Origin of the sequence: Neolewinella aurantiaca (genome assembly GCF_008014675.1) — a bacterium.
In the GTDB taxonomy this organism is placed as follows: domain Bacteria; phylum Bacteroidota; class Bacteroidia; order Chitinophagales; family Saprospiraceae; genus Neolewinella; species Neolewinella aurantiaca.
This window is the reverse complement of record NZ_VOXD01000014.1, coordinates 57672-115342: the sequence shown is the minus strand read 5'-3', so window position 1 is coordinate 115342 and position 57671 is coordinate 57672. Positions and strand designations below refer to the sequence as shown.

Annotated in this window: 40 protein-coding genes (2 of these 40 cut by a window edge); 24 read left to right on the top strand and 16 right to left on the bottom strand. The window is 54.2% G+C overall.

Features of this window, described 5'->3' with window-relative positions; translation table 11 throughout:
• Positions 1-969: the 5' portion of a T9SS type B sorting domain-containing protein gene (locus tag FUA23_RS10810; protein WP_187270971.1), read on the bottom strand. Its footprint begins 4401 nt before the window's first position; only the first 969 of its 5370 coding nucleotides appear in the window; the start codon lies at positions 967-969; its stop codon lies off the left edge, out of view.
• 326 nt (positions 970-1295) lie between these two features.
• Here FUA23_RS10810 and der point away from each other — a divergent pair, with 326 nt between their 5' ends.
• Both der and FUA23_RS10800 read left to right on the top strand, forming a co-directional pair.
• Positions 1296-2600, top strand: coding sequence for a ribosome biogenesis GTPase Der (gene der / locus FUA23_RS10805; protein ID WP_147930756.1), 1305 nt, complete (start codon positions 1296-1298; stop codon positions 2598-2600).
• Position 2601: 1 nt separating this feature from the next.
• Positions 2602-3288, top strand: a complete 687-nt coding sequence (locus FUA23_RS10800) for a uracil-DNA glycosylase family protein (RefSeq protein ID WP_147930755.1) — start codon at positions 2602-2604, stop codon at positions 3286-3288.
• Here the strand turns inward: FUA23_RS10800 and FUA23_RS10795 are convergent.
• Positions 3281-3481: a hypothetical protein gene (locus tag FUA23_RS10795; RefSeq protein WP_147930754.1), complete on the bottom strand. Its 201-nt coding sequence runs from the start codon at positions 3479-3481 to the stop codon at positions 3281-3283. The genes FUA23_RS10800 and FUA23_RS10795 overlap by 8 nt on opposite strands.
• Positions 3482-3598: 117 nt before the next feature.
• Between FUA23_RS10795 and bcp the strand changes: the two genes are divergently transcribed.
• From bcp to FUA23_RS10780, 3 genes are all read left to right on the top strand, one after another.
• Positions 3599-4060 carry a thioredoxin-dependent thiol peroxidase gene (gene bcp / locus FUA23_RS10790; RefSeq protein ID WP_147930772.1) on the top strand — a complete coding sequence of 154 codons (462 nt, stop codon included), beginning with the start codon at positions 3599-3601 and terminating at the stop codon, positions 4058-4060.
• Between the two features lie 108 nt (positions 4061-4168).
• On the top strand, positions 4169-4810 hold the full coding sequence (locus FUA23_RS10785) for a LysE family translocator (protein ID WP_147930753.1): 642 nt from the start codon (positions 4169-4171) through the stop codon (positions 4808-4810).
• 390 nt (positions 4811-5200) lie between these two features.
• Positions 5201-7075, top strand: coding sequence for an ABC-F family ATP-binding cassette domain-containing protein (locus tag FUA23_RS10780; RefSeq protein WP_147930752.1), 1875 nt, complete (start codon positions 5201-5203; stop codon positions 7073-7075).
• Between the two features lie 62 nt (positions 7076-7137).
• On the opposite strand, the gene FUA23_RS10775 is transcribed toward FUA23_RS10780, so the two are convergent.
• Positions 7138-8175, bottom strand: a complete 1038-nt coding sequence (locus tag FUA23_RS10775) for a hypothetical protein (protein ID WP_147930751.1) — start codon at positions 8173-8175, stop codon at positions 7138-7140.
• Positions 8176-8431: 256 nt separating this feature from the next.
• Positions 8432-9565: a tRNA guanosine(34) transglycosylase Tgt gene (tgt, locus tag FUA23_RS10770; protein ID WP_147930750.1), complete on the bottom strand. Its 1134-nt coding sequence runs from the start codon at positions 9563-9565 to the stop codon at positions 8432-8434.
• Positions 9566-9745: 180 nt separating this feature from the next.
• On the opposite strand from tgt, the gene FUA23_RS10765 reads away from it, so the two are divergent.
• The gene (locus tag FUA23_RS10765) at positions 9746-12178 is read left to right on the top strand and encodes a T9SS type B sorting domain-containing protein (protein ID WP_187270969.1); all 2433 of its coding nucleotides are present in this window, start codon (positions 9746-9748) and stop codon (positions 12176-12178) included.
• 12 nt (positions 12179-12190) lie between these two features.
• Here the strand turns inward: FUA23_RS10765 and FUA23_RS10760 are convergent, their stop codons facing one another.
• On the bottom strand, positions 12191-12970 hold the full coding sequence (locus FUA23_RS10760) for a M23 family metallopeptidase (protein ID WP_147930748.1): 780 nt from the start codon (positions 12968-12970) through the stop codon (positions 12191-12193).
• Complete coding sequence (locus FUA23_RS10755) at positions 12967-13305, bottom strand: PadR family transcriptional regulator (RefSeq protein WP_147930747.1); 339 nt, start codon at positions 13303-13305, stop codon at positions 12967-12969. The genes FUA23_RS10760 and FUA23_RS10755 overlap by 4 nt, the downstream gene beginning before the upstream one ends.
• Positions 13306-13505: 200 nt before the next feature.
• Between FUA23_RS10755 and FUA23_RS10750 the strand changes: the two genes are divergently transcribed.
• Entirely contained in the window at positions 13506-14228 is a 723-nt protein-coding gene (locus FUA23_RS10750; protein ID WP_147930746.1) for a hypothetical protein, read from the top strand.
• A 28-nt stretch (positions 14229-14256) separates the two neighbouring features.
• On the opposite strand, the gene speD is transcribed toward FUA23_RS10750, so the two are convergent.
• The 3 genes from speD to FUA23_RS10735 all read right to left on the bottom strand — a co-directional run bounded on the left by speD (position 14257) and on the right by FUA23_RS10735 (position 18751).
• A complete protein-coding gene (gene speD / locus FUA23_RS10745) occupies positions 14257-14658 on the bottom strand; it encodes an adenosylmethionine decarboxylase (protein ID WP_147930745.1) in 402 nt (133 codons plus the stop codon).
• Positions 14658-16235, bottom strand: a complete 1578-nt coding sequence (locus tag FUA23_RS10740; protein WP_262713703.1) for a polyamine aminopropyltransferase — start codon at positions 16233-16235, stop codon at positions 14658-14660. The genes speD and FUA23_RS10740 overlap by 1 nt, the downstream gene beginning before the upstream one ends.
• Positions 16236-16321: 86 nt before the next feature.
• A complete protein-coding gene (locus tag FUA23_RS10735) occupies positions 16322-18751 on the bottom strand; it encodes a DUF5682 family protein (RefSeq protein WP_147930743.1) in 2430 nt (809 codons plus the stop codon).
• A gap of 255 nt (positions 18752-19006) precedes the next feature.
• Here FUA23_RS10735 and FUA23_RS10730 point away from each other — a divergent pair, with 255 nt between their 5' ends.
• The 3 genes from FUA23_RS10730 (at position 19007) to FUA23_RS10720 (ending at position 25412) form a co-directional block, all read left to right on the top strand.
• The gene (locus tag FUA23_RS10730; RefSeq protein ID WP_147930742.1) at positions 19007-19774 is read left to right on the top strand and encodes a hypothetical protein; all 768 of its coding nucleotides are present in this window, start codon (positions 19007-19009) and stop codon (positions 19772-19774) included.
• Positions 19775-20348: 574 nt separating this feature from the next.
• The gene (locus FUA23_RS10725; RefSeq protein WP_147930741.1) at positions 20349-24410 is read left to right on the top strand and encodes a tetratricopeptide repeat protein; all 4062 of its coding nucleotides are present in this window, start codon (positions 20349-20351) and stop codon (positions 24408-24410) included.
• A 153-nt stretch (positions 24411-24563) separates the two neighbouring features.
• Positions 24564-25412 carry a mevalonate kinase family protein gene (locus FUA23_RS10720; RefSeq protein WP_147930740.1) on the top strand — a complete coding sequence of 283 codons (849 nt, stop codon included), beginning with the start codon at positions 24564-24566 and terminating at the stop codon, positions 25410-25412.
• Positions 25413-25421: 9 nt separating this feature from the next.
• On the opposite strand, the gene FUA23_RS10715 is transcribed toward FUA23_RS10720, so the two are convergent.
• The 3 genes from FUA23_RS10715 to FUA23_RS10705 are packed head-to-tail and all read right to left on the bottom strand — an operon-like array spanning position 25422 to position 29804.
• Complete coding sequence (locus FUA23_RS10715; protein WP_147930739.1) at positions 25422-26036, bottom strand: ribonuclease HII; 615 nt, start codon at positions 26034-26036, stop codon at positions 25422-25424.
• A gap of 36 nt (positions 26037-26072) precedes the next feature.
• Positions 26073-26609 carry a pyridoxamine 5'-phosphate oxidase family protein gene (locus FUA23_RS10710; protein ID WP_147930738.1) on the bottom strand — a complete coding sequence of 179 codons (537 nt, stop codon included), beginning with the start codon at positions 26607-26609 and terminating at the stop codon, positions 26073-26075.
• Between the two features lie 51 nt (positions 26610-26660).
• Complete coding sequence (locus FUA23_RS10705) at positions 26661-29804, bottom strand: PQQ-dependent sugar dehydrogenase (protein ID WP_147930737.1); 3144 nt, start codon at positions 29802-29804, stop codon at positions 26661-26663.
• Here FUA23_RS10705 and FUA23_RS22575 point away from each other — a divergent pair.
• Both FUA23_RS22575 and FUA23_RS10700 read left to right on the top strand, forming a co-directional pair.
• Positions 29803-29946 carry a hypothetical protein gene (locus tag FUA23_RS22575; protein WP_222707020.1) on the top strand — a complete coding sequence of 48 codons (144 nt, stop codon included), beginning with the start codon at positions 29803-29805 and terminating at the stop codon, positions 29944-29946. The genes FUA23_RS10705 and FUA23_RS22575 overlap by 2 nt on opposite strands.
• Positions 29947-30413: 467 nt before the next feature.
• Entirely contained in the window at positions 30414-30974 is a 561-nt protein-coding gene (locus tag FUA23_RS10700) for an inorganic diphosphatase (RefSeq protein ID WP_147930736.1), read from the top strand.
• Between the two features lie 70 nt (positions 30975-31044).
• Here FUA23_RS10700 and FUA23_RS10695 read toward each other — a convergent pair whose 3' ends face one another.
• Positions 31045-31497 carry a hypothetical protein gene (locus tag FUA23_RS10695; protein ID WP_147930735.1) on the bottom strand — a complete coding sequence of 151 codons (453 nt, stop codon included), beginning with the start codon at positions 31495-31497 and terminating at the stop codon, positions 31045-31047.
• 176 nt (positions 31498-31673) lie between these two features.
• Between FUA23_RS10695 and FUA23_RS10690 the strand changes: the two genes are divergently transcribed.
• The gene (locus FUA23_RS10690) at positions 31674-32921 is read left to right on the top strand and encodes a M16 family metallopeptidase (protein WP_187270968.1); all 1248 of its coding nucleotides are present in this window, start codon (positions 31674-31676) and stop codon (positions 32919-32921) included.
• 210 nt (positions 32922-33131) lie between these two features.
• Here FUA23_RS10690 and FUA23_RS10685 read toward each other — a convergent pair whose 3' ends face one another.
• A complete protein-coding gene (locus FUA23_RS10685; RefSeq protein ID WP_147930733.1) occupies positions 33132-40982 on the bottom strand; it encodes a T9SS type A sorting domain-containing protein in 7851 nt (2616 codons plus the stop codon).
• A gap of 608 nt (positions 40983-41590) precedes the next feature.
• Between FUA23_RS10685 and FUA23_RS10680 the strand changes: the two genes are divergently transcribed.
• From FUA23_RS10680 to nqrF, 6 genes are all read left to right on the top strand, one after another.
• Positions 41591-43207: a Na(+)-translocating NADH-quinone reductase subunit A gene (locus tag FUA23_RS10680; RefSeq protein WP_147930732.1), complete on the top strand. Its 1617-nt coding sequence runs from the start codon at positions 41591-41593 to the stop codon at positions 43205-43207.
• A 57-nt stretch (positions 43208-43264) separates the two neighbouring features.
• Positions 43265-44659 carry an NADH:ubiquinone reductase (Na(+)-transporting) subunit B gene (nqrB, locus tag FUA23_RS10675; protein ID WP_147930731.1) on the top strand — a complete coding sequence of 465 codons (1395 nt, stop codon included), beginning with the start codon at positions 43265-43267 and terminating at the stop codon, positions 44657-44659.
• A gap of 177 nt (positions 44660-44836) precedes the next feature.
• On the top strand, positions 44837-45565 hold the full coding sequence (gene nqrC / locus FUA23_RS10670; protein WP_147930730.1) for an NADH:ubiquinone reductase (Na(+)-transporting) subunit C: 729 nt from the start codon (positions 44837-44839) through the stop codon (positions 45563-45565).
• 64 nt (positions 45566-45629) lie between these two features.
• Complete coding sequence (locus FUA23_RS10665; protein ID WP_147930729.1) at positions 45630-46358, top strand: NADH:ubiquinone reductase (Na(+)-transporting) subunit D; 729 nt, start codon at positions 45630-45632, stop codon at positions 46356-46358.
• 103 nt (positions 46359-46461) lie between these two features.
• A complete protein-coding gene (gene nqrE / locus FUA23_RS10660; RefSeq protein ID WP_147930728.1) occupies positions 46462-47070 on the top strand; it encodes an NADH:ubiquinone reductase (Na(+)-transporting) subunit E in 609 nt (202 codons plus the stop codon).
• 171 nt (positions 47071-47241) lie between these two features.
• Positions 47242-48546 carry an NADH:ubiquinone reductase (Na(+)-transporting) subunit F gene (gene nqrF / locus FUA23_RS10655; RefSeq protein ID WP_147930727.1) on the top strand — a complete coding sequence of 435 codons (1305 nt, stop codon included), beginning with the start codon at positions 47242-47244 and terminating at the stop codon, positions 48544-48546.
• Between the two features lie 176 nt (positions 48547-48722).
• Here the strand turns inward: nqrF and hisA are convergent, their stop codons facing one another.
• Positions 48723-49439, bottom strand: coding sequence for a 1-(5-phosphoribosyl)-5-[(5-phosphoribosylamino)methylideneamino]imidazole-4-carboxamide isomerase (hisA, locus tag FUA23_RS10650; protein ID WP_147930726.1), 717 nt, complete (start codon positions 49437-49439; stop codon positions 48723-48725).
• A gap of 235 nt (positions 49440-49674) precedes the next feature.
• On the opposite strand from hisA, the gene FUA23_RS10645 reads away from it, so the two are divergent.
• The 4 genes from FUA23_RS10645 to FUA23_RS10630 all read left to right on the top strand — a co-directional run bounded on the left by FUA23_RS10645 (position 49675) and on the right by FUA23_RS10630 (position 52745).
• A complete protein-coding gene (locus tag FUA23_RS10645) occupies positions 49675-50175 on the top strand; it encodes a hypothetical protein (protein ID WP_147930725.1) in 501 nt (166 codons plus the stop codon).
• Complete coding sequence (locus tag FUA23_RS10640; protein WP_187270967.1) at positions 50168-51370, top strand: glutathionylspermidine synthase family protein; 1203 nt, start codon at positions 50168-50170, stop codon at positions 51368-51370. The genes FUA23_RS10645 and FUA23_RS10640 overlap by 8 nt, the downstream gene beginning before the upstream one ends.
• Positions 51371-51448: 78 nt before the next feature.
• Positions 51449-52009 carry a pentapeptide repeat-containing protein gene (locus FUA23_RS10635; protein WP_147930723.1) on the top strand — a complete coding sequence of 187 codons (561 nt, stop codon included), beginning with the start codon at positions 51449-51451 and terminating at the stop codon, positions 52007-52009.
• 22 nt (positions 52010-52031) lie between these two features.
• On the top strand, positions 52032-52745 hold the full coding sequence (locus tag FUA23_RS10630; protein ID WP_147930722.1) for a hypothetical protein: 714 nt from the start codon (positions 52032-52034) through the stop codon (positions 52743-52745).
• Between the two features lie 527 nt (positions 52746-53272).
• On the opposite strand, the gene FUA23_RS10625 is transcribed toward FUA23_RS10630, so the two are convergent.
• Positions 53273-56929, bottom strand: coding sequence for a T9SS type A sorting domain-containing protein (locus tag FUA23_RS10625; protein ID WP_147930721.1), 3657 nt, complete (start codon positions 56927-56929; stop codon positions 53273-53275).
• Positions 56930-57311: 382 nt separating this feature from the next.
• On the opposite strand from FUA23_RS10625, the gene FUA23_RS10620 reads away from it, so the two are divergent.
• A protein-coding gene (locus FUA23_RS10620) for a hypothetical protein (protein WP_147930720.1) crosses the window boundary here: on the top strand, positions 57312-57671 show its 5' portion. It continues 18 nt past the right edge of the window; 360 of the gene's 378 nt are visible here — the first part of the coding sequence; its start codon is at positions 57312-57314; the stop codon falls past the right edge of the window.

The following is a 57671-nucleotide window of genomic DNA, read 5'->3' as shown; positions in this document are numbered from 1 at the left end:
CCGGTACTGCTGGCCGCTGTGAAGCTCTAACTCTCCGATGGTGTAGTCTCCTTCCAGAAGCGTACGGTGCAGCAGGTTGAGGCGGCTGTAGCTCACGGTGGGTTCGGAGGCGAAACCATTTTGGTCCGTCCAGTTGCGAATATTCGAAGAGCCAGCGGGGGCACTCAGTACAACCTCATTAAAGTTCAGCGTGCCGGGGCCTTCCAGAAAAACATCAACCTGGCTACCGGTGAGGTCAATTGTGGATGTGCCAGCATCGAGCGTCAGGTTGCGGGCGTCGACCCAGAGGGGTTGAGAATTGATGGTGGCGTAGGAGTTGGGGTAGGGGCGCCAGGTGTTGGCAGTAATAGTGATCGTGCTTGCGCCAAGCTCGAGGGTGCGGGGGGCGTCACTGTCGGTACGTAAATACCTGGTCGTTACGGCGCGGCCGCTGGTGCGAAGTGTGCCTTCATTAAAGAGCAAAATGGAGTCGACGGCCACGTCTCCCTGCAGTGTCCACTCTCCGGTGCCGGCAAACTCCAGGATGTAACCCGCCGTATTGCCGCGGAAGTCGACGTCGTTCGCGGTCGTTCCGGTAAAAACACAGGTACCGTCAAAACGGTAGTCCATCGCATCGATCAGCTCCAGGGAACCGAAGATGTTGAGCGTAACGCCGCGCCCACCCAAAAAAACAGGGTTGCCCGTAGCACCCGACCAACTCATGCTGCGGCAGAAGTTCACATCAGTATTCAGCACTACCATCTCCATGGGGCCGGAGAAGGAATTCGCATCGAAGTAAACATCGTCGTTGGAAGTAGGGGCCTGGGCGTGGGTGGTGCTGCCACCCGAAGTGGTGGCCCAGTGGCTGATGTCTGACCAGTTGCCGGAGCCGCCAACCCAAAAATAATCGGCGGAGGAAACAGAGCCTGATATGACAGCAATGAAGAAGAACACCGCGATGACACGGCGGACGTAAGGAAGGAAGAACATGATATTTGGGACTATGGATGTAATTAGGCGGCTTCCCCTCAAAGGTGGAGAAGAATAGAACTCATCTGCAAATATACGCAGACGGCGGGTTTGGATGTCGGGACACATACTGCGCATTGGCATCCACCACCTTTCAAAACGATTCATTGCACCTGCGTGCGCGCCTTATTGTTACCCCCGCGACTCTCTGGCCGGGGGATGAGAAGTAGTGAGGGGGTAAACAATTGCTTTATAGCATTTTGAGCGCGCTTGTTGTTACAGGATGTATCTTTGCGCCCCTCAACCAGAAGCCCCTCCTACTGGTTAGCAAAAGCAGAAGCAAGTAAATTATGGATATCGTCGCAATTGTAGGCCGGCCTAACGTCGGAAAATCAACCCTGTTTAACCGCCTGATCGGTACTAAGCAGAGCATTGTTGACGACCAGAGTGGCGTAACCCGCGATCGTCAGTACGGAGAATCGACCTGGAACGGAAAAGATTTCGCCGTGGTTGATACCGGTGGCTTTGTTCGGGGAAGCGACGATATTTTCGAAGCTGCCATTCGCCTGCAGGTGGAAATTGCCATCGACGAAGCAGCAGTCATCATCTTTATGGTTGATGTAGCTACCGGCCTGACGGACCTGGATGAAGCCGTGGCCCGTATGCTGCGCAAAACAAATAAGCCGGTGATGCTTGTCGTCAATAAAGTCGACAACCACAGCCGCCTGCTGGAAGCCAACGAGTTCTGGAGCCTGGGCTTTGAGCATACGCACTTCCTGTCTTCCGTAACGGGCTCAGGTACCGGAGATATGCTGGACGCAGTAGTTGAGTATATCGAAAACCGCGAAGAGGAGCCGAAGGAGATTCCGCAAATTGCCATCGTTGGTCAGCCGAACGCGGGTAAATCGAGCTTTATCAACGCCCTGCTTGGCGAAGAGCGTAACATCGTTACCGACATTGCCGGAACGACCCGCGACACCACCAGCAGCCACTACAATAAGTTCGACCGTGAGTTCGACCTGATCGATACTGCGGGTATTCGCAAGAAGGCTAAAGTCTACGAAAACCTGGAGTTCTACTCCGTAATGCGTGCCATCAAAGCCATCGAAAAAGCTGACGTTGTGGTACTGATGATCGACGCCGCCGATGGTATAGAAAGTCAGGATCTCGCCATTTTCAGAATCGCGCAGCGCAGAAACAAAGGCATCGTAATTGCCGTAAACAAGTGGGACCTGATCGAGAACAAGGAAACCAACACTGCCCGCGACTACGAGCAAACGGTACGTGAGAAATTTGCGCCCTTCAACGATCTTCCCGTTATCTTCATGTCGGTTCTTGAAAAGCAACGGATCATGAAGGTGGTAGACGCCACCATGCAGGTTTACGAAAGCCGCACCCGCCGCATACCTACCAGCCGCCTCAACGAGGTGATGCAAAAGGCGATGGAGCGCTACGCCCCGCCGAGCTACCGTGGCCGCGAAGTAAGCATCAAGTACGTTACCCAACTCCCGATTGCTTATCCTGCTTTCGCTTTCTACTGCAACCATCCGCAGCATATTCAGGACTCGTACAAAAACTACCTGGAAAACAAAATCCGCGAGAACTTCGATTTTACTGGAGTGCCGATTTCTATTTTCTTCCGGAAGAAGTAATATGACCTTCGCTCAACACGTCCTCAACTACCATACCGACACCCTCCGGCCCGACTGGAAGTTGCCTAAAGGTGTAGAGTTGCTCTACCCCTTCGGCGAGGAAGATACCCAGGCCTGCATGAAGGCTTTCTACGAAAAGTATTTCTCCGATAACCGGGACCGCATCTTCGTAGCCGGCATCAACCCCGGCCGCTTTGGTGCGGGCGTAACGGGTGTTCCCTTCACCGGGCCGAAGATGCTACGCGAACAGTGCAACATAGAGCACAACTTTACCGGCCGGCCCGAACTGAGCGCAGACTTCATCTACCGGTGGATCAACGAAATGGGAGGGCCCGAAGCCTTCTACCAGGATTTTTACATCACCTCCGCCTGCCCTCTGGGTTTTACCAAAAACGGTAAGAACTACAATTACTACGACGACAAAAAGCTGGAAAAGGCCATCCGCCCCCGCATCATCGAGAACTTCGATGTTCAACTCGGTTTCGGCTCACGGAGAGAATTTCTGCTCTGCCTCGGCGAAGGGAAAAACTATAAATTCCTCAAAGCCCTCAACGAGGAACGCGGGTGGTTCGGAGAGGTGATACCCCTCTCTCATCCCCGTTTTGTGATGCAGTATAAACGCAAATCTCTTGATGTGTACCTGGCGGATTACGTTGCCAAATCCGAAAGAGCACTTTCCGCTATTTAACCGAGAACTTCTTCCGGAAAATAAGGTAAATGATTGGTCCGAACAGCGGGATGAGCAAAACGGCAAACAGTAGACCATTGCCCATTCCTGCGGCCGAGCGTGCCGAAATATCTCCACGGGCTTTCTTCAGAATGGGCCAGTAGATGGCTACAGCCACGATGAGTACAGCGAGAAAGACTAATGTTTGTTGCATGAGGCAAAGGTAGGGCTGCGGTCAGAAATAAGAATGAAGAAGCCCGATTACCGGGAGATTGCCGCAAGCCGTGCCCAAACTGCTGAACTCTGCACTCCGACGGCTGTTGTTTTAGCCATGACTACATTACAACCTGGCGATCTCGCCCCCGATTTTACCGGCACTCTTCAGGACGGTACCACCGTTTCTCTTTCTGATTATGCAGGAAAGAAACTGATCATTTTCTTCTACCCAAAAGACGACACGCCCGGCTGTACGGCCGCTGCCTGTTCTTTGCGGGACAGCTTCGGAGAGCTTCAGGAGAAGGGCTATGAACTTCTTGGAGTGAGCCCGGATAAACCCGCGAAGCACCTCAAATTCATCGCGAAGCACGATCTGCCGATGCCGCTGCTGGCCGATGAGGAGCACGAAATGATGGATGCCTACGGAACCTGGGGACCTAAAAAGTTCATGGGACGCGAATACGATGGTGTTCTACGCACAACTTTCGTGATCGATGAGGATGGTAAAATCGACCGCGTTTACACCAAAGTCAAAACCAAAGTGCATGCGGAGCAAATCCTGGCCGACGAGGAATAAACAAAGCGATAGCGTGATGGAATTGAAACTTCGCGTACGAAGTCTCCCCTGTCACGCTACCAGCAGTTCCCCTTTGTTGTCCTGAACTCGTGAGCGCATAATAAATCTATCAGTCTTATTAATTCATCAACCTATTTTCTGGAAGGCATCCGTGCTGGCCTCGTCCTGTCGCTTCTGGTGGGCCCGCTGCTGGTATTGTTGTTGCAGCTGAGTCTTCGGCGGGGGACTTTAGCCGCGTTTGCCGGGGCGATGGGTTTTTGGATAAGTGATGTTTCTATTGCCGCCGCAACCCATTTTGGCTTAGGTGGGCTCGACAAAATTTCCGACAGTATCTATCTTACCAAAGTAATCGGTACCATCGGCGGGGCAATCTTGCTCATCGTCGCCATTGTCGGCTGGTTTCGTGAGCCTGTCGATTTCACGGCAGAGCGCGTAGTACCCAATCGCCGCGGGTTACTGAGCGCTTTCGCTCAGGGCTTCGGGATCAACCTGTTTAATCCGTTTACGATTTCTTTCTGGTCGTTTTTCAGCGTCACCCAGATTCATGACCGGGAGCTCTCCGATGATGCTGCACTGGCGGTGTACACCGGTTTAATCCTTACCGTGATCCTTACCGATTGCATCAAGGTGCTCAGCGCCCGGAAGTTGCGGGAGTTCCTCACGCCGGAGATGGTGCGGCGTGTGCAGCGGTTTGGCGCACTGGCGCTTGCGGTGTTCGGGGTCGTTTTGGCGATCCGGGTATGGTTGTAGGCCAAGAAGCCTGATGCTTTTTTGCTGGCGCGGCCGCAGGTGCAGAGGGAGGGGTTGAGGCAAAGGTGGGGTCTTTCTCGCTACTTACCTTTCCGCGCCCTCCGGGCGCGGCGCTCTTCTGAGGTAGGGTGTTCCTTCTGTAGAGGCGAAGTTGTGGCGAAACATCAATGCCTTTGTTCGTGACCTTCCGGTGGCCCGCATCCGGAGGATGCTCGGCGCGCTCTCGCTTGGGACGGAATCCGGCCGGGATATTCCCCTGCTGCAAGGCTAAACAGGACTTCGCGCTGGTCTGGAACACCAAGACCGTTAATTGACGTTCACTCTACAGGAAACCGTATCTTCGCCGCCCGCAAGCAGCGCACCGAATTTCAACGAACCAAATTACCAACCGTGGTCTATCTCGAACTAACCGACGTTTCTAAAATATACGGCGAAAAAGTCCTCTTCGACCGCGTAAGCCTTCAGGTGGCCAGGAACACCAAGGTCGCTCTGGTGGCCAAGAATGGTACGGGGAAATCCACCCTGCTGCGCGTCGCCGCCGGCATCGACCTGCCCGAAGGGCTGGGGTCAGAAGTCTACATTCACAAAGACGCCCGTATGGCGTACCTGCCGCAGGAACCTGACTTCGGTAAAGACGCAACGGTAATGGATGCAGTGTTCAACTCCGACAACGAAATGGTCCGCGCAGTGCGCGACTACGAAGAAGCCCTCAGCCGGACGGACCAACCCGAGAAGCTGCAAAATGCCCTCACCCGCATGGATCGCCTCCAGGCCTGGGATATTGAGGCCCGCATCAAGGAGGTGCTCTTCAAACTCAACATCGAGCGGTTCGACCAAAAGGTGAGCACCCTCTCCGGTGGCCAACGCAAGCGCGTTGCCCTCGCCAAACTCATCATCGATGAGCCCGACCTCATCATCATGGATGAGCCGACGAACCACCTCGATCTGGACATGATCGAGTGGCTCGAAGAGTGGCTGCAGTCTACCAACCTCACCCTCCTGATGGTGACGCACGACCGTTACTTTCTGGAGCGTGTCTGTAACCGTATCATTGAACTCGACGGCGGCAACATTTACCACTACACCGGCAACTACTCCGATTTTCTGGAGAAGAAATCCATCCGCGAAGAAACCTCAGCCGCTGAACTGGACAAGGACAAAAAGCGGATGAAGAAAGAACTCGAATGGGTCCGCCGGATGCCATCGGGGCGGGGTACGAAGGCCAAAAGCCGCATCAAGGACTTTCACGAGCTGAAAAATAAAGTCAGTGGCCACCGCAGCGAAGACGAACTCACCATCGAGATAAAAGGCCAGCGTCTTGGCGGAAAAATTCTGGAAGCGCACAACATCGGTAAGTCGTACGGAGACCGGACGCTGGTGAAGGGCTTCAGCTATAAATTCCAGAAAGGCGAGCGGGCCGGCATCGTAGGTCGCAACGGGGCGGGCAAGTCGACCCTGCTACACATGCTCACGAAAGAGCTAGAACCGGATACCGGTAAGGTCGTGCACGGCGTAAATACGCACTTCGGCTATTACACCCAGGATGGTATTAACCTCGACAAAGACAAGCGCGTCATCGAAGCCATTCGTGAAATTGCCGAGTTTATCCCACTCGAGAAAGGCCAGAAACTGACCGCCCGCGGCCTGCTGAACCGCTTCATGTTCCCCGATAAGCAACAGCAGGTGTACATCAGTCAGCTGAGTGGAGGAGAGCGCCGACGCCTCTACTTGCTCACCATCCTGATGAAGAACCCCAACTTCCTCATTCTCGATGAGCCGACGAACGACCTGGACATCATGACCCTCAATATTCTTGAGGATTTCCTGATCGACTTCCCCGGCTGTGTACTTATCGTTTCTCACGACCGGTTCTTTCTGGACAAAATCTGTCAGCATCTCTTCATCTTCGAAGAAGATGGCAACCTCCGCGATTGGAACGGCCTGTACACAGAGTACCGGGCCACCCGCAAGGAAGAACTGGCCGCCGAGAAAGCAGCCCTCGCCGAAAAGGCTTCCACTGCACCTGCGGCCGCGCCCAAAAAAGAGGAGCCCCAGGAACACATGTCTCAGGAGACCCGCAAAGCCATTCGCCGCATCGAGGGCCAACTGAAAAAACTGGAGGAAGCCAAGTCGAAGATCAATAAGATTTTCCTCGATCCAACCGGACTGAACCCCGATAAAATCGCCGACCTCGGCCGTGAGCTCAACGAGCTCAACGAGCAGATCGAGGAAAAAGAAATGGAATGGATGGAACTGGTGGGGTAGGATCTAAGCAGTAGGTAGTGCTGACGCTGTTGCCGCTCATCCGCCTGCGGCAGTGCCGGGCTCTACATACTCCCCAAACTCTGCCGGAAGTCTTTCTCCAACGAGAGTCGTAGTTGCGCCTGTAAAACATCTCCCATGCTTCGGCAGCGGTTGAAGAGTTTAGTTTCGTGGTGGGCGTTCAGTTCTTCCTTGAGCTGTTGGGTTTTCTCGGCGAAGGAAACTTCGTCTTCAGATATAATCTTCAATAAATCCCGGACGCGGCGGTTGCCGACCTTGATTCTGGCGCCGATCATCGCCCGCTCTTCGAGTTGGTATTGCCGGACCGCAGGCGGTCCGATATGCTGAATGCCAAGGTTGATGATCGGGTTGTTTTCCTTGAAGTATTGTGGCAGGTAAAACGACTTTTTACCCTCGTAGCACTGCTGGTCGAAGTCGATGGCGCGAAAGCGAAACTGGCTGCCTTCGATGTCGGGCGTAATGTCGATCACGTAATTGTAGGCCCGCATATCGCCAAGGAGGCGAACGAAGCAACGCTCGTTGAATTTGACGAATTCCTTCGCCATCCGGATCTGGTTGAAGGTAATATCATCGAGCTTACTCTTGAAGAAATCGTCGCCGGGGATGCCGGCGATGTGTTCCTCGATCAGGGTGTCGCCGTCTACCAGATAGCGAACGGACTCGGGGCTGAGCAGTTCTTCCAGTTCAAGCCCGTACACGCGGTTGGCATCTGTCTTCTTGACGTAAAAGTGGTCGTAGTTGTCGTTGAGCCGGTTGATGATCCGGACCCGAAAGGGTTTGGTGTTTCCAAACAGGCAGTAATCTACTCTGGCCACTTCCAGATGCTCGAGTGCTGACATGTCTCCGCCCATCCGCAGGTGGGCGTAGATTTTTTTCAGCCCTTCCATGATGGGCGCGCGCTCGTACTCGTCGTAAAAAATGGTTTGCCAAAGCGTGTCTTCGCCGGCATGATTGATCAGGTCAATGGTCTGCTGAAACCGGTCGAGGTCTTCGTACTGCAGGGGAAGATCTACCTCGCGGCGGTGCTTGCGCAGGTAACCGCGCAGTTGCGCGCGGACGGGCATGATTACTTTCTTCTTCATTGGTGCCCGTAATTTAGTAAATGCAACTTTACCGCAGTTAAGATCGGTTGAGTTAGTAACGGCAGAGGTCATCGTAGAATCACTGGTTTTACAATGCGCGGCAGGGGTGTTGTGCATTGAGTAACGCTACTCTGCCTGCAAAGTACGGTAGCGCTATCTACTACGAGCTGTCCACTACGAGACACCCCTGCAAAAGATTTACGTTATGTTGTTTTTGCACCTCAATTGCCTTCGCGGGGAATTGGGGTGCTTTGATTTACAACTTCCGCTCCAACCCCGGCAATACGCTGGCTGCCCAGTCTGCGAAATCTCCTTCGATGATGTGTTCTCGTGCTTCGGTGACCAACGAGAGGTAAAACGCGAGATTGTGCAAGGTCGCCAACTGCGGGCCGAGCAATTCACCTACCCGGAAGAGGTGAGCCAGGTAAGCTTTTGTGTGCGTTTGTGAAGTAGGAGCTGCGTCGGGCCGGTCATCGATGGGCGAGAAGTCGGTACGCCATTTTGCGTTCTTCATGTTCATAATCCCGTTGCGGGTATAAATCACGCCGTGGCGGGCGTTGCGGCTGGGCAATACGCAGTCGAACATATCAACACCCCGGCTGATGCACTCGATGATGTTGGCCGGGGTACCAACGCCCATCAGGTAGCGGGGTTTATCTTTGGGGAGCACGTCACAACAGAGCTTACTGATGCGGTACATATCCTCGATTGGTTCGCCGACGGAGAGGCCGCCGATGGCGTTACCGGGTTGGTCCTGGCTGGCGATGAACTCGCAGGACTTCGTCCGCAAGTCGTCAAAGCTACTACCCTGAACGATGGGGAAAAGGGCCTGACTGTGGCCGTATTTCGGGGAGGTTTCGTTCATGAACGTCACGCACCGTTCCAGCCAGCGGTGGGTAAGGTCCATGCTGTTTTTGGCGTATTCCCTGGTGCTGGGGTAGGGCGGGCACTCATCGAAGGCCATTACGATATCGGCCCCGATGCTGCGTTGAATGCCGAGGCTGGATTCAGGGCTGAAGAGGTGGCGTGAGCCATCGATGTGGCTGGCAAAGGTGGCGCCTTCTTCGGTGATCTTGCGCCGGTGGGCGAGGCTGAAAACCTGGTAACCGCCACTGTCGGTCAAAATCGGACCGTTCCAGTTCATGAACTTGTGCAGACCGCCGGCCGCTTCCATCGTCTCCATACCCGGGCGGAGGTAAAGGTGGTAGGTGTTGCCAAGGATGATCTGGGCTTTTACCTGTTCTTTCAGCTCGGCCTGGTGTACACCTTTCACAGTCCCGATGGTGCCAACGGGCATGAAGATGGGCGTATTGATCTTACCGTGATCGGTAGTAATGGTACCGGCGCGGGCGTCGGATTTCTGGTCGGTATGGTGTAGCTTAAATTGCATTGGCACGAAGGTAGGGAGTAGCCGGGTAAGGCTGCAAGACTATCAGGCCATTTCCCCCGCGCGAACGCAGGATGCAGTGCCGGTTGAGATGCAATGTCCAACAATCGGATAGCGACAATTCGGGATTTATCACTGCTCCGCAGGTCACAAATGACTCATCAGCAGTATCTTGATACCAGAATGTACCGTTTTCTACTCTTCTGTCTCTTTCTCTCCTCCGGAGGCTCCGCTCAGGATTTTCACCGCTACTACGATTTTGGTGGTGCGGAAAGCCTCAGCGATCTAATCGTGCTCAGCCCCGAACGCCTGGTCGCCGTCGGGAATTCCCGGGATTCAAGCGGGACAGATCACGCAATATTGCTCACGCTCAACGGCCAGGGAGAAGTAATTGGTTCAATTACCCCGGATTATAACCTGAGAACGCGGGGTATGACCCTGGCCCGCCAAACCGACAGTACCTTCTGGGTAGGCTGCTGGCGCACCCCTTTCGAAATTGTAGACGACTGGGTCGTCTACCTCGTCAACGCTAATACGAGCGAAGCCACCGGCTTCGGTTGGGGCGTAGAGACGGTCGACGAACAGATACGCACTATGGCACCTTACCCCGACGGTGGCGTGGTAGTCGCCGGAAACACCGGCATCATCAACGAGGCCATCATCTCCCGCCTCGATGCGCAGGGTAACGAGGTCTTTCGCAGGGCATTCTCTATCCCCGGTAATCAGTTTTCCATCTTTACTGATGTCGAGATAGGGCCCAACGGCAACATCTTCGCCGCAGGAGACTTCCACCTCACCGGAGGCCCGACGGGAAAAAATGGCTACTTCGTTGCGGAGTTCACGCCAGCCGGCAGCCTCATTCGTAGCCAACGCTACGACTTCCCCGAGGGAGAGGATGGTGCCGATGAGGCCGGGGTAGCACTGGAACTGTTGCCGCAGGGCTTTCTGGCCATCGTCGGGTCGCGCCGCGTAGAAGGCGGCCGGGTAGGCGTAACTATTATCATCGACCAGAACCTCGAAGTGGCGGGCGCATTCCAGCGGATAAACTCACAATACTCTACGGCCCGCGATTTGCTCGCTATCGGACAAGACCGGCTCCTTATTGTCGGCTCCGGTTTGGACAACGAGTCGGTCGACTTTGGCCTGGTAACAGATTTCGACGTGGCCGGTACCGGTACGCCCCTGAATGTCGCCTTCGGTACCCGAAATGCAAATAACTATTTCAACGGTCTGGCCGCCAGGCCAGGCGGCGGGTTCTACTTCTACGGCCGGGGTAACCTCTGCCCGGGCGAAGACGGATCGGATGCGCTCCTCATCAGTGTCGGCCCTGGATTAAACGATCCTGTGGCGAATTGTTATTCGCTCACCGATAACGTCGCAGGGCGGGAAATCTTCCCGACTTCCACCGCAGCAGGCATCGCATTTGATCGCCAGGATGAACGCTTCGATCCGCCGGTTTTTCGGCCGGTTCCCGTTACTGCTACTCAGGATCAAACATGCCCGCGCATCGCGTCCTTTCCCGCTGCAATACCCGACCCGGCCTGCTACGAAACGCCCATTTTATTACTTGATTCAGCGGTGCTGGTCTCCCCGCCGGGCAGCGTATCCCGGATATTGGTGTCGATAGGCGGCGCGAACGCAGGTGCAATGGATTTCCTCGAAGTCGATGACCTGCCCGCAGGCATTGTGGCAAACGGCAACCGTAGCCGTAACCTGACGCTCATGCTGGAAGAGCCCGGCGGAAGTAGCGAGTTGTTGCTCGCAACCCTGTCCCGCATCCGTTTCGGAATAGAGGGAGATGAAGTAGCCGGAGGAGAACGGATCATCGGTGTCAACGTCGCCGGGAAATGCGAACGCGGAGACTTTTTCAGTTTCAACTTCAGCCTCGCTCCCTATCTCCCCGCTCCTTTTGGCCTCCCGGCCGACACTACGCTCTGCCCGGAAACCGCGCTCGTTCTGGAAGGACCGGATATTGCCGGCCTCACCTACCGCTGGAGCAACGGTGACACAACAAGAACCACTCTCGCTGATGAACCCGGAGAATACACCCTGAGGGTAACCACAGGCTGCCGCGAAGACTCCGCTACCGTTCGCGTAACTGCTGCGGCAGATGCTCCGCAGTTGACCGCCGCCATCGTGCAGGAGAGCGTTTGCCTCGGCGATAGCCTCGTTTTTCAGCCGGGCTCCGAGCCCGGCGTTCGCTACGCCTGGGCCGACGGAACACCCGATACCCCGGATCGGGTATTCCGAACGGGAGGCACTTACGAATTGCTGCGGGCCAACGCCTGCTCGGATGCATCCACCACGGTGGAAGTCAGCTTTCGTGATTGCTGCCGCCTTTATCTCCCCAATGCTTTCTCACCCAACGGCGATGGCATCAACGATGTATTCCGGGCCTTCCCGGATACGGACGAATGCAACCTCGTGAGCGATTTCAGCCTTCAGGTTTTCGATCGGTGGGGAGGGGAAGTGTACGTTGGGCAGGACATCACCGAAGGGTGGGATGGCACGGTGAACGGGAAGATGGCGGGCAACGGCCACTACGTTTACGGCATAAGTTATTTCAACGGGCTTATGCAAATTACCCGTTCAGGAGGGGTTGTGTTGTTGCGCTAAGAGCTTTTCCTTCTAATCTACCAGCGCCAGCGGATTAACCGGTACGTCATCCTTCAGTACTTCGTAGTGGAGGTGCGGCCCGAGCGATTGGCCGGTAGTACCTACCGCGGCAATTTCCTGGCCAAGGATGACCCGGTCTCCCCGTTCAACAACGTGCTTGCTCAGGTGGCAATAAGCGGTTACGTAACCATCCTCGTGCAGAATGCGGACCGTAATGCCATAGTTGCCGTCTTCGCCGGCATAAATAACTTTTCCGGGAGCTGTGGCTTGTACCGGAGTCCCGACTTTGGCTTTCAGGTCGATACCCCGGTGTAGGGTCGTTCTTTTGGTAAGGGGATGCTTACGCATACCGAAACCTGATGACAGAGCCGCTTTCATGTCCACTCCCGCGATCGGGCTGGCGGTAGGCGGGTCGAACCGGCTGTAGTCGGCGGCGTAATCCGAGGAATGGTCATGGTGGTCCAGCGCCAGCGGCGCTGAGTGATCAACGGAAGTGAAGGGAGAAAGCAGGCAGATGCCAGCGACGAGCGCAATGGCAGCAGAAGCGCGGTAAAGCATGGGTTTGGTTTTTGTGGTGAAATTGATGGTCTTTTGCAGGTCCCGGAGTTGGCGGATGGGCCAGCTTTTCAGCGTTTCGCTCAGGGCCTGATCGAAAGATTCGCCGGTAGTCATCCGGGCTTCGATGGCGCAGCAGAGGTGATCGAGCAGCTCGGTGCTGAGCTGTTCGTTCAGGCCGGCCCGGGCAAGGTGCGCCTGTACCCGGGCAACCTGATGTTCGGAGAGGATGATCATGTCTTTTCGGGTTTTAAGTCGAGCAGGGTTTGCATCGTGAGCAGAAAGCTGCGGAATTCTTCCCGCCGGCTGGTGGCCGCTGCGCGGCCCGCCTCGGTGATACTGTAATAGCGGCGGGCCCGGCCGTTGACTTTCTCGGTTTCGGTGGTGAGCAGGCCGTCTTTCACCAGTTTGTGGAGCAACGGGTACAGCGCGCCTTCCGTCAGGGTGTAACGACCGTCGCTCAGGTCTTCCACCCGTTTGTTCATCTGGTAGCCGTAGAGACGACCTTCCTGATCGAGCAACCTGAGCACCACCGTTCGGAGAGTACCTTTTATTAGTTCTTTTGAATACATAGAACAATGATACATCGGAATTAGATGTATTAAAGAATTTTGCTTGGGCTTTAACATTTTTACCTTGCCGATCAGCCGTCTTTGCACCCTGCGTTCGCGCCGGAATATGAAGTGGTGGCGCCATCGCAGGATGCAGTACGAAAAACAAAAAGCAAAGCTCCGGTAGGCGGAAGGCTCGTTTTTTACCCGATATTTACGGCATGAAATACTTCCCTCTTTTTCTTCTTCTGATTCTTTGTGCTTGCAAAAACGACGATAAAGCCCCGGACGCAGCGGTAACACAAAAGCCCGAAATGAAACTGCCCGCACCCAAAAAGGTGCAGATCAGATCCGGCAAAGCCACCTTCGTTGAAGATGAAACTCCGGAAGCAAACGTCGAAGACGACCTCAACGGCGACGGAGAGCGCGACCGGCTGGATGTAATAACCACCAAAGAAGAGAACGACGGACTTGGCTTTAAACGTCAGTTGGTGGTTTACTCCGGCGAAGGCGCAGACCTCGATGCCTGGTACACAGCGGGGGAAGTCATCCTTTCCACCAGACACGGTGGCATGATGGGCGATCCGCTCGAAAGTGTGAAAATCGAGAACGGAACCATCGTCGTCCGGCATTTCGGCGGCAGCCGGGCCAAGTGGCACAATACCCACCGGTTCCGCTGGCAGGATGGCGATTTCAAACTCATCGGCGCAACGATCATCAATGATGATGCATGTACGGAGTACACCGAATTAGACTATAATCTTTCCACCGGCGAAGCTGAGTATTCGGTTACACCTCAGGACTGCACCGGCGATGAAATCAAGAAAGGCGTAAAACTTATCACCACGTTCAGGAAGAAGATGCCGCTGCCTTCAATGGATGGTTTTGTCTCCGGAACGTACGAACTGAGCGCCCCGGAACTTAACAAGGCGGTTTACTTCTAACGCACCGTGTCGCTGGGGCTACGGGGGCTTAGCCCCCGCTGGAGTGATCGTTGACCCATCCCCGGTCAAAAGCAGCCAGGTAATGCCGCCTGGCGCCAAACTCTGCGATCAGTAGTTTGATTCCCGCATCCAGGTCCAGGTCTCCGCAGCTGAAAATGTCGATGGCTGCGTAATTGTGTTCGGGCCAGGTGTGCACCGTCAGGTGACTCTCGGCGATAACAACTACGCCGCTAACACCGTGAGGATTGAAGGCGTGAAAGTGACTGCCCACAATGGTCGCGTTCATCTCGTGCGCGGCAGCGTTGAGGATGCGTTCTGAATCTGCCGGAGCAGACAGGATACCCGCAGTACACTCGTAAAGGTCGAGGTGGACGTGGCGCCCAAGAACTTTTGTTCCTGGCGGTAAGGGGAAAGATTTGGGAGCAGGCATCAATAGGTCTTTTCGCGTTGCCAATCGGACCATTCATCGAGGAAGTAGTCCAGCAAAACGGGACGGTCGAGGCGATTGGGTTGCAGATTAAGTTCGGTTGGTTCCCGCAGGTCGGGTGGGAAGTAGAACATTGCGGGGAGGGCTTCGGGTTCCAGGAATTTTCTTGAAACGTCGGTCCGGAGTGCGGGGGCGGCGCTTCCGCCGCCGGCCATAATGAAGCCCCATACCCCGAAGCTGGGAACCGTTATTTTGTACGGCCGGATGTGCTCAAAGCCGATAGCTTCGAGCGTTTTAGCGATGCACCAGAAGGTCTTACGGGTATGGTACGGACTGGTTGCCTGGGTCGCAAATACTCCGTTGTGCGCAAGCCGGGCTTTTGCCATCCCGAAAAACCAGGTGCTGTAGAGCCGGGCGACACTTTCGTTGGAAGGGTCGGGCAGGTCGGCAAGGATCAGGTCGTAGGTTGTAGTGTCGTTGCGCAGGAATACGGCCGCATCGGCAGCGATGCACTGCACCCTGGGGTCGTCTACGGCACCCGCGTTCAGCGCCTTGATGACCTCGTGTCGGCGGGCGAGGTCGAATATCCGCTCGTCGAGGTCAACGATGGTGAGTTGTTCAAGTTCGGGGAGTTTGAGTAGCTCCCGGGCGAGCAGGCCTTCGCCGCCGCCGAGAATCAACGCCCGTTTAACCGCCGGAGTGCCGGCTGCCGGAATCAGGGCTAACGCCTCATGGTAGCGGTATTCATCGCGGCTTGAAAACTGGATAACGCGGTTGAGGTACAACCGCAGGTCATCCTTGTTTTGGGTGAGCGTGATTTGCTGGTAAGGTGATTGCTCGCGGTAAATTACCCGATGCGGATAGGCGCTTGCTTCCCACTGCGCAAGGAAGGGATTAGCCCAGGCCAGTAACGCTCCGAAGGCTACCAGGCCGATGGCCGTCCAGATGTACACTGCCCGCTTACGTTTGGTGTCCAACTGGTCGCGGAAGAACCAGCAAACTCCAAAGCCGAGTAGCAGATTAACGGCTCCGAAAATCAGACTGGAGCTGTACAATCCCACAAAGGGCAACAACAGAAAAGGAAAAAGAAGTGTGGCAGCAAGCGCACCGACATAGTCGAAACCGAGAACATCGGCCAGGTTCTCTTTTAATGGTGAATAGCGTTCCATCACCCGGGCAAGCAGTGGAATTTCCAGCCCGGTCAGCATCCCGATGCCGAAAACAAGGCCAAGCATCGTGAACTGATACTGGGTGTTGGTTTGGTACTGAAACAGGAAGTACAGAAGCGGAACGGAAACTCCACCGAGCAGGCCCAGCAGCAGTTCCGTACGGATGAAAGCCTCCAGTTCCCGCTCCTCAACAAATCTGGTCAGAAACGACCCGACGCCCATCGCAAACATATAAATACCGATGGTGAGGCTGAACTGCTTCACGCTATCCCCCAGGAAATAGCTACTCGTGGTACTGATTAGTAATTCGTAGACGATGCTGCAAAGCCCGGCCAGAAATACGGCGGCGATGAGAAAGGTTTTTTCGGGGCGTGTTCTGATGTCGTTACGTTTTTTCGGGCGCGGCCGCAGGTGCGGAGAAGGGATGAAGGAGCAAAGGTTGATTTGGCAAAGTTAGGGGTGGAAATGCTTGGTTCCCAACTTCCCGGGTTCTGTGTTTACCCCATCCAGCCCAGCAGGGCTTCGATCAGGTCTTCGCCGGAGACGTTGGCTTGCGGTGCATCTGTGCTTAGTTCAACTTTCTTTGCACCTGCTGCCGAGCCTGCTGCTGAAGCATGCCGGGGTGTTTCCGGTATGACCGCAATGTCCGTTTTCCGTTCGTCGCCCTTCTTCCGCGCCAGGGTAAGAAGCCGCTGCCGATCGAACTGACTGAAGTCAGCAAAGGTCCTCCGCAGGAGTGGGAGTATGTTCTCGAAGTCTTCCCAGACCAGCCCCGCTACCCAGTCGTTTACCAGGCCCCACAGCGGAGGATAATGGAAGAGCAGCTGCCCGCTGCCGTGCAGGAACCCACTGAGCCACTGCGCAACCGCCTGTGCTCCATTAGCTGCCGATAACGCCCGGGAGAACCGCTGGGCGGCTTCCTGGTCGTCCAGCATATCGTGGTCGTAAAGCAAGCGGATCGTGTGGCCTTCCAGGAGCGGGTGTACCCCTCCGGCGGCAGCCGTTCGGCGGAGGCCGCTGGTCCATATTTCGGTGTGTTGCTCGTTGTCGAGTTGCGCCAACGCATAGTTGGCTGCGGCAAGGTGCTGGAGTAGTTCCCCGGCCTGCTCGTCGTCGATATTGGTGGTCGCTACCGGCAGGCCGGCGGCAAGTCGCGGCAACAATTCATCGATCACCATCAGCAGGGCGGTGGTATCCGTTTTGCGCGAATCCCCGTAGCGGGAGGTCTGCACCAGAGTCGGTAAGGCGGCGAGCAAAGAAGCTACGTCGGTTGTTTCTGCAGCGCGTTCACGAAGCAGAGCCATCAGATCGGGAATGGCTTCGGGCAGGTTGGCCCGCAGACAATCGAGGGTGAGCTGGGCAAGCGGCCGCACGGTTCTCATTTCTGCGGCTTTCTCGCGGGCGTACCTTCCTGCGGCTACAGCAACGGTATTGCCGTAGCTTGCACGTTCGATCAGGAAAAGGCTGTATTCCGGTTGCCACTCCAGTAGCCAGATTTCTTTGAAACTGCTCAGGCTGTCCGGACCTGCCGGCTGGAGTTTCCCCCAGGTTATTTCGAGCAGGTTGAGGCGGTGGAGCAGATGGCTTTTGCGCAGGTCGTTGTTGGCGCGCAGGTCAATGCCTCCCCGGGGGTTAGTCTTGGTAGCTTTCAGGTACTGTTCGCCGGCTGTTTCCCACAGTTTTGCCATGCGGGTACTTTTTAACTCCCGGTTGAGGTCTTGCAGGAGGGGAACTGTCGTTACGTCGGGCGGAACGAAGCCTACCGTTGTACCGATGGTCAGCTTTTCGTGAATAACCGCTAAGCGCTCTGGCCTGCCCGCAGCCAGAGTTCCGAGCAGGGCCTGCTCGAGTTCATGGATGCCCGGCTGTTCGTGGTCGCGCAGCGTGGCAAGTGTTTTGGCCAGCGAGACTCCTTCGGTGGCCATGGCGGGGCTGGCGTCGAACCCTTCGCCGCGCAGGAGTTTTGCCGCTGTTGCCATCCAGCGGTCGGTTGCATTATCCGGGAAGTCGTACACGAATTGGTACCAGTTCGGGCTGGCTACTCCGGCGCCGTAGCCTCCGGCCCGGGCCAGCCGGGGGTACGACCACGGGACCCAGGCTGCGGCGATTTTCACCTTCGGCAATCCTTTCAGGATTGCTTTATCGGCCGTCGCTTTGTACTTCAGAGGATCGGACACAGCAGGGCCGTGCCAGGCGCCAACGACGACCGCGATGCGTTCGGCTCCGGTTTTCAGCGCTTTGCGGATTTCGGTGCGCATGAAGGCTTCGCGGCGCTGGTTCTCGTCGTCGGAGGCAGAGGGGAAGGTCTCGCGCAGCTCGGCTACCATGCTGAGCAGGGCTTCGAAAACAGCCAGAGAGTCTTCGTGTCCGCGTTCCAGGGTAGCATCCCACCAGGCTTCGGAGTCCTGATAGCCCGCCAGCTCTGCCATCAGGGAAAGCGGATCACGACGAAGCTGACGGCGGAGTTGTTCTTTGGTCTTACCGGGCAGGACGGAAGGTTCTTCCACGGGAGGCTCTCCGGTCGCGAACAGTGTGGGTGGAACAGCGGCAGCCTTTTCGGCGAGATAGTTTCTGGCGGGCAGGTCGATCGGCCATACGTCAATGTCCCGCTCTACAGCCCAGTCGATTGCCTGGTATTCCGGGCTGAAACGCGCGAAGGGGTAAAAGCTGGCCCTTTCGATGTCTTTTGCATCGTACAGTACCATTGCGACCGGAGGTCGCAAGCCGTTGGTGACGACCTCGCGCAGTACTTTGTCGGCATCCGCAGGCATCTCGATCAGGATAAGGTCTGGTAGATACGCATCGAGTGCGGCGCGGAGGCGGCGGGCAGAGCCAGGGCCATGATGCCTTATGCCGAAGGTTTTTAGTTTGATGGCGGAGAGGTTATTGTTTTTAATCCCGGAAGCCCGGCTGATGGGTGGTGTCACCAAAGATGAGCAATTGTAAGCTATTTTTTCTGAACCATATAGCCGTTTCTGACTTATCCTTCAGTAAGCTGATTGGTACCGCCACGTTCAAGGGGGGGAGAGGACTGGGTGAATGAGGAGCCAACAGAAAGTGTCGGTAAAAGTTGACCGCGGTGTGTTACGTGAGGTAACACCTTTTTGCCTGAACACTAATCGTGACTCTTCCGTTTAACCATCAGCGTATCACTTAACCTCATCATCTAGCCCCACCAATAAATGGACCGAGAAAGTCTGAAGAAATCTGGTTTACTGGAGCAGTACATCCTCGGCCTTACCAGCCGGAAAGAATCCCTGTTGGTGGAACGTACCATCGAGGAAGATCCCGGCGCACGGGAAGATTACGATAAAATGCGTCGCGAACTTGATGAATATGCGGTCAATAATGGTCTGGCAACACCACTTGCCGGCAGGGAGGTGAGGACTTCTGCGGATTACGAAGACCTGGATCATGAAATGATCCTCGCGATGTCCGAACGAAACCATACTCTCAATGTCTGGCGCTATGCGCTGATGGCGGCCTGCCTGTTGCTATTAGGGCTTTCCGGATACCTTTTTCGCCTCAGCGAAACTAACCGGACCGAAATAGTTACCGAAAAAGCCCATCACGCTCAGGACAATAATGCACACCAGCAGGCACTGAAGGAAATGGAAGGATTGGCTCCGGACTGGAGTAAAATGAGGACCATCAAAACGCCTTTGGATACCGGCGCAATTCTGCTGCATTACCTGAACGACCAGCAATTGATTCTGCTTGACCTCTCTCATGCAGAGTTGCTGACTGATCATGAAGCTTATTTTGTTTTCTTTGGTAAGGACGACGATGGAGAACCGGTCACGATTGTACCGGCAGCCGGGCAGTTTGGCCTGCACCCCATCACAATGCCGGACGGAGCCGAAAATCTTTCTGTTTTCCGCAGGAAAACGGATACAATTCCGGGTGAAGAAGAACTGGTCGTAGCGATGTCTCTGCCTGTTTCCGAATAATTTCGGAATTCACACCACCCAACAGTGTTTCGGCTTTTTCAAAGGTGACTGATTTTCAGGTGGATGAAGCCTTATTCGCTTCTTCTGCAACCTTAATCGGCGCCTTAGTAACTTAAAGGTCCTCAATCATTTGGATAATTGAAAGTAGTTCTGGTTATTGCATCATATTCCATGAGCAACATTGTCACCGTTCTATTCATACTTTAATCTACTTACCAATGACTTTGTTGTACGCTTTTCTATTTGCATTTGCTATCGGTGGAGGTCTAAGCTTGTCTTCGGCCTTATTTGATGGCGTGCGTCATTTTTAATAACTGGAAGTTTTAATTCAAACATTCACGGATTGCACTAGATGTTCAAAAAATCCACGACTGAGACAGGATTCTTTTCTCAGGGTTTTGGACAAAATCTTCCCCCTCGCGACCGCTCGTGGCAACACGAGCGGTCGTGTTTATTAATACAGCACCTCTTGCGTTACCTTTGGCTTCGAGTTCTACTATAAACTCTTGTTTTATCATCCGGAGGGGCTTCCCGTGCCGTATCTTTAGCCGACATCCATTTTTATCAGTTACCATTGAAGCCGTTAATTCCCCCATTTATTCAGCAACGATTGCTGGCCGATCAACTCCACGGAGACATTGTAGGCTTCACGATGAACATCGATCTGTCGGGGTTTACTCCTCTGACGGAATCCCTGATGAAGGAAGGGCCCGTAGGAGCTGAACGACTCTCTCTCATCCTCAATGAGATTTTCGAACCAATCGTAGCGCTGGTTTATGCCAGAGGTGGTTTCATCCCTTACTTCGCAGGAGATGCCTTTACGGCGGTGTTTCCCGGTAGCCTCGACCGACTCCACGCCATTCACCTTTTGCATACAGCGGATAAGGCCCGGACGCTTTTTCAGGAAAGAGACAATCGCTTCGGCGAGTACACTATTGGGGTTAAAGCAGGAATTGCGGCAGGAACGGTTAATTATGGAATTGTCGGCGATGGTTTACGGGCTTTTTACTTTCGGGGGGCAGCCATAGACCAGGCCGCTTACTGTCAGATGCAGGCAAACGAGCAGGACATCGTGATGGACGAGACGATGCACTCTTTGCTGGAAGATCAGTCGATCGTCGCGGAAGAGGTCAATCAGGGCGCCTATCGGGTTGTGGGTGATGTCAGCAGTTTTCTGGACGATGTCGATTATCCTCCCCTCAATCTGCCTGCTGTAGACGCTGAGACGGCCACAACCTTCCTTCCTCCGGAAGTCGTAAGGTATGACCAAACGGGAGAGTTCCGGTCTGTCGTTTCTGCTTTCCTCGCTTTCAGCGAGGTGGGGAGCCACGAAGAACTGAACGAATTTTCTACCGTTGTGCTTAACCAGGTCAACGACTTTGGCGGTTACTTCAAAGAAGTGGATTTCGGAGATAAAGGCTCTTTGATGGTGATCTTCTTCGGTGCTCCCGTTTCGTACGAGAACAACGCCGTCCGGGCGTTGGAATTCTGCCTGACGGTGAAAAGTGAGCTCGATGCACTGCGCGAAGAAAAGCAGTCTGCTTTCCGTTACCGGATGGGGCTGACGGTGGGCACGGCGTTCACAGGTATTGTTGGTGGCAAGGAGCGGGCACAGTACGCTTGTGTCGGGAACTTCGTTAATCTGGCTGCAAGGATCATGGGGTCTGCCGATTGGCAGGATATTCTGGTGGATGAGGAGTTGGCCAAAGCACCTCACTTCCGGTTTCAGCTCAAAGGAGACATTCACTACAAAGGCATCCAGGGGGCGGTTCCCACGTTTTCTCTTAACGGCAGGAGACAGTCGCTTGGTAAGCCCAGTTACGGCGGTGAACTGGTAGGGCGGGAAAAAGAGGTTGCAGAACTTCTGGCTTTTGCTCAGCCGATCTTCGAAGGTAAATGCGCTGGCCTCGCCTACGTGTTGGGAGAGGCGGGGATCGGTAAAAGCCGGCTTACCCACGAAGTTCACCGGCAGCTCAACCAAAAAGATGCGGTCAACTGGCTGCTCGCCAGTTCGGATCAAATCCTGCGCAAGCCGTTCAACCCCTTCACTTACCTGTTGCGCCGGATGTTCCGCCAGAGCATCGATCTGGCGGGTGCCCAAAACGAGCGCAGGTTCCAGTTTCGCATAAGTCAGCTGAAACAAAGTCTTCGTCGCCTCGGACAGTCTGCAGTAGTAGAAAACACCTTGCGGGAGCTGGAACGGACCGAGTCTGTTCTTGCCGCACAACTCGGCATCGCTCCGGCACGATCGCTCTGGACGCAGCTCGATGCCCAGGGCCGCTACCAAAACACCATCGCTGCTATCGTCAACCTGTTAGTGGCAGAATGCCTCGCTCAGCCAACGGTACTGGAACTGGAAGATATCCATTGGGTGGATGATGACAGCATCGCCGTCATCCGCGAACTTGTCCGTAGAACCACCGACCTGCCGCTTCTGATTATTGCAACTTCGCGGGCAGAAGATGACGGAACCTATCCGCAGCTCATAACTCCAAAGGCCAGAGAAAAAATCGGCTTACCCGTTCTTAAGGTGGAAATCAGCGCATTGGATGAAACCGCGGTCCGGAAGATGGCCGAAGTCACCCTCGGGGCACCCATCGGAGACGATTGCCTGGAAACCCTGCTCAGGGCAACCAACAGCAACCCATTTTACCTGGAGCAGGTCCTCGAATATTTCAGGGAAAACGACCTCTTGGTTGCGGGCGAAGACGGAGCCCTGCACCTTAGTGACGAAAGCATCAAACTTTCTACGAGCATCACTTCTATCCTTACTTCCCGAATAGACCGGTTGTCCGATATGGTTCGGGAAACCGTTAAGGCTGCCGCTGTGATCGGTCGGGAGTTTGATATACCTGTACTCTCCGAAGTCATTCGGGAAGACAACGGGCTGAGCTCCTCCGAAGAGGTGATGTCTCTGCTGCGCGAGCAAATCGAAGTAGCCGAGAAAGGACAAATCTGGAGCGCCATGAACGAGTTGCGCTACATCTTCCGCCACAGTCTGTTGCGCGAAGCGGTGTACAGTATGCAGCTGACCACGCGCTTGCAACAGTTGCACCGCCAGATCGCGGATGCAATCAAGAAACTTTACTTCGACAACATCGAAGAACGCTACGTGGATCTCGCGTTTCATTACGAGCAGGCGGGCGAGAAAGAAGAAACAGTAGAATACCTGGGCAAGGCAGCGAATTACGCCAGAGCCAACTTTCAGAACCAGCAGGCCCTCGACCTCTACGAACGACTCATAGAGAAGTTCGCGAATCAGGAAGACCAGGAACTAACCGTTAATACCCACCTCAACCGGGCCAAGGTGCTCGAAATCGTGGGCCGGTGGGATGAGGCTCAGAGCGCTTACGAAGAAGGCCAACGCATCGCTAAGGCCAGCCGCGACATCGTCCTGCTCGGCCGGACGAACAACCATCTCGGCCGGCTCCACACGCTAAAGGGAGACTACGAAAAGGCGATGAACTATCTCCGCATCGCCGCTGGGCTGTTTGAGTCTGTAGACGATATCTTCGGAATCGCCCGGACGCACAGCAATATGGGCAATCTTTACTTCAGAACCGCGCATTATCAGGATGCCCTGACGTACTACGCAAAATCGTTGAGCAATGGTTTCAGCGGCGCCGGTACTTCCAGTGCTGCCGAAACGATCAGTCATCTGGGCCTGACCCACATGAACCTGGGCGATTATGCCGAAGCAATCAGGGTCGTGGAAGAACAAATCCCGCGTCACGAAGAGAATCAGGACACTATGGGGCTGGCCAGCCTGCATACCAACCTGGGCATCATTTACTTCGAAAGCGGAGATTACGACCGAGCCAAAGAACACCATTATGCCGGCCTGGAACTGGCCAAGGAATTGGGCAATAAGCGTCTTCAGGCCATCGGTATGGGGAGCTTGGGCAGTGTGTTCGAAAGGAAAGGTGACTACGAAAAAGCGATTGAACACTTCACCAAAGACCTCCAGATTTGCCAGGAACTCGGCGACCGGCAGGGCATCGCGGTTGTGGAAGGACTGATCGGAGACATCAACAGCGTGATGGGGAATTTTACCAAAGCGATTCAGCATCTCGACCGTAGCCTCAGCATAAGCCGCGAACTCGGGTACCGCAAAGGCGTTGCAAAAGCAGTTAACACCCTGGGCGATATCTACTATCTGCAGGGGCAGCTGGACATCTCCCTGATGTACTACGACCAGGCCATTGAAATCGCCCGCAGTACCAACAATCGCTTGGTACTTGGCTCCAGCCTCGAAGAAAAAGGACGTGTGTTACTGGCTGATAACCAACTGGAAGCACTGCAGGAAGTGATGGAGGAAGTGAGCCGCATCGCCGAAGAACTGGGCAACCCGGACCTGATTAACGGCGTTCGGTTGTTGCACGCACGGGCTCTGGCTGCCTACGATCCTCAGAATACCGAAGAAGCCCTGCTGGCCGTGGAAACTATCCTGCAGGACGACGAACTTACCCCTGAACAAAGGGCCGAAGCCTTCCTCACGCGCTTCCGGATCAGTGAAGGAATAGATGACGAAGCGCGGCGGATGGCGCTCGAATTGTACGAAGAACTCTACGCCGAAACGCCGAAATTTATCTTCAACTACAACCTGTCCATTTTGCGGGGAGACCGGGCTTTTTAAGCCGGCGCGACCGCAGGTGCAGGGCGAAGGTTTTTTGAAACAGAATGAACCACGAAGCGTCTAACCCGGCCCGAAAGCGTCACTTTGCACCCGCGTCCCCGCCCATCTGAAAAACGGTGGAAACTTTTGACCACCTGGTAGAGTTTAAATGCCATGTCCCGCGAATATCCCGCTAAAATCCTCCTCTACGGCGAGCATACCGTGCTGCGCGGTGGCCGTGGACTGGCCGTTCCTTACCCCGGTCGCTCCCTGAAATGGAGCCGCAGTAAACCCGACGAACAACTCCTCGGGTTTTGTGATTACCTCAAAGTCGCCATCCCCGGCCATCTGCTGCAAACAAGCCTGCTCGAAGATCACCTGCTCGCCGATTGGCGCCTGACGGGGAACATTCCCACCGGTTACGGATTGGGCAGCAGCGGCGCAGTCTGCGCCGCGATCTGGAGCCGCTTCGCCACCGAGGAAGGTAAAGCGCTGAGCACCGAAGAACTCCGGAATAACCTGGCCCGTATGGAGCAGCACTTCCATGGCCAAAGTTCCGGGACCGACCCCCTGATCTGTTACCTGAGTCAGCCGGTTCTGCTGGGTGGCGGGCAGCCACCCAGGATCACCCAACTACCCCCTGACTGGAATCAGGGCTTTTTTCTTCTTGACACGGGGATCGAGCGGAAAGCAGCTGATTTCATCCGTTCTTTTACCCTTCGCTACGACTCCGATCAGGGGCTCGCTGAAACGATAGACCAGGAATGGACCGCCAATGCAGATGCTGCCATCGATGCGCTTCTTGCCGGTAACCGGGAAAAATTGCGGGCGCACACCGCCCGCCTTGCTGATTTTCAGCTGAAGGAATTTTCAGGTTTCATCCCGCAGCACCTGCACGAAAAGTGGACCGGAAACGGCTACGTAATGAAACTGTGCGGTGCCGGAGGCGGAGGTATGATGCTGGGGCTGGCAACAGACCGCGAACAGACGGAGGAGCAATTGGGTGAAGTGCAGTGGATCTGACGAATCGGCTCAATGAAGATCCTCGAACAGACTGAACTGTTTGCCTTCTTTAAGCAAACGAAAGCTTTTCCGATGGTGCTCCGTAGCACCGAATTTCTCGATAGCAGCCCGGTGTTTGACGGTGGGGTAGCCTGCATTTGAATCCCAGCCGTACTGAGGGTAAGCTTCGTGGATTTTGCGCATGTACTCGTCCCGGTGTGTCTTCGCCAGTATACCCGCCGCCGCGATGCTCTGGTACTTTCCGTCGCCTTTGATTACACACTCGTAGGGCATGTCTCCGTAGGGTACAAAGAACTTACCGTCAATGAGCAGAAAGTCGGGCGTATGGTTCAGTGCGTCGAGCGCCCGGTGCATTGCCCGGTAGCTGCTCTGAAAGATGTTGTATTTGTCGACCTCCTCAACACTATAGCTGGCGACCTTCCAGGCAAGAGCATTCTTCTCGATCCGCAGCCGGAGCGCATCGCGGTCAGACTCCTTGAGCTTTTTGCTGTCGTTCAGGTCCGGATCACTGAAGCCTGCGGGCAAAATCACCGCTGCGGCAAAAACCGGACCGGCCAGGCATCCCCGGCCCGCTTCGTCGCAACCTGCCTCGAGCCGGCCTTTTTCTTTGTACGGAAGTAGCATGTCGGCAAAGGTAATTGTTCCGGAGGCTTCAGCGGGCTAAATACCGGTAGGTAAACCGTCGATGCTGAGGGTGTTCTTCTCTGTCCAGTATGCCTCGAGTTCTTCTTTGCTCTTTGTTTCTGCCCAGTTGTTCAAGAGTTTCCTGTCTTCGTTGAATTCCAGCAGGGGAACCGCCATGCCGCAACTGGTTTGCACCATGTCGATGGTCAGATCGAAAATTTGCCGGGCACCGGGCAGAGGAGTGAAATGGGAGAAAAGTTCGTCCCAGTCGGAGTCGCCATGGTGTACAGCTCTCGCCTTTCCGTAAGCCCGCAGGATGAGTGGGGGCCCGGTGAGGGCGCACCACATCAGTGTCATCCGTTCGTTTTCCAGTACGTGAGCGGCTGTTTCGTTGCCGCTGCCGGTTACGTTAAGCCATAGAATCCGGTTCGGGGAGAGTACCCTTAGTGAATCCATCCCTTTGGGGGAGCAGTTTACCCGCCCCTCCGCCGGGGCGGTAGCGACAAAAAAAAGGTGCTGCCGGCCGATGAATTCGGTAAGGCGGTCGTTTAATTGCGGGAGTTGTTTACCCATAGCAAGCGTTGTTTTAGATGTAGATACCCCGACACTTGATTTTGTAGGGTATTATTCTACTTTCAGCCAGTCCAGAAAGCCCACGTCCCCCGGCCGGTGGTGGCCCATGTCGTCTTCGACGACACCGCCTTCTCCTTTCCAGACGAGGTAGAGGTCGCCAGGAGGTAGATCGTTGGCTTCGGCGGGTAGTGGTAAACTTACGTCTGTATAGACGTTCCAGCCTTCAGTGGGGGAGAGTTCCCGGCTGCTCAGCAGTTTACCATCCGGGGCGCCATAACGAAGATCGAGTACTCCCGGTACGTTGGCGTGCAGGTGGGCCTTCAGGACTTTCAGGTCAAGCAGGTGTACGTTGGCGAGGCGTAAGCTCCCGCCGGGGCGGAAATTGACGACCTTAAAAGCATTATTCTCTCCTCCCTGGGGTACCGCTGCGCGGTACAGTCCGTCGTTATGTGCTTCGGCCTCCAGGGTAGTGGGGCGCAGTACGATCACGCTCTGGCCCACGAGGGGAGGTGCGTTTCTGCCTCCCTTATCCCGGTAACTGGCGGCGAGTACATAGCTGCCCGCTCCGGAACCGGGAGATGTTTCTCCCCGCAGCGGGAGCCTCCCCGCGTCGTTCAGGCTCAGGATGTAGCCCACCATTATTTCTGCGTCATCCTGGCTCAGCGCAGGGTGGGCACTCATCAGTCGTTCTCCCCAAACGCCGTTGCCGCCCCTGATTACCTTTTTTGCCAGCGAAGTGATTGTTGCGGGCTTATCATCGTAACGTTCGGCGACGGAGAGGTAAGCCGGTCCTATGTTTTCGCTACGCTCTTTGTGGCACGTGTAGCAATCGCTTCCGGCAAGTAAGGCTTCTCCCGCAGCGAACCGAAGGTCGCCCGCCGGCATTTGCCGTTCGCCCCTGCGGACACCATCCACCAGCATGCCGTCTTCTACCCAGGCTGCATTTACCACGACCTGGCTGCGGTCCAGTGCGCCGGAGGCCTCGTCTTCAGGGTCGTTCACAACGGCAGAATAGGTGAGTTTCTTTCTGCCGGGAAGGAGAAAGGACCGGTTACCATTCAGGCTGATGTTTAGCTCGGGCCGTGAGTTTCCTGCCGTGAGCACTACCGAAGCCTCCGCAGTACTTCCTGCCTCATCTTCCACTTCCAAACGAACAGCGTGCGGGCCGGCCTGGGTGATTGTGGGGCTGAAAACCAGGGTTTCAGTTGCCAGCTTCCCGTCGAGGAACCAACGGTAAGCAAGGCTGTCGCCCGGGTCCGGGTCTGAGCTTTCCGCTGCAGTGAGCGTCGGCGAAAACGGAATTCCACCCGCCGGTTCGTCCAGTTCGAGAATGGCCACCGGCGGACGATTCCGGGCCGAATAGCTTATCCTTACCAGCCGCGCATCCGGATTGTTGAGGAAGTAGTCGTTGCCGTATTCAATTACGTAGACTGACCCGTCGGGACCAATCTTAAAGTCGATCGGTTTACTGAATTTTACCTCCGGGAGGAAGTCTTCGATCTGAACGATGTTCTGCCGGGCCGAGTCCAGCGTGACGACTTTTACCCAGCTGCGGGCCCATTCGTAGATGAACCATTTGCCGTCGTAGTAATCCGGCAGAGCACTATTCGTGATGGGGACGAGTTGGCGCTTATCGTAAAAAGGCCCGGACATGGCCGAACGGCTGCCGGTGCCCAGCATTGGAAATTCTTTACTTGGTCCGTACGGATACCAGATCAGCGCCGGGCGGGCGGGCGGGAGCTGGCGCGCACCGGTGTTGTTGGGAGAGGCATTGATGGGGGCTTCCGCATTGAAAAGCTCCCCGACTTCATCTGTTGCAAAATCCCGGTCCGGGTAAGCAAAATTGTTCCCTACGAAATAAGGCCAGCCGTAGTTGCCGGCGGTCATTGCCTGGTTCCATTCGTCGTAGCTCTGGGGACCGTAGCGACCATCTTCGCCTACATCCGGGCCCACATCGCCCCAGTAGAGGTACTTAGTCCATGGGTCGATGGCAATCCTGAAAGGATTGCGGGCACCCATCACGTATATTTCGGGTTTACCTTCCGTGCCATCGGCAAATAGATTCCCTTCGGGAATCTCGTAGCTCCCATCGGGGGTGATTTTGATGCGAAGGATTTTACCCCGCAGGTCGTTCGTGTTTCCGCTCGACTTCTGACTGTCGTATGGCCCGCGGCCGGGGCGCTCATCCAGTGGGCTGTATCCGTCAGACTCTTTGCTCGATGTGTTGTCTCCGGTGCTCAGGTAAAGCAATCCGTCGGCACCGAATTCGACCGATCCACCGCTGTGGCAGCAGCTTTTCCGCTGCACGGGTACCCGCAATACCACTTTTTCACTATTGGTGTCCAGTACACCTTTCTTGAATTCGAAGCGACTGAGTAATTGATCCAGGCTGTCGCAGGGGCTCGGGCTGTAGTAAAGGTAAATCCAGTGGTTTTCTTTGCCATACCCGGGGTCTAGGGCCAGGCCATGAAGACCGTCTTCGTAGTTGCCTTCAATGCATACGGGGAAGTCATGCACTAGTTTGGTTCCGCCTTTCGTCCACATTTTCATTTTGCCACGGCGTTCCAGAAAGAGAACGTTGCCGTCGGGCAGTACCTCCATTTCCATTGGTTCGTAAATGTTATCGTCGAGTACTTCTAGTTGGAACCGGTCAGCTTTTGGGGCCGCAGGTAAGGAGACGGGTACGGGCGCGGCCGCAGGTGCAGCGGAGGTTGAAGAGGCAAAGAAATCTCCGGGTGCTGGTGATGTTCCGTTGATGGCAAGCACCTGCCCTGCACCAAATGCCTGTGCTCCGGTTTGCCCCGAGCGGGCATCGTTGTACCAGGCCCATTCGTAGGGGACTGCTTCACGATCGTCAACGATCAGTAATCGTCCTCCAGCGGAAACGAACCGCTCTACGGCTCTGCGTCGGTGGGTGGTAAGGCTGTCGCTTTCTACACGCAAAAGCACAAGGTTGCGATGATTGAAGAGGCTGTCTTCGTCAAGCATCCGATAAGGAGCGGTAAGTGGGGTTTGGCTGAACCCGTTCTTCAGCTTGTCCACCAGCGAACGATCGGGGTTGCCCACCATAAGAACGGGGCCGTTTGCCGGAAGGCTGATGTATTCACTGGCGGGGTTTTGGTTGTTTCCGCAGGCCGAGAGCAAAAAAGAAATAACTACGGCGGATACCAGAACGAAAAATAATTTGTTGTGCATGACGATCGAAGATGGGGTAAAACAGGAAAAACAATCCTCAACTCAACCCCTCAGCAACGAGCACCTTCCCGCAAAATCGGCTAAAGTGATGATGCGCAAAAAACAGTTAAGCCTTACGCTACCATTAAAAAGCGATCAGTAACTATAGCAGAACGGGCGTAGGGTCAAGTTCAGATTTGGTCTAAAGGTAAAATCTTTGACCAGAGTACAGCGCAGGATTTATTATGCTTTTTTACTTTTTTACACTAAGTACTGTCAAGAAGGGTAATAATGGTGCAAGAAGAGTGCGCACGCTGCAAAGTGTGGTGGCTGTTGCTTATGGAGATTCATAAATACTTTTAGCAGGCCTTTACACGAAATATTGTTGGGAAATCGCGTCTGATAAGGGAGTGGACAACATTTTTGTTCGTGAAAAATGGCAGAAAAAGCGAAGTGAACTTTCTTGTTGAACGACAAAAATCTTCGGTTTACTGGTTTAGCGGTGACAATCCACCTACCTTTGCGTCCCAAACCAGAATTCTTAATCGATCAGCATTCAACGAATAACCGTCCTGTCATTCTGTAGGGCTGAGTTGACGTTGAATGCTGTTTGCTTTTTATCCCTGTTATATGTCTTTACAATACGACCCCACTAATCCCTGGCACCGTATCCCGGTCGGAGAAAATGCGCCTACCATTGTTAATGGTATTATCGAAATCCCGCGCGGAGAACGGGCTAAGTACGAGTTGGATAAAACCACGGGGCTGCTCAAAATGGATCGGGTCATATACTCTTCCATGCACTATCCGGCAAACTACGGCTTCATCCCCCAGACTTACTGTGACGACGATGACCCCCTGGATATCATGGTGCTCACTCAGGCTACGATCGTCCCGATGTGCCTCGTGTCCTGCAAAGTAATTGGTGTAATGCGGATGCTTGATGGTGGTGAACTTGACGACAAAATCATCGCTGTCGCCGAAAACGACATGAGCGTAAACCACTACAACGATATCTCCGAACTACCTCCACACTTCAAACTTGAGTTGCAAACCTTCTTCGAGGACTACAAGAAACTCGAAAAGAAAGCTGTAGTGATCGAAGAGTTCCTGGGTGCTGAAACTGCAAAAGAAATCGTGGTCAAAGCTGCAAAAGATTACCAGACTTTGATGGGAATCGCTCAGTTTTAAACAAGGCGTTCGGCGTTAAGTTGTCCTGGAGCGATCGTATTGAACGCTACCCGGCACTTAACGCTGAACGTTATCGCGAAGCGATCCACTTTCGCATAAGCATACGGCAGCTCCGCTCGCTTCCGCCAGCGTCTACTGCATACTGCATCTGGCTGATGGCTTGTTCCATGATCGCTCCCGGCCAGCCTCCCGGGCTACACCTGCACACTGAAACGCTGTTGACACTCGCATCGTAGTAACTTACCAAAACGCATACCGGGCTCAGACTACGGCCCCGGCAGCGAAGCGCTATCTGTCGGCCCGGAGTCGGCGAAAAGGTCTGGGCGGGATAGTGCAAATAATGAGCGGGTAGTTGTTTATGACTCAGGCTCCCGCCTCCATCTCCGTGAATTCGCAGCACCCAACCGGTATGGTTCTCAATTTCTATATAGTCGAGGTCAGACAGCGGAATGGCTGACGCCGGGCCACTACAGTGCATGAGTGTGTAAACGAATAGGATCGCGGTCAGGCGGTGGATGGGCATCTTATAGAAGTTCGAACTTTCTATTGATGCGAACCTGAACCGTTTTGGTGCCTCTGCACTGCGGAAATCGATACACGCTTCGTCTCCTGCCTGCAACTATGGTTGCTGATGGGTGTTGGTAGATGTACCCCGTTGCATACACTGAGTACAGACGGGCAGATGCAAAAAAATCCTACTTGATACCGTACGAAACTTACAAACTCAAAAATGGGCTGACGGTCGTGCTTCATCACGACCCTAAGCGCACCGTGGCTGCCGTTAATGTTCTTTATAAGGTCGGTAGCCGCAACGACCCGCCCGGCCGTACCGGTTTCGCTCATCTTTTCGAGCACCTCATGTTTGGCGGCTCGCAAAACATCCCGGACTTTGACGAAGCCCTGCAATTGGCCGGAGGGGAAAACAACGCGGTTACCGGCGCTGATCAAACCCTTTACTACGATATCCTGCCGGCAGATAATGTCGAAACGGCTCTCTGGCTGGAATCCGACCGCATGGCCAGGCTCAAGCTGGACCAGAAATCCCTCGATACGCAGAAAAAAGTAGTAGTCGAAGAATTCAAGGAAACCTGCCTTGAAGAACCCTACGGCGATCTTTACCATCACCTCAACGAACTGGTCTATAAGGTACATCCTTACCGGTGGCCGGTTATCGGGGAACGCTTCGAGCACATTGAGGATGCAAGCCTGGAGGATGTACGTGACTTCTACTACACTTACTACCGGCCCGACAACGCAATCCTGGCCGTTGCCGGAGGCTACGACAACAGCCTCATCCGGGACCAGATCGAAAAATGGTTTGGAGATATTCCCCCCTCAGGACCTAACCATCACCGACCAGAATTGCCGGAAGAACCGGAACAAACCGAAACCCGCCGGAAGAAGGTGGTAGCCGATGTGCCAAGCCCCGTCATATATCTGAGCTACCGGACTCCAGGTCGCTTGCACCCCGATTTCCCCGCCATCGATATCCTTTGTTTCCTGCTGGGAAGCGGCCGGTCTTCATTGCTCTACCGCCGTCTCGTTCGCGACGGTGATCTTTTTGCGGAAGTTTCGGCGAGCCATAACGACGGCCTCGACTCCGGTTCCATTATGATCGATGCGCGCCCGGACGAAGATGCCGACTACGACGAAGCACGGAATGCTCTTTTCGAGACCGTTAATGAGTTGGTACGCAAAGGAGTCGCCGAACCTCAACTGGCCAAAGTGATGAACCGACTGGAGCAACACAACCACTTTAAGAGCATCAACGTAAGCAGCAGGGCTTCCGAACTCGCCTTCTACGCCGCTCTCGGTAAACCTGAACTGATTAACCTCGAACTGGAACAGTACCTCGCAGTTACCGTTGCCGACGTAAACCGGGTGGCACGTACTTATCTCCGCCCGGAACTACTCTCGGAGGTGGACTACTTCTGCGAGGAAGAATAAATGTCGTTCCTCCGGGCAGAGCCCGGGGTTTATAGCTGACCAATAAAAAAGCATTCAACATCCGGGCTAACCTCAATGGCAGCCCGGATGCTGAATGCTTTTACGTTTGTCGTCAGAATATTGCTTTGTTTCCCCCAGGAGTTCAGCTTAAATGCTGGCAGAGGGAGACCAGCTCAGCCTCTGCCAACAAAAAGACTGGGGGAACACTTATCAGCGTCGGATAATAAGTTTCCCTGTGGCTGCTTCGCCACCAGCCACCAGTTGGAAGTGATAAGCTCCGGCAGCCAGCGCGCGCGTGTCGAGGCGGAAACGTTGCGTTCCGCCGGTAAGGGTTTGCGTCCGGTAAATGACCTCACGGCCAAGTGCATCGAATAGCTTCAGTTCGGTTTCGTCGGTCTGAGGAAGTTCGAAGCGGATATCGACGTATTCAGCGGCCGGGTTCGGGGCCGCGCTCAGGAAGCGGAACGCCGAAACGGCTTCGGTATTCGTCAGGTTGTTTACGGTAGGGACGAAGCGCTGGAAGGTAGCGTCGTGTCCTTCGGAAGAGAATGCGGCTTCCTTGTTAACGGAAATGTCTCCGGCAGCGGAGCGCCGGGTTGCGGTAGCCCGAACGGTTAACTTAACCATCTCTGCACCTGCGTTTAGCGCCCGCATTTCTCCCGTTTCACTGAACCAGCTCATTCTGAAGAGGCCACGACTGCTGAGGTGGTCACCAATTTCAGCTTCGGAAAGCTCGCCGGGCAATACGCTGAGGATCTCAAGCCCTTCCGCTACTTTGAATTCGCTCTGGAACGAAACCAGGTTTCGGGTTTCAGCTAAGCTGAGGGTAAGTTCGTAGGTCTGGCCGGCATTGAAAACCTCGGGTAACCTGACGTTGAGCGGAAGGTCGCCCATACTACGGCCAGGGTCGGCACTGTTGAGAATGTCACCCGTTTTTACGCCGGTAAACATCACCATCGTGTCGCTTTCCAGCATGACTTCGGCACGGCGTGGAGCGGGGAACACTCCGTTTTCGTTCCAGTCGTCAGCGAAAATATGACTGTCAGGTACGAAGGTCCAACTGTTACAGCCAGCCACTTCGGTCAGGTCGTCATTGAGGAGCAAACGCTGCATCAGGTACAGGTCGATGGTGGAAACGCTCTGACTGCAGTTCATGTCCATCGCCACTACTTGCATCGGATCGGTAATCTGAGGCACGTCATAACCAAGAAGGTACCGTTGGGTCAGGAAGATTTCAAAGCTGGACAGCCCGTTGGCGTAATCGCTCGTCTTCAGTGGTTCGATGTAGTACATTCGGCCCATAGAGAGCCCCGCGATTGTTGTGGCAATACCTTCCTGGTTCACCGGCAGGTCGATCGTGAAACCACCATCGGGCTCAGATAACTGGAAAGTAGTGCCTTCCACCTCGTTGTTGTCGGGGGTCATCGCCTGGGAACTGATGTTGCCGACGATACTGCTGGAGACCTCCACAAAGCCGGGAAGGTAAGTGACAGGAACGAGAATGGGGACGCCACTGCGCACCGCGCTGACTTCGAGCTCAATCGGCTGGTTGATGAGCTCCAACTCCGTTTCACCCGGGTTGTTGCCAAGTTGGAGGTGAATAAAGAAAAGTACGTCGATATTGCCTCCCAGTGTAACACCTTCCGTTCCGTTTGCAACGAAAGAGAAGCTGCTGTTGTCAGCATTGAACTGAGGTGCTATTGCTCCGGCAGAAAGGTGAGTGATGGTGGCCAGAGACGGGTTGTCCAGCGCAAAAGTTCCCGCGATAGTCGCAATATTGTCTGTTCCCTGAATGGAAACAGGAATGCTTACGCTGCCTCCGGGGAAGCTCTGTGCTCCCCCGATTATGATCTGAGCGCTGCCGGTAGAATTTACGTCCACCGTTTGGCAGGCAGTATTGCTGCCGCAGCCGTTGGCTGCGGTGAGGCAAACCTGGTAGGTGCCGGCGTCAGCGTAAATGTGCTGAGGGTTAGCATCGGTAACAACTGCGGTACCGTCACCGAAATCCCAACTGTAATCGCCGGGGCCGGACTGATTGGTAAAGTTCACCGCAAGCCCGTCCATTGAGGTGGCAAAACCAATTTCTGCCAGTTCTCCCGAGCCGCCTCCGATAATGGAGGAAAAGTTCATTTCCATGCATCCTTCTGCGCTGAAAGCGCGGATGGCGTAATCTCCCGCCGGAGCGGGGATGTAGAGCGGACCGTCGATATCTTCGTAAATACGGGTTACCGGCCCCGACATCGCAATGCGGTACGGCCCTGTTCCTGCAATGAAGTCGAGGAAGAAGCCACTACTGTCACAGCTATTGTTAATCGCAACATCAAACAGGTTAGCAGAGGTGCCCTGCACTACGATCGTTTCTGCATCTGTGCAGCCGGTAGCGTCGGTGACTGTTATCGCGTACTCGCAAGGAGTACGGTTGTCGAGTTCGAACTGCGTCTCATTGGTCGTAAAGGTGGTGTCTATGGTCCCGTCACACAAGCGGGTCACTTCCACGTTGAAGGGAGCCGTTCCTCCCTCGATGTCGTTCCACAACTGATTCAGTTGGTTGCAGTCGTTAAAGATAAGTGAGGTTACCAGGTCGAGATCGGAAGTTGTGTTCTGAATAGTGAACTGATTAGTTTCGATACAACCCAGGCTGTCGGTTACGAAGAAGGTGTAGTCTCCACTCGGCAGGTCCTCACGGCTCAGACTGGTCTGGTCGGTCACCAGGCTGTCGCTTACCGGGCCGTCGTATACGATGGTATAGGGGGCGCGGCCGCGGGTGATTTGTAAGTCAAAGGAGCCGGGTTCGTTACATTCTCCGGAAACAGCGGTAAGATTGTAAAGATCGATCGGTGCGGGGAAGACGGTTATGACGTCCATTACCATACAGCCGGCGGCATCGGTAACGATAATTTTGTAGTCGCAGGGTGCAAGCTCAGTAAGCTCAAAACCAACTTCTCCCGATACAAACTGAGTCATCGTTGTGCTGTCGCAAAGCCGGATAACCTCAACGGAGAAAGGCCCCGTACCGTTAAAGATGTCGATCCAAACCTGGTTGTACTGTTCGCAATCGTTGCTGATCAGGGCCGCCTGAAGAACCAGGTTACTGGTAGTTCCTTCCAGTACCACGGTTTCTGTTTCTTCGCATCCGTTAGCGTCGGTAACCATAATCGTGTACTCGCCCGCTGGCGCATCGTTGATGGAAAGAATGTTCCCGTTTACTGTATTCGAACCCGATTGCGGACCACTGTAATCCACCTGGTAAGGCGCCGTTCCACGGATGAAGGACAGGTCGACCCGTCCGTTTTCGCCACAAGGGCCGCTCACCGGGGTAACAGTGAAGAGATTAGCACTTGGGTCTTCCACGCAGCTTTCGGTCATTACCGTACAACCCATGGCGTCGGTAACCGCGATGCTGTAACAGCAGGCTTCAAGGTCTATAAGTTCAAAACCATTGCCCGACAGTACGAAACTGGTGTCGGTGACACCGTCACAAAGCCGGATTACTTCCACCTGAAATGGCCCGGTGCCTCCGTTGATGTCGTTCCAGAGTTGGTTGTACTGCCCACAATCGTTGTTGATGAGCGCTGTCTGTAAATCGAGATCGCTCGGTACGTTAGTAAGTGTGGCGGTCTCTGTTTCAGAGCATCCGTTGGCATCCGTTACAACTAAAGTGTAAGTTCCTGCCGGAAGTCCGGTGAGGTTGAATACACCAGTATTACTCGCCTGGATGCCATTTGACGGTCCGCTGTAGCTCAGAGAGTAGGGCCCTGTAGCAAAGCTGTTCATCACCATTACATCCAGGGTGCCTGATTGGCCACATACACCGTCGGTTGCTATCGTATTGAACAACTGGTAAGGCTCAACGGTGACGGTACGCATGGTCATACAACCGTTAACGTCGGTTACGGATATCTTGTAATCACACGGGATGAGATCTACAACTTCGAATCCGTTGCCACTCACTACAACGTCGACCTGAGTATCGTCGCAGAGGCGGATAACTTCTACGGTGTAGGGGCCTGCGCCACCTTCGATATCGTTCCAGATTTGATCCGGAGCGCCGCATTCATCCGTTACTACGCTGGAGACGACTTCCAGGCTGCCGTCGTTGAGCAGAGTGATGGTTTCGGTTGCTTCGCAACCGTCGGCGTTGGTCAGGGAGAAGACGTAGGTGCCTGCGGGAAGGTCGCTCACCCGGTAGGTTTGGGAAGCAAGGTTAACGTTGCCGTCTACCGGGCCTGTCCAGTCGATAAAGTAAGGGTATTCCCCTGCTGTTACTTCCAGGTCAATGATTCCGGTCCCGCCGCAGGCTCCGTCGAGAGCCGTAAGGATAAGGATGTCATCGTCGGGGTTTACATTAATAGAAACTGTTTGGCTGCTGAAGCAGTCATTTGCATCTGTCACCTCTATAGTATAAGTACAGTTGGGAAGATCGGTAAGATCGAAAACGTGGTCCAGGGTGGTAAATGTCCGGTTCTCTTCGGGGCAGGCATCGGTCGTTACAGTAACCGAGAAGGGGGCTTCCCCTCCGCTGAGCAGGGTCCGGATATTGTCGAGCTGTCCGCAACCTGCGCCGGTGGCGAAGCTCGATTGGTTGGCGGAAGAAAGTCCGCCGTTCACCGTCATCTCGGTTGTAGCGGAACAGTTGCCGAAGTCGGTAGCGGTGAAGGTGTAGGTTCCGGGAGGTAACTCTACCCATCCTGTTCCCGTTCCGTCGAGTGTTGTGCTTCCGGAAACAGTACCACTGTACACTACCGTATAATTAGGGGTGCCTCCGGTAACGGTGAGTTGCAGTCCTGAGTTGTTGCCGTCGCAGGCAGCTATCATTTGATTTACGGTGAAGTCGAGGTTGCCGCCGTTGTCTTCCACAAAAATAGTTTCTGCTACATCGCAACCATCAGCAGCCCAGATCGAGAAATTGTACGTGCCGGCGGGCAAATCATTGATAACCGTAATCTGCTCGTTGGTATTTATCGTTCCTGATACCGGGCCTGTATAGTTGATGGTATAGGGCGCTGTGCCAGCAGAAATGTTTACCCTCGCTGCTCCGGGGAGGGCACAGTTGGCTGCGGTTGGAGAAACACTGACTTCCATGTCTCCGTTAGCCACCACCAGTGTTTCGGTGTAGGAGCAACCGAAGGCGTCTGTCAGGGTAAATACGTATGCTCCGGCGGGCAAAGACCGCAAGCGGAAATTGTAACCATTCACGGTTGCTCCTCCGGTTACAGGGCCGCTCAGAGAGATGGAGTAGGGTAGGGTGCCATTGGGAGCTCTGACCACAATCTCTCCCATGCTGCCGTCACAGCCGGCAGGTTCTGCCCAGGCTTCTACGTCGAGGTTTCCTCCGGCTGCGTCGATTGTCACGGATTCAGAGAAGCTACATCCTGCTGCGTCTACTACGCTGACAGTATAGTTGCCCGCTTCGAGCGGTGTGATTACGAAGTTGGCAGAACTGGTCGTAAAGACCCGGTTCAGATCACCACTCAGGTATACAGTATAGGGAGCTACTCCGGTGGTAAGCAGGCTTACATCGATTCTCCCCTCTTCACCACAACCAGCAGCGGTAGGGGTCATCGTACCGTTCATTCCGCCGTTGTTATTGTAAATGGTGAAGTTGAATACCATCTCGCAGCCACTGGCGTCTTCAATGGTGGTCACGTAATCTCCGGGAGGGAGGTTACCAAAGTAAAACTGACCGTTGTAGCTACTCGCAGCACGGCATACAGGACCAACGTAATGGGCGGTGTAGGTGGGGCTGCCACCGGTTACTGCAAAGGTGATGCTACCTCCGGATTGCCCGCAAGCCGTCCCCGTCTGGCCAAGCATCTGGAGGTCCAGGTCACAGGAGGATGAGCAGTCTACCGTAAGGTTGTAGTTGGAGATCGCGCCGTTGTAACCATCAACGACTACGTAATATGTACCTGCAGGGAGATTGCGTACAATCTGCTCCGAACTCGTGCCGGAGTTCTGGCTGTACTGAAGACAGCTTCGTCGGCTGCATTCACTCAGTAGAAACAGTTCAAGATTTGCACTGAGATTGGTCAGGTCAATGGTTACGAGTCCGGATTCCGTGGTAGTGAAGGTGTGTACGATCTCAGGACCATTATTCTCAACATTCAGCTGCGGCCCGCAGGTGTAGGTACTAACGTCATCTGTCCCGCCTGCGTTGGTACCGTTGTATGGCGTTCCGCAGGAAAGAGGAACCCGTTGGCTGCAGTCGAGGTAACCACAGCTCAGTTCAAGACGGTAGTTACCTCCTATTCCCGCTGCGCCCTGGTCTACGATGATGTAGTAAGTGCCGTTAGGCGCATCTTCCAGAACGATGCCTTCGTTATTGGTCGCATTGTTGGAGTAGGTGCTGGAACCAACCACGGTGTAGTTTCCACAATCACCAGTCAGAAGGAAAAGGTCCATGTTAAGACCCGGTGTCATAATTTCAAGCCCGACCTGAAGGTCTCCTGCGGACGATTTTTCGAAAACATACACCCGGTCCGGCCCTTGCATCAATGCTCCGGTGGCGCCAGGGTAGCTGGTGATTTGATTGCCTGCACCTATGGTTGTCTCATTAGGAAGGTAGTCGCCGCACGAAATCACTGTGGCTTCGTCGCACCATCCGGAGGAACCATTACATGGTCCGGGAGTGTAAGAGAGTACGCCGGCAGCATCCGCAAAACACGAATTTATGTATGTCTCTCCGTTACAGCCACACACGAAATCAGTATTGCTTTCGCAATCATCGGTGTTGGCAATTTGAGCCGGGTTTACGCAGTTGTCGTCGCACCCACCGGTGGTGTAACTCCGGACGCCGCTGGCTTCCGCCATACACGCTGATGCGTATTGTTCTCCGTCGCAGCCGCAAACCGGGAGACTGCCGGGCTCACAAGTAAGGGTAATAACGCCCGTTACCTGATTTACACTGGTCCCGCTGCTGATAACAATCAGGCCCGGGTCGTAGCAATCCTGTGCGTTCTGGTCGCAAAGGCCAGAGTAGTAATTCAACACGCCTGCTGCTTCCGCTTCACATGCATTGCCGTAAGTGACACCGTTAAAACCGCAGACAGGCTCGTAGGCGGTTGGGCACTGGGTTTCTGCGTTCATGTTTTCAACACTGAGACCGGGGTTCCAGCATGCGCCGGAGGTGTAAACCGTAATGCCGGCTGCCTCGGCAAAGCAACTGTTCAGGTAGGTGACGCCATTACTGCCACATACAGGATTGACCGAAAAAGAACAACCCGCGTCTGTGTTAAGATCCAGAGGCGAGGTTGCCAGGCTATGTGGTGTGAAGTCTGAGTCGACGAATATGAGGCTGTCAACTATAATTTGTGCGGTGCCAAAGGAGTCGGCTTCAAAGTCTGCAGCCAGAGGGAGTTTCATGCGGGCAATAGCACCGTTGACTGGCCGGTCCTCGTGATTGATAGCGGTAACCGAAAACGAAAGTTGGTGAGCAGAACTGTCTACTCCCGCTAGTGTGAATAATTCTTTGCCAGAAACGAGAGCAGCTTGCTCTAGCTCAGGAGCGAGGTTTTGGTAATCGGCCAGTAAGCCCGGTGAAACAGTGGCCCGTAAGCTCAGGCTGTGGAAATCCTCAAATGAGCCTTCGCGGCCGTTAATAACCACATCCAGAAGGAGCACACTGCCTTCGGGCCGCAGTTGAATGCCCGCGGGCATCAGTCTCAGGACGGCCTCATGGTTGCCACTCGTGTCAGGAAGTACCCAGGGGTCGGTTTGTTCGGCGGGGGCATGGGTGCGGTGAAGATTAGTCATCAAAGCCTGCAGGTCGCGGCCAGAGACCCTGCCGTCACCGTCCATATCTGTGTGAGCAAAGTTGATTCCACTGGGGAAAGTATCGGGCCAGATGGGGGTCGCGGGTTGCCCTACCCAATTGATCGAAGATGCCGGGCGTTCGAAACGCTTGATGCCATATGCACGTGCCCAGTATATAAGGTCGGCCTCATCCGCCACACCATTGTTGCTGGCATCTCCGGGCCACACCATTGTTTCTTGTGCTGTCAGCGGACAAACAAAGAGTATAGACAGTAAAATCCATGTACTCAGTGTAAAAATCTTTTTCATAGTGTTGGGATTATAATATGGTAGCCACTGCCGTATGGCTCTTTAAAAAAACAAAAGGCGTCTTCAGAAACAAAACCATTCCCTTGTCGGGAGAAGGCTCCTGTCACATCGCCAAAGGCTGGCAATCAAAAAACTAACACGCTGCTTCATCAGAGCAGATTCTTTTCCCTAGGCATGACGGAAAATATGTGCCATAGTCACGCCGGCAGGTTTTTTTTAGAGCCATAAAGATAATCATCCCTTCTTACTAAAGAACACTAAAGTCGACAGTTTATACCACTCCTGCTTACTTTCCTACCGTTTCCGAGGCGAAATCGAATTGTTTGGTATGTCTCGTTGGGCCGGTTATTGTTCGGTTAAATTCATCTTAACATCCATTTTCAACAGGCTGTACATTTTTACACAGGTAGGAGAAAAAGAAGGCGGCTGTTAAATAGATTTTGTCTAAATAGAGGTTGCTATTCAACATGGCCCTTACTTACTGGCTTAGAACCATTCGAAGTTGTAACTTTGCGGCAAACTTGGAAAGACCGTTTAAAAACGGGCCTTCCGGGCTAATTTCAGGCTCGTCTCGAGCTACTTATCTTAGTTTTAACGCAATCAGGCGTATGAAATCTCTTAAGCGACTGACCGGCATTCTCTCTCTGATGGTGTTGGTTAACCTTACTTTCCAGTCTCAGGCTCAAGCCGATGGGGGTAATTTGCTCTTTTACGGCCTGGCCGCCGTAGCTCTTTTAATCTTCTTTTTCATCGTGGTCAGCGTGGCCGATAACTTCATGGTTATCGAGTCTAACGAGTCCGGGATCAACGGAGAGAAGGTGAATATGGGGCTGTATCCCCGGATTAGTGAACTCTTCAGTAAGAAGACGCCCGCTTATCTCGAGGGCGAGCATACCTACAAGCTCAATAAAGGGTATGACATTCCACTGGAAGGTAAAGCCTCTGACGTAGTAGACGGTTCCATCTCTGCTACTCGTTTTGCCGTCATGCCCCCGGACTTTATCGGTCTGAAGCCCATCCCCAAGGTAATCGTCGAAGTTGGCGACTCCGTTAAAGCGGGCGAGGTGATCTTCTTCGATAAGAAAAAGGACCGGATCAAGTTCGTAGCCCCCGTCAGCGGAGAGGTGATCGAAATTAACCGTGGCCTGCAGCGGTCTATCGCCAGTATTGTTATCCTGGCTGATAAAGATCAGGTGAGCCGCACCTATACCGTTCCTGCCGAAGGTGCTTCACGCGAGGAACTCGTCGAGTTCCTCCTTGAGAGCGGCGCATGGGCTGGCATCCGCCAGCGTCCCTACAACATTGTTGCGGACCCCGAGGTAACACCGCGTGATATTTTCATTTCCACCTTCGACTCTGCCCCCCTGGCTGCCAACAGCCAACTGCAGATCGCTGGTCGCGAAGACGTTTTCCAGGCAGGAATCGACGTTCTGCGTCGCCTGACCGATGGTCTCGTGTATCTGGGCCTCGACGGTCGCGAAGAAGGGAAAACTGCTTTTTCTACCGTTCGCGGCGCTGAGAAGCGTTACTTCATCGGCCCTCACCCATCCGGTAACGTTGGTGTACAAATGCACCACATTCACCCAGCAGGAGTTGGCGAGAACACAGTGTGGACACTTGATGTAAATGCAGTGCTCGTAATTGGAGAAATCTTCAAAAACGGTCGTTACAATTCCGAGCGTGTAGTTGCGCTTACCGGTGCACCTCTCGCGGCTCCCCGCCATGTACGTACTTACACTGGTGCCAATCTTGGTGAGTTGCTTGCTGGCAATACCTTCGACAATGTCCGCGTGATCAGCGGTAACGTACTGACCGGTGATGCAGTAGGAGCCGATGGCTACCTCGGCTACTTTGAAAGCCAGGTAACGGTACTCAAAGAAGGTAATGAAGCTGAAATCTTCGGCTGGTTGCTTCCTCTTAAGCCTCGCGGATCGGTATCTCCTACAATCCCTACTTTCGGGGACTTCGAGGCTACCACCAATACCCACGGCGAGAAACGTGCCTTCGTGGTAAACAACGTCTACGAATCAGTGATGCCAATGGATGTTTACACCCAGCAGCTGATGAAATCCATTCTGGTGCAGGACTTTGAGGCAATGGAAGGTCTCGGAATCTACGAACTGGTAGAAGAAGACGTAGCCCTGGCAGAATTTGCCTGTGTGTCTAAGCAGCCCCTGCAGAACATTCTGCGCAGTGGCCTCAACACCATGCTCGAACAGGGATAATTCACAAAGAACAATCGACGCCCACTTCGGTGGTGTGTCTCCAGCTAGAATAGCAATATGAAAGCATTACACGATTTCGTCAAGAAGTACGAGCCATCCAAGGAAAACAAGATGGCCCATACCGTATTTGACGGTTTTTACACTTTCCTCTTTCAGCCCGATACCGTTACTTCCGATGGCACGCACATCAAAGACGGTATGGACCTTAAGCGCCTGATGGTAAATGTGGTACTTGCTCTGCAGGTGCTTTACATCTTCGGTACCTGGAACATCGGTCACCAGCACTTCCTCGCTCTGGGAGAGCATACTGGTCTGCTTGAAGGGTTTCACCTTAAGATCGTTTACGGCCTGATTCAAATCCTGCCGATCTTCGTCGTTACCCACGTGGTCGGCCTCGGTATTGAGTTCTTCTACGCTGGCCGTAAAGGCCACGCAATCGAAGAAGGCTTCCTGGTTTCAGGAGCCCTCATTCCACTCATCATGCCTCCCGATATTCCCCTGCTGTGGTTGGCCATCGCCATCGCCTTCGCCGTAATTCTCGGTAAGGAAGCTTTCGGCGGAACCGGTATGAACATCTGGAATGTAGCCCTCCTCGCACGTGTATTCATCTTTTTTGCTTACCCTACCACCATCTCCGGTGACGAAGTTTGGGTGAGTGGCATCGAAAAAGTCGGCACCGAGTACTTCGCGGCCAGCTACAATTGGGCTCACGGTTTATTCGACTGGATCTTCAGTGGTGTCGGCCTCAGCCAGTTCGGCGCGGGAGGACAGGCGGTTGTTGACGGTTGGACCGGCGCAACCCCGCTTGGTATTGCAGCCAAAGAAGGCTGGGAAGGCGTAACGGCTGTTTACTCTACCGATGCTATGTTCTGGGGTGGTATCCCCGGTTCTATCGGTGAAATGAGCGTACCCCTGATCGTACTCGGTATGATCTTCCTGATCGTGACCAAAATCGCTGACTACCGCGTAATCTTCGGCGGCCTCATCGGTTTCGTTGTTTGTGCTCTGATGATGAACGCTATTGCTCCTCCGATGGATGCACTTACCGAAGATATGGACGGTGTATTCAAGTTCATGGCAATTCCGTGGTACTACCAGATGATCATGGGTAGCTTCCTGTTTGCGATCACCTTCATGGCTACCGATCCCGTTTCCTCTGCCGATACACCAACCGGTAAATGGATCTACGGTTTCCTGATTGCTTTCATCGGCCTCATCATCCGCGTGATGAACCCCGCTTACCCGGAAGGCTGGATGCTCTCCATCTTACTGATGAACACCTTCGCTCCACTCATCGACCACTACGTCTACCAGGCCAACATGAACCGCCGTGCCAAACGCACAGCAGCCATGGCCGAGCAGCGCAACGAGTTGATCACCAAGCGTGGTGACCTGCCCGTGTTCGACGAAAATTCAGATTACGTCCCGGTTGGTAACACCAGCGGACAGTAGCACTTTTGGCGGCTGGCGGACACGTCCGTAAGGCTTCCGGAAATGTTGTATCAAGGCGGGACCGCCGGTGCAAAGAAAGGATAAAGGCCGGGTGAAGAATCCTTCGACACTGCCTCTCCGAAAAGCAAACTTCGCACCTGCGGCCGCGCCCGGTCAAAGAAATTTTAAAGAATAACCATGAGTACTAAATACATCTACACGTTCGCTCTGATTATGACGGTGCTGGTAGCACTGTTGCTCGCCGGATCCAAAGTGATGCTCGGACCGGTTGCGGAAAAGAACGAAGACATCTTCAACAAGCGCCAGATTCTGGAGGCCATTTCCGGCCCGCTCGAAAAAGCAGGGAAATCTGTCGCCGACCTCACCGATCAGGAAGTACTCGACATCTTCGAGCAGCAGGTGCAGCAGGCGGTGGTAATGGCCGACGGCGAAACCGTTGAAGGCAAAAACGCCATCGAAGTCGATATGGCTCAGGAACGTAAAAAGGACGAAAGCGAGCGCTTTTACCCAGTGTACGAAGTTGCACTGGATGGTTCCAAATACTACATCTTCAGCGTCCGCGGAAGCGGTCTTTGGGATGCCATCTGGGGTAACGTTGCCCTCCAGGACGACATGAATACCGTTGCCGGTGTTTCCTTCGACCACGCTGGTGAGACCCCGGGGCTTGGCGCTGAAATCAAGGACAACACTAAATGGAAAAGCCAGTTCGCCGGCAAGAAGATCTACGACAACGGCAAGTACGTTTCCGTAAATGTCCGTAAAGGCGGCGCTATCGACATGGAGCACGAAGTAGACGGACTCAGCGGCGCTACGGTTACTGCCGACGGCGTTTCTGATATGCTGTACAAAGGCCTGAAAGCCTACGAACCCTACATGAAGGAAGTTGGTAACGGCTCCTCCAAGTAGTAACTCTCAATAAAAAGCTAATCCGGAAAACTTCAGTTCTCCGACCTGATAAATATCCATCAACATGGCTACAACTGTCGAAACAAAAGTCCCAAAGAACGAACCATTGTTCGGGAAGAAGGAGCGAGTCCTTCTCACTGATCCACTGTTGGACAACAACCCGATTACCATTCAGGTACTGGGCGTTTGTTCTGCGCTTGCGGTTACCTCCCTTGTCTACCCATCTCTTGTGATGGCCGTAGCGGTGGTTTTCGTTTGTGCATTTTCCAGTTTGGTTACTTCGTTGCTCCGCAACGCAATCCCCAAGGCTGTTCGCCTTATCGTTCAGCTGGTAATCATCGCCACACTCGTAACGCTGGTAAACGAAGCTCTGAAGGCAATCAACTATCCGGTTTACAAGCAGCTTTCTGTTTACATCGGCCTCATCATCACGAACTGTATCGTAATGGGACGTCTGGAAGCATTCGCGATGGCCAACAAGCCCTGGCGTTCTTTCCTCGACGGTGTTGGTAACGGCCTCGGTTACGGTCTGATCCTCGTAGTGGTTGGTGCCATCCGTGAAATCTTCGGTAAGGGTACGCTTTTTGCTGGCTCTCCTATCGTTATGCGTTTCATCGGCCCGGGTGAGGAATATATCATTGATACGGCGACAGCTAACCAATGGGGCAGCAGCTACTTCGGTTGGTACGCCAACAACAACCTCATGGTAATGTCCGTCGCGGCTATGTTCGTGATTGCCGTTCTGATCTGGTGGCAGCGCTCACGTAACCCCAAACTCGTAGACATTAGTTAGAATTTTGGTTCTTTGGTCTTTTGGTACGTCAGAGAAAACCTGCGTACCCTGAAGCCAAGCTATCAAAACACCAAATTACCAATAGACTAAATACAATTTCCCCATGGGCGATTTCGTAAATATTTTCATCAAGTCAGCGTTCATCGAAAACATGATTCTGGCTTACTTCCTGGGCATGTGTTCATTCCTGGCGGTTTCCAAGTCATTATCTACTGCTTTTGGCCTCGGTCTTGCGGTAATCTTTGTACTGGGTATCACGATGCCGATCAACTGGCTCATCAACGAGTTCCTGCTGGTAAACTTCGAGCTAGAGTTTCTGCGGTTCATCGTTTTCATTGCCGTAATTGCCTCTACCGTACAGCTGGTGGAAATGGTGGTGGAGAAGTACAGTCCCGGGCTTTATGCGGCGCTGGGTATCTTCCTTCCGCTGATTACGGTAAACTGTGCCATCCTTGGTGGTAGCCTCTTCATGGTTAGCCGTGAGTACAACCTGACTGAGTCCATCGCCTTCGGCCTTGGCGGCGGTTTCGGTTGGTTCCTGGCCATCATTGCGATTGCTGCAATCCGGGAGCGTATCCGCTACTCTAACGTGCCTCCGGCACTCAGAGGTCTGGGTATGGCGTTCCTTCTCACCGGTCTTATGGGCCTTGCTTTCCTTTCTCTGTCTGGTATCGACCCCGCAGTATTTGGCGGCTGGAACCCGGCTAAGTAGCACGAGGAAAAGGAGCGGCAAACTGAAGAAAAACCTTCAGCTGTAATTGCTCCTGTTCTTAATTTGACACAATTTGCTGAACCGAAAGATGGGTTTATCTCTTTCGTCAGTACAACAAAATAAAACGGCGATTCCCTTTTGGCGTCGCCCGACCTATAAAAACCGAATAGAATGATTACTATTGGTTACGCGGTTCTGATTTTCACCGCAGTGGTGTTGGCCCTGATCACGATGCTGATCGTGGCCCGCAAAAAACTTGTTCCTCAGGGTGAGGTCAAAATCGTCGTTAACGGTGATACCGAAAACCCGTTGATGGTCCAACCGGGTAGTTCGCTGCTCAATGTACTGTCTGATCAGAACATCTTTTTGCCTTCAGCCTGTGGTGGTGGTGGTACCTGCGCTATGTGTGAGTGCCATATTCCTTCTGGCGGCGGTGACATTCTGCCAACGGAACTCAACCACCTTACCCGCCGCGAAGCGGCGGAGCACAAACGCCTGGCTTGTCAGGTGAAGGTGCGCCAGGACATGGAGGTACAAATTCCTGCCGAAATCTTCGGTATCAAGAAATTCGAATGTACCGTTAAGTCCAACTACAACGTTGCCTCTTTCATTAAGGAGTTCGTAGTACAGTTGCCTAAGGGTGAAACAATGGACTTCGAATCCGGCGGCTACATCCAGATCGATGTACCGGTAGTTACCGTTGATTACAAGAATATCGACATTTCCGCTCACCCAGAGCACCACGGCGACGACCCGAATAAGTTCCAGAGCGAATGGGACAACTTCAAGCTGTGGGACCTTAAGATGGTCAACGACGAAGAGCAGTTCCGTGCTTACTCTATGGCCAACCACCCGGCCGAGGGCGATATCATCATGCTTAACATTCGTATCGCTACGCCGCCGTTTGATCGTAAGAAGAACGGTTGGATGGACGTGAACCCCGGTGTTTGTTCCAGCTATGTCTTCGATCAGAAGCCAGGCGATAAGGTAACGATCTCCGGTCCTTATGGTGAGTTCTTCATCAAGCCTACCCAAAAAGAAATGGTATACATTGGTGGTGGTGCCGGTATGGCCCCACTCCGTAGCCACCTCTTCCACTTGTTTCACACCCTCAAGACTACCGACCGTAAGGTTTCTTACTGGTACGGCGGACGGACCAAGCGCGAGCTTTTCTACATTGAGCAGTTCCGTGAAATCGAGAAGGAATTCCCGAACTTCAAGTTCTACGTCGCCCTGGATAACCCCCAGGAAGAAGACAACTGGAAAGTGAAGGAAGACATCGATGCTCCGGGCGACGGCTTCAAAGGCTACATCATGAACGTAGCGATGGAGGAATACCTCAGTAAGCACCCCGAACCGGAAGAAATCGAGTACTACTTCTGTGGCCCTCCGATGATGAACCAGTCGGTCATCAAAGGTCTTGCCGAACTCGGTGTTCCGGAAGAGAACATCGCTTTTGATGACTTTGGCGGGTAATTGATCCTCAGAGTTTTCAGGCTGATGCCTGAAGACCCGCAGGCTGAAGCCTGCCGAACAGAAAGCCCCGGTTGCAGTTATGCAGCCGGGGCTTTTTTATTGTAGCGGGCCTCGTCTCGGAGCACCACAGAAGCTAATGAATAGGGCGCTGAATAACGTCCTTAAACCTATCAAGGTTACTGAAATTTCACCAAATCCTCCAGTGAAATTCGCCCCTCATAAATGGCTTTGCCGACGATGACGCCGAAGCAGTCGAGTTTGGCGAGTGCTTCGAGGTCGGAGACGTCGGCAACACCGCCGCTGGCGATGAGGTGGACATCAGGCTGCTCTTTACGGATGCGGGCGTAAAGCTCGCGGGCGGTGCCCTGCAGCAATCCGTCTTTACTCACATCGGTGCAGATGGTGTAGCGAACGCCCTTCCCGACGTAGTCCTGCAGGAACTCGAAGAGTTCCCGGTCGCTGGATTCTTCCCAGCCCGAAACGGCGATCTTGTCTCCGTGAACATCGGTGCCGAGGATGATCTTTTCCGCACCGAAGCGTTCGATCCAACCGAGAAAAACCTCCGGGTTTTTAACGGCGATGGTGCCACCGGTAACCTGGGCTGCACCGGATTCGAAGGCAATGCGAAGGTCTTCGTCGGATTTCATGCCGCCGCCCCAGTCTACGTGGAGGCTGGTACCACCGGCGATTTTTTCCAGAATTTTGTGGTTCACGATACCGCCGCCGCGGGCGCCGTCGAGGTCGACAACGTGAAGTCGCTTGAGGCCGGCGGCCTCAAACTCACGGGCAACGGCCAGCGGGTCTTCGTTGTAGATGGTTTTACGGTCGTAATCGCCTTGGGTTAGACGGACGCATTTGCCGTCGATGAGGTCTATTGCGGGGATGATGTGCACGCGGTTGGAATTTTAGTTCGTTGGTTCGTTGGTGTTCTGACGGCGAAGATACTGCTCACAGCAGACGCGATCAGCGATGGGGCCCTAAAGTATTTTTCCAGGTCAGCGGCTGAAGCCGCGACTACTTTAAACACGACATTGCGCTTTACAACTCCCACGGCACCTGCGCCCGCGCCCGGAAAGCGCCTGAATAGTCCGCAGAAAGCCCTTATCTTACAGCATCAAATTTAGTTACATGTTAAGTAAGCACCTTATCCTTCCCGCTCTGCTTTCAGTTGGCCTGGGCCTCACGCTTTTCTCGTGTGGTAGTGATACCGAAACCATCGAAGTCCCCACCGAAGGCCTCATTACCACTGTGAAAGAAGTGAGCGCCGGTGATTTTAAAATAGAGTCAGAAGTTCCGGTCGATGCAGTGGCCGACAGCCGCATCATCGTTGAAGACCTCGCGGGCGACCGCGACACTTTTACCCTCGATCAGGCCAAACTCATGTCGCAGGTCGCCGACCCGGACAGCAACGAAGGCCGCTCGATGCGCAGCGCCGGTATGGGCTACTGGGGTTTCCTGATGCTGGGCCGGATGGGCGGAACGCCAAGCGCTGGCGCCTATGTGAACAGCAACGCCCACCAGAGCGCAACCAACAATGCCGGTTCGCGGATGTCGAGCTCAGCAAAATCAACTACCCGCTCTAAGTCAGGGTTTGGCGGCGGAAAATCAACCCGTTCTTTCGGTGGATAGTCGCCTAACCGATGCCCCCCGCCTTAAAGACCGCTGGTTTAAAAAGCAAGGCCTGGATTACTACGCACAGGGCGAGAACGAAGATTATCTCGCGGACGAAATTCTCAGCCTCCGACCGGCAGAGGCAACCGCCGCCCTGCGCGCCGGAGACGAAGCCTGGGATATTCTGCGGACTGCCGCAAGGAAGAGTGCTTTCATGGACGATCGCCTTGCGGGGCTGGGCATTCCTGAGTTTGCGCGGCCGCTGGTGCAATGGTCGGTTGAAAACGAGTGGGATAACTTCCTTGTGGGGCGCTTTGACTTCGCGGGAGGGCTCGATGATTTGCCCCTGAAGCTGATCGAGTTCAACGCCGATACCGCCAGCCTCCTGCCCGAAACAACGATCATCCAGCCCGAAGTAATTCGTAAAGCCGGCCTGCGGCCGGCACCGAACGACCTGCTGAAAGCACTGGAAACCAACGCCCGCCGCCTCGGGGGCGGCCGGTCAGATACCGCCATCGCCGCTACCCACCTGGGTAGCGAAGACGACAGCCACAACGTCGATGTACTTGCCAAAGTCTCTACCGCCGCTAAGTGGGGCCGGACGGATAACGTGATGCTGCCAACGCTGGAAATCAACCCCGATGAGGGCGTCTTCTACGAAGCAGGAACCGGAAAATGGATCCACTACGGCACCATGATCAAGTTCTTCCCCTGGGACTTCGCCGCCCTCGAAGAACCGGAACTATGGGAGTACCTCGCCGAACTCGTGATGGCCAAAAAGCTGCGCGTTTTTAATCCCGCCTGGACGATGCTGTTGCAGTCGAAAGCTCTGCTCGCCTACGCATGGGAGGATAACCCGGGGCATCCTTTATTGCTGCCAACGGCTTTTGATCCGGCAAACCTGCCGCGCCCGCTCGACGGTTACGTCAGAAAGCCCGTCTTTGGCCGTATGGGGGAGAACCTCGAAATTGTGATGAATGGCCGCAACGTCGTCGCTCAAACCGACGGAGATTACGGCAACGGCCCCGTGATTTATCAGGAATACGCCGAATACGCTACGGATCGGGATAAGCACCGCTACCAGCTTAGCACCTATCAGGCTCCTGCGGCTTGCGGACTCTGCTGCCGCCGTCAGGATGATATGATCATTGATGACGACGGAGAGTTTGTGTCGCTCGCGCTGATGAAAGAAAAGGTCTCGCTTCGGTTTTAGAACTACTGGCCTCGCGCCTCAAGAAGCGGCAATGCCTGATGATTGAATACGTCTACAGAACAATAATTTCAGGAAATTATGAGCAAGCTTCCCATTTTTGAAGATAAGGTTTTCGACAAAGCATCTGAGATTTTGCCAGGCGACTACGACAACTGCACTTTCGTCAATTGCCAGCTGGCGGGAGGAGACCTGAGGGAACGCCTCTTTACGGATTGCACCTTCAGGGATTGCGACCTGACCAACGCCAGACTTCATGAATCAGCGATGAAAACAGTCAGCTTCGAGGGCTGTAAACTGTTAGGAGTCCACTTCGACGATTGTCGGGATTTTCTCTTCAAAGTGAATTTCTCACGCTGTAACCTGGAGTTTGTGACCTTCCGCGAATGGAAACTCAAGGGGACGGAATTCAAAGATTGCGTACTGCGGGAAACGGATTTTACCGGAGCCGACCTTCAGGAGGCCTCCTTTGATGACTGCGATCTGGAACGGGCCATCTTCGAACGTACTGATCTGCGAAAGGCCGATTTCCGTTCGGCCCGGAACTACCGCTTCTCTCCGGAGGAAAACAGGATCAAAGGGACACGGTTCTCGGTGGAAGGCCTGCCTGGGCTGCTGGCTGAATACGGAATAATCGTCTGAATTTTTATTGAAAGCACCTTTTATGAAACACCTGATCCTTACTCTTTTTCTTGTTGGTCTCTTTAACCCCTTTCTTTCCGGACAGGAAATGCACCGAAAATGGGGAGCTTCGGTAATTGGTGGTGTAAGCGTTCAAACCGTCAGCTATAAAGGAGAGAATAAGCACAGCGGTACGGTCGTAAAGCCGGGAGCTGGAATAGGTCTGAACCTCAGGCTACGCCTCTCTCCCAAATCCTCTTTACAACTGAGTGGCAGTCTAGCCCTGGATCGTTACACCATTCAGGGGCACGTGAAAAGAAGCGTTGATTACTACTGGGTACAAAGAAGAGACACTACTTATTCTGCGAAGTATTTCGGAAACCTTGAACAGGAGCGAATTTACTGGCAGGGAGTTTTAGCCTACCGGTATACCATCGATCACCGCTGGGGTCTTTCACTGGGGATTCGTACCGAGGGGCTTTTAAGAGAGTCTGGATCATTTACAACTTACAGGGGTGAAAGTTACCGCTGGGTAGACGGTGAATCCACCCTGGTGGAAGCAGTAGAATGGGAACCGAGGTCCGACTGGTATTACGTTGGAGAGGATAGAGAAGGAGGCCTCCAGGCCAATGTTTACTGCCAATTGAACCGTCGGCTTCAGCTGATAGCCTCGTTGGATGCCCCCATCCCTTTCATCATCTCTTACGGATACAATTATTCACGCTATAAACTGATGGCAGGCTATCGGCTTTTTTAGACAGGTTGCATTCGGATGTACCTATTTGCCTTGTTTGCAGGTAGCAAAGTACTGAAGGTCGTAACCTCGATGTTTAAGGGTTCAGAAAGGGTACGCCTTGTTTTCAGCACATCCACACGATCAGACAGAAGACCACTCCGGCAATAAAACCGTAAAGTGACCTCCTGCGGTCGGCAGCTTGTTCTTGTATAAGTTTATTACGGTACTTTTCCCTGATGTGAGCCGGAGTCTGGATTTTCTTGCCATCGTGCCGGAAAGTATTTGTCGGTCCTTTCCGCTCAAAAAGGTTGTTCCTCCCTCTGCGAAGTGCCCGGTTTCCGGATATGCTCTTTTGTGCACCATTAGCTCCCATGATAAATATTCAGTTGTTGCTGCCAAGCTAACAGCCCAGCCCGGAACGGTGATTTTTTATCGACAAACCCAAGTAAAAACCCCACCGGGCCCAGGCCCGATGGGGTAACCGAATGTAAGCCATCCGGAAACTATGTGCGTCTTTCTGGTGCAGCAGCATTTATGCTGCGCAGCCATTACTGTTTGATCCAGCGGATGCTCTCTTCCCCGGTACGCAACAGATAAACTCCTGTGGCCAATTCCGCTACGTTCAATGAGCCGAATTCAGACAAGGTGGTGCGGAGAACCGTACGCCCCTGCATATCGACCACGGAGACGGAGCCTCCGGTAAAGCCTCTGAGCGAAAGTATGTCCGTAGCCGGGTTGGGGTACGCGACGAGTTTAACGGGGCCGGTAATGGTAACCTCCCGAACATCGCTCAGGGTTTCGGTACCGTCCAGGTCTACCTGGCGAAGGCGGTAGTAGTTGATGCCAGAAACCGGGGAGGGGTGGAGGTATTCGTAACGTCGCTCTTCATAACTTTCCCCTGCACCTGCGACCGCGCCCACATAACGGAAAGTGCGCCCATCGGAACTGTGCTCAACGTCGAAGCGGCTACTGCCTGATTCCGTAGCAGTAGACCAGTTGAGAACTGCGCGTTGCTTATCGTCAGCATGGGCTTCGAAGCTGGTCATCTCTACCGGAAGGATGGCTTCAGTTGCGAAAAGGTAGAAGGTGGAAAACTGACCGGTAAAGAATTCGAGGTAGGCATCCTCTCCGGTGCAGCCGGTGCTGTGGAAAGAAGTGTTCATCCCTAAAGCGTTGGCGCCCGAATAGCCGGCTCCGCAGTCAGTGTCGCTGGTTTTAAAGACAGTAAATGTTGCCGGGCTGCTACCCGGAGACGCAGCCGTCAGGGCCGCAATTTCAGCTTCGGTATAGTAGAGGCGAACGTAAATAGGGTCGGTATTGGGCTGTACCACATTGTCTCCTGCATCAAGCATTTCCAGGTTGATGCGTTTGCTGAGGTATGCCTGTCCTCTTACTAATTCGGTCATTTCTGCAGATTTATAAACGGTTGCTCTCACCGCAGCGATATTGGTGTTGCTGCCGATGATCACCTGCGCGATTACCTGACCGTCCTGCGACAAGATGTCCTGCCAGGCTTGCCCTCCCGTTACCGGAGAAGTCGAAGACTCACAGTCATTGTTGATCCCCTCGTAGATGATTCCCTCCACGTTGATGGTTACATCGGAGGTGCAGCTTGCCAGGTTCCCGTTGCTGTCGCCGACGGTTAGCGTCACTACATTAATGCCTTCGTCAGCACAAGTGAAGCTGCTGATGTCGATGCTGCCCCCGGCAATGGGACCACAACCATCGAAGCTGCCGTCGTTCAGGTCACTTGGGTTGATGTTCAATGTCGTTCCCTCTAATACGGTGAAACTACGGTCGCGGCAAAGTGCGGTAGGGGGGGCGATGTCTGACAGGTTGCAATCTACTTGTACTTTAAATGTAACCGTTCTGACCAGTGTGTTTCCTCCCTTATCCGTGATGGTCAGGGTCTGGCTCCAATCATAAATGCCCGGCTCCGCCGGAGCGGGCCAATGGCGTGAAGAGATGAGGGTCTGACCGGGCTGCTGATCGAACCCGGTGTTGGCGACCTGGAAATTATCCTGATCAACTATATTGATGAGATCGTATTCGCCGAGTCCGGTGTTTGTCCAGGCATAGCGGGTGGTCAGGGTGTCTCCTGCCCCTACGGTCACCATCTGGCCGTTTAGCGGGCCATACGGGACCGGGCAATTAGGAGCAACGGGTTCATCCGGGCATACATCGTTTTGGTTCGCAACGCCAAACTCCACCTCGACCATGGGTGCTTCAACGATCACGATGAAGGTTACGGCTTCGGTTACTACGTTTCCTCCCATGTCGGTTGCGGTTAGGGTTTGGCTGTAGTTGTAAGTGCCGGGGGCGGCGGGTGCCTCCCAGTGGCGGGAGGAAATGAGGGTTTGGCCAGGTTCCTGATTAAAGCCGGTACTTGCGACTTCGAAGCCATCCTGATCGACAAGGTTCTCCATATCGAAAGTACCGAGCCCGGAATTGGTCCATGCGAAGCGGGTGGTGAAGGTGTCGAGGGCCCCGACGGTTACGGTCTGTCCGTTCAGCGCTCCGTAGGATACGGGGCAGACGGGGGCGAGGGGCTCGTTGTCGCATACATCGGCCTGGCGGGCGACGCCGAATTCTACTTCTACCATGGGTGCTTCAACGATCACGATGAAGGTTACGGTTTCGGTTACTACGTTGCCCCCCATGTCGGTTGCGGTGAGGGTTTGGCTGTAGTTGTAAATGCCGGGGGCGGCGGGTGCCTCCCAGTGGCGGGAGGAAATGAGGGTCTGCCCAGGTTCCTGATTAAAGCCGGTACTTGCGACTTCGAAGCCGTCCTGATCGACAAGGTTCTCCATGTCGAAAGTACCGAGCCCGGAATTGGTCCATGCGAAGCGGGTGGTGAAGGTATCTAGGGCACCGACGGTTACGGTCTGTCCGGTCAGCGCGCCGTAGGGGACAGGACAGTTGGGGGCAGTTGGCTCGTTGTCGCAAACATCGGCCTGGCGGGCGACGCCGAATTCTACTTCTACCATGGGTGCTTCAACGATCACGATGAAGGTTACGGTTTCGGTTACTACGTTTCCTCCCATGTCGGTTGCAGTGAGGGTTTGGCTGTAGTTGTAGGTGCCGGGGGCGGCGGGTGCCTCCCAGTGACGGGAGGAAATGAGGGTTTGGCCAGGTTCCTGATCGAAACCGGTACTTGCGACTTCGAAGCCGTCCTGATCGACAAGGTTCTCCATGTCGAAAGCACCGAGCCCGGAATTGGTCCATGCGAAGCGGGTGGTGAAGGTGTCGAGGGCACCGACGGTTACGGTTTGTCCGTTCAGCGCTCCGTAGGGGACAGGACAGTTGGGGGCAGTTGGCTCGTTGTCGCAAACATCGGCCTGGCGGGCGACGCCGAATTCAACTTCTACCATGGGTGCTTCAACGATCACGATGAAGGTTACGGTTTCGGTTACTACGTTTCCTCCCATGTCGGTTACGGTGAGGGTTTGGCTGTAGTTGTAAGTGCCGGGGGCGGCGGGTGCCTCCCAGTGGCGGGAGGAGATGAGCGTTTGGCCAGGTTCCTGATCGAAACCGGTATTGGCGATCTGAAAATCATCCTGATCGACAAGGTTCTCCATGTCGAAAGTACTGAGCCCGGAATTGGTCCATGCGAAGCGGGTGGTGAAGGTATCGAGGGCACCGATGGTTACGGTTTGTCCGTTCAGCGCTCCGTAGGGGACAGGGCAGTTGGGGGCAGTTGGCTCGTTGTCGCATACATCGGCCTGGCGGGCAACACCGAATTCAACGGAGACTTCGGGAGCGACAACATCAAGGGTATAGTCATTGGTCACGCTCAGGCTGGCTCCGGCGGAATTTTCGACGTTAGCGGTTACCGTTGGCGTCACTGTGCGGGGGGTGGTCTCGGCGGGGTAGATACGGTTGGCGGTTACGGTCGTGCCGGGAGGGATGTTGACGACTGAAACGGGAACGATAGAGCCGCGGTCGCTGTCCGTAACGGATGCCTGGGTGATCGTTCCCGCCGTGTTGTTGGTGAGCCGGTAAGTAATGATGATGTCGCCGTCCTGCCCGGGCAGGTAGCTCAGCATATCGTTGCCGGCCGGCACGCTGATGCAATCCGTATTGGGGTCGTTGATGACCGGGTTGCACTGGTCGTCAGCCAGGGCAATGGATGCGGTAACGGTGACCTGGGCGCGGCCGCAGGTGCAAAGAAAGGTTACAAGAAGCAAGAGGAAAAAATAGCGCATAGTCCGTTGGTTTTTTCCTAGGGACGACGGGCAAGGAAGGATTCCATAAGTACCTGAAAACTTTCCCCGCCCTCCGCCGGGTCTAATGCATAGGCTAGTTAAGCCGTGTTGGACCCCCAGCCCAACCCGTGAGCTTCGCTGCTGCCTTCGGCGGTCCCACGGGGGATGGGCTTCTGAAAACGCTAAGCGTTTTGGGTTGCAAGCTGTTAGGTGGTGACTATGATCTCAAGCTAAAAGCTTAAAATCGAATTCTATGCGTTAGCCCTGCGCCCCCCGCCAGTTTCAGGTGATCAGGCATCTTGCAGTTATGCGCTCTTGCCCGACACTGTTTTTTCTCTTTATGCTCTCGACAGTGTCAGCCTGTGACTGCGCTCCGTTGCGCATGGATAAGCCGCTTCTGGAATACTTCAGTTTCACCGCGCGTGTCCTGATTACGGGAAGGTTTGAGCCGGCAGGCCCCTGGGAGGGTAAGGATGCCTGGGAGAATAAAACGGTAATAACTTACCAAATGCAGGATCACTTCGGAGGTGATCCCGTCGGGTGGTTTTACGAGGACTATCGTAACAGCTCCTGCGGACTTGGGATCGAGACCGGTGAGGAGTGGATCATTTTTGCCGTTGCGGACCGGATCGGCAACGATCATACTGGTATGTGCTTAGGCTCTTTCCTGCTGCGCAACGCTGAAGGCGAAATGACCCGGCATGCCAGCAAGCCTGACGGTCTTTACCGAAGATTGCTGGAG

Excerpts from the sequence above, each read along its gene's own strand:
- FUA23_RS10750 (WP_147930746.1), top strand. The coding sequence starts at position 13,506 with ATGAAATACTTCCCTCTTTTTCTTCTTCTGATTCTTTGTGCTTGCAAA.
- FUA23_RS10635 (WP_147930723.1), top strand. The coding sequence starts at position 51,449 with ATGAGCAAGCTTCCCATTTTTGAAGATAAGGTTTTCGACAAAGCATCT.
- bcp (WP_147930772.1), top strand. The coding sequence starts at position 3,599 with ATGACTACATTACAACCTGGCGATCTCGCCCCCGATTTTACCGGCACT.
- FUA23_RS10710 (WP_147930738.1), bottom strand. The coding sequence starts at position 26,609 with ATGGGTAAACAACTCCCGCAATTAAACGACCGCCTTACCGAATTCATC.
- FUA23_RS10720 (WP_147930740.1), top strand. The coding sequence starts at position 24,564 with ATGTCCCGCGAATATCCCGCTAAAATCCTCCTCTACGGCGAGCATACC.
- nqrF (WP_147930727.1), top strand. The coding sequence starts at position 47,242 with ATGATTACTATTGGTTACGCGGTTCTGATTTTCACCGCAGTGGTGTTG.
- nqrB (WP_147930731.1), top strand. The coding sequence starts at position 43,265 with ATGAAAGCATTACACGATTTCGTCAAGAAGTACGAGCCATCCAAGGAA.
- FUA23_RS10695 (WP_147930735.1), bottom strand. The coding sequence starts at position 31,497 with ATGCCCATCCACCGCCTGACCGCGATCCTATTCGTTTACACACTCATG.
- FUA23_RS10800 (WP_147930755.1), top strand. The coding sequence starts at position 2,602 with ATGACCTTCGCTCAACACGTCCTCAACTACCATACCGACACCCTCCGG.
- FUA23_RS10775 (WP_147930751.1), bottom strand. The coding sequence starts at position 8,175 with ATGAAGAAGAAAGTAATCATGCCCGTCCGCGCGCAACTGCGCGGTTAC.
- FUA23_RS10680 (WP_147930732.1), top strand. The coding sequence starts at position 41,591 with ATGAAATCTCTTAAGCGACTGACCGGCATTCTCTCTCTGATGGTGTTG.
- FUA23_RS10685 (WP_147930733.1), bottom strand. The coding sequence starts at position 40,982 with ATGAAAAAGATTTTTACACTGAGTACATGGATTTTACTGTCTATACTC.
- nqrC (WP_147930730.1), top strand. The coding sequence starts at position 44,837 with ATGAGTACTAAATACATCTACACGTTCGCTCTGATTATGACGGTGCTG.
- FUA23_RS10700 (WP_147930736.1), top strand. The coding sequence starts at position 30,414 with ATGTCTTTACAATACGACCCCACTAATCCCTGGCACCGTATCCCGGTC.
- FUA23_RS10665 (WP_147930729.1), top strand. The coding sequence starts at position 45,630 with ATGGCTACAACTGTCGAAACAAAAGTCCCAAAGAACGAACCATTGTTC.
- FUA23_RS10765 (WP_187270969.1), top strand. The coding sequence starts at position 9,746 with ATGTACCGTTTTCTACTCTTCTGTCTCTTTCTCTCCTCCGGAGGCTCC.
- tgt (WP_147930750.1), bottom strand. The coding sequence starts at position 9,565 with ATGCAATTTAAGCTACACCATACCGACCAGAAATCCGACGCCCGCGCC.
- FUA23_RS10760 (WP_147930748.1), bottom strand. The coding sequence starts at position 12,970 with ATGATCATCCTCTCCGAACATCAGGTTGCCCGGGTACAGGCGCACCTT.
- FUA23_RS10705 (WP_147930737.1), bottom strand. The coding sequence starts at position 29,804 with ATGCACAACAAATTATTTTTCGTTCTGGTATCCGCCGTAGTTATTTCT.
- FUA23_RS10630 (WP_147930722.1), top strand. The coding sequence starts at position 52,032 with ATGAAACACCTGATCCTTACTCTTTTTCTTGTTGGTCTCTTTAACCCC.
- FUA23_RS10795 (WP_147930754.1), bottom strand. The coding sequence starts at position 3,481 with ATGCAACAAACATTAGTCTTTCTCGCTGTACTCATCGTGGCTGTAGCC.
- FUA23_RS10730 (WP_147930742.1), top strand. The coding sequence starts at position 19,007 with ATGGACCGAGAAAGTCTGAAGAAATCTGGTTTACTGGAGCAGTACATC.
- nqrE (WP_147930728.1), top strand. The coding sequence starts at position 46,462 with ATGGGCGATTTCGTAAATATTTTCATCAAGTCAGCGTTCATCGAAAAC.
- FUA23_RS10715 (WP_147930739.1), bottom strand. The coding sequence starts at position 26,036 with ATGCTACTTCCGTACAAAGAAAAAGGCCGGCTCGAGGCAGGTTGCGAC.
- speD (WP_147930745.1), bottom strand. The coding sequence starts at position 14,658 with ATGCCTGCTCCCAAATCTTTCCCCTTACCGCCAGGAACAAAAGTTCTT.
- FUA23_RS10755 (WP_147930747.1), bottom strand. The coding sequence starts at position 13,305 with ATGTATTCAAAAGAACTAATAAAAGGTACTCTCCGAACGGTGGTGCTC.
- FUA23_RS10625 (WP_147930721.1), bottom strand. The coding sequence starts at position 56,929 with ATGCGCTATTTTTTCCTCTTGCTTCTTGTAACCTTTCTTTGCACCTGC.
- FUA23_RS10645 (WP_147930725.1), top strand. The coding sequence starts at position 49,675 with ATGTTAAGTAAGCACCTTATCCTTCCCGCTCTGCTTTCAGTTGGCCTG.
- FUA23_RS22575 (WP_222707020.1), top strand. The coding sequence starts at position 29,803 with ATGACGATCGAAGATGGGGTAAAACAGGAAAAACAATCCTCAACTCAA.